Source organism: Streptomyces sp. NPDC048191, assembly GCF_040652655.1.
Classification (GTDB): Bacteria; Actinomycetota; Actinomycetes; order Streptomycetales; family Streptomycetaceae; genus Streptomyces.
Genome location: NZ_JBEZMO010000031.1, coordinates 1 through 54,715, shown reverse-complemented (window position 1 = coordinate 54,715; position 54,715 = coordinate 1). Strand labels below are relative to the sequence as shown.

61 protein-coding genes (1 of these 61 cut by a window edge) are annotated in these 54,715 nt (G+C 71.5%); 26 read left to right on the top strand and 35 right to left on the bottom strand.

All coding sequences use genetic code 11. The annotated features are described in order from the left end of the window. Both AB0D93_RS34070 and AB0D93_RS34065 read right to left on the bottom strand, forming a co-directional pair. Positions 1-278: the 5' portion of an MFS transporter gene (locus AB0D93_RS34070; RefSeq protein ID WP_362128020.1), read on the bottom strand. It extends 1,153 nt beyond the left edge of the window; 278 of the gene's 1,431 nt are visible here — the first part of the coding sequence; it begins with the start codon at positions 276-278; its stop codon lies beyond the left edge, outside the window. A gap of 63 nt (positions 279-341) precedes the next feature. After that, on the bottom strand, positions 342-1,529 hold the full coding sequence (locus tag AB0D93_RS34065) for a beta-ketoacyl synthase N-terminal-like domain-containing protein (RefSeq protein ID WP_362128017.1): 1,188 nt from the start codon (positions 1,527-1,529) through the stop codon (positions 342-344). 163 nt (positions 1,530-1,692) lie between these two features. On the opposite strand from AB0D93_RS34065, the gene AB0D93_RS34060 reads away from it, so the two are divergent. The 5 genes from AB0D93_RS34060 to AB0D93_RS34040 all read left to right on the top strand — a co-directional run bounded on the left by AB0D93_RS34060 (position 1,693) and on the right by AB0D93_RS34040 (position 7,150). Then, entirely contained in the window at positions 1,693-3,441 is a 1,749-nt protein-coding gene (locus AB0D93_RS34060) for an MFS transporter (RefSeq protein ID WP_362128014.1), read from the top strand. A 109-nt stretch (positions 3,442-3,550) separates the two neighbouring features. Beyond that, complete coding sequence (locus AB0D93_RS34055) at positions 3,551-4,204, top strand: class I SAM-dependent methyltransferase (protein WP_362128011.1); 654 nt, start codon at positions 3,551-3,553, stop codon at positions 4,202-4,204. 22 nt (positions 4,205-4,226) lie between these two features. Then, complete coding sequence (locus AB0D93_RS34050) at positions 4,227-5,162, top strand: N-acetylmuramoyl-L-alanine amidase (protein ID WP_362128008.1); 936 nt, start codon at positions 4,227-4,229, stop codon at positions 5,160-5,162. Between the two features lie 116 nt (positions 5,163-5,278). Then, the gene (locus tag AB0D93_RS34045; RefSeq protein ID WP_362128005.1) at positions 5,279-6,034 is read left to right on the top strand and encodes a hypothetical protein; all 756 of its coding nucleotides are present in this window, start codon (positions 5,279-5,281) and stop codon (positions 6,032-6,034) included. Between the two features lie 105 nt (positions 6,035-6,139). Next, the gene (locus tag AB0D93_RS34040; protein WP_362128002.1) at positions 6,140-7,150 is read left to right on the top strand and encodes an LLM class F420-dependent oxidoreductase; all 1,011 of its coding nucleotides are present in this window, start codon (positions 6,140-6,142) and stop codon (positions 7,148-7,150) included. On the opposite strand, the gene AB0D93_RS34035 is transcribed toward AB0D93_RS34040, so the two are convergent. Then, entirely contained in the window at positions 7,147-7,722 is a 576-nt protein-coding gene (locus AB0D93_RS34035; protein WP_362127999.1) for a hypothetical protein, read from the bottom strand. The genes AB0D93_RS34040 and AB0D93_RS34035 overlap by 4 nt on opposite strands. Before the next feature lie 128 nt (positions 7,723-7,850). On the opposite strand from AB0D93_RS34035, the gene AB0D93_RS34030 reads away from it, so the two are divergent. Beyond that, on the top strand, positions 7,851-8,144 hold the full coding sequence (locus tag AB0D93_RS34030; RefSeq protein ID WP_362127996.1) for a hypothetical protein: 294 nt from the start codon (positions 7,851-7,853) through the stop codon (positions 8,142-8,144). Between the two features lie 44 nt (positions 8,145-8,188). On the opposite strand, the gene AB0D93_RS34025 is transcribed toward AB0D93_RS34030, so the two are convergent. The 3 genes from AB0D93_RS34025 to AB0D93_RS34015 are packed head-to-tail and all read right to left on the bottom strand — an operon-like array spanning position 8,189 to position 11,438. Further along, a complete protein-coding gene (locus AB0D93_RS34025; RefSeq protein ID WP_362127993.1) occupies positions 8,189-9,259 on the bottom strand; it encodes a prenyltransferase in 1,071 nt (356 codons plus the stop codon). Beyond that, positions 9,256-10,002: a class I SAM-dependent methyltransferase gene (locus AB0D93_RS34020; protein ID WP_362127990.1), complete on the bottom strand. Its 747-nt coding sequence runs from the start codon at positions 10,000-10,002 to the stop codon at positions 9,256-9,258. Before AB0D93_RS34020 ends, AB0D93_RS34025 begins: the two co-directional genes overlap by 4 nt. Then, positions 9,996-11,438 carry a glycosyltransferase family 4 protein gene (locus AB0D93_RS34015; RefSeq protein WP_362127987.1) on the bottom strand — a complete coding sequence of 481 codons (1,443 nt, stop codon included), beginning with the start codon at positions 11,436-11,438 and terminating at the stop codon, positions 9,996-9,998. Before AB0D93_RS34015 ends, AB0D93_RS34020 begins: the two co-directional genes overlap by 7 nt. A gap of 220 nt (positions 11,439-11,658) precedes the next feature. Between AB0D93_RS34015 and AB0D93_RS34010 the strand changes: the two genes are divergently transcribed. After that, complete coding sequence (locus tag AB0D93_RS34010; RefSeq protein ID WP_362127984.1) at positions 11,659-12,291, top strand: TetR family transcriptional regulator; 633 nt, start codon at positions 11,659-11,661, stop codon at positions 12,289-12,291. Between the two features lie 28 nt (positions 12,292-12,319). On the opposite strand, the gene AB0D93_RS34005 is transcribed toward AB0D93_RS34010, so the two are convergent. The 16 genes from AB0D93_RS34005 to AB0D93_RS33930 form a co-directional block, all read right to left on the bottom strand. Beyond that, positions 12,320-12,535, bottom strand: coding sequence for a hypothetical protein (locus AB0D93_RS34005; protein WP_362127981.1), 216 nt, complete (start codon positions 12,533-12,535; stop codon positions 12,320-12,322). A 2-nt stretch (positions 12,536-12,537) separates the two neighbouring features. Further along, positions 12,538-12,771: a ferredoxin gene (locus AB0D93_RS34000; RefSeq protein ID WP_362127978.1), complete on the bottom strand. Its 234-nt coding sequence runs from the start codon at positions 12,769-12,771 to the stop codon at positions 12,538-12,540. A 3-nt stretch (positions 12,772-12,774) separates the two neighbouring features. Further along, positions 12,775-14,226 (bottom strand): aldehyde dehydrogenase, encoded by a 1,452-nt coding sequence (locus AB0D93_RS33995; protein ID WP_362127975.1) that lies wholly within the window; start codon positions 14,224-14,226, stop codon positions 12,775-12,777. 148 nt (positions 14,227-14,374) lie between these two features. Next, positions 14,375-15,622, bottom strand: coding sequence for a site-specific integrase (locus AB0D93_RS33990; protein WP_362127972.1), 1,248 nt, complete (start codon positions 15,620-15,622; stop codon positions 14,375-14,377). Next, entirely contained in the window at positions 15,622-15,819 is a 198-nt protein-coding gene (locus AB0D93_RS33985) for a helix-turn-helix domain-containing protein (protein ID WP_362127969.1), read from the bottom strand. Before AB0D93_RS33985 ends, AB0D93_RS33990 begins: the two co-directional genes overlap by 1 nt. Beyond that, on the bottom strand, positions 15,816-17,192 hold the full coding sequence (gene repSA / locus AB0D93_RS33980) for a replication initiator protein RepSA (RefSeq protein ID WP_362127966.1): 1,377 nt from the start codon (positions 17,190-17,192) through the stop codon (positions 15,816-15,818). The genes AB0D93_RS33985 and repSA overlap by 4 nt, the downstream gene beginning before the upstream one ends. Further along, entirely contained in the window at positions 17,185-17,370 is a 186-nt protein-coding gene (locus AB0D93_RS33975) for a hypothetical protein (RefSeq protein WP_362127963.1), read from the bottom strand. Before AB0D93_RS33975 ends, repSA begins: the two co-directional genes overlap by 8 nt. Before the next feature lie 90 nt (positions 17,371-17,460). Further along, positions 17,461-17,769 carry a SpdD-like protein gene (locus AB0D93_RS33970; protein ID WP_362127960.1) on the bottom strand — a complete coding sequence of 103 codons (309 nt, stop codon included), beginning with the start codon at positions 17,767-17,769 and terminating at the stop codon, positions 17,461-17,463. A 23-nt stretch (positions 17,770-17,792) separates the two neighbouring features. After that, on the bottom strand, positions 17,793-17,948 hold the full coding sequence (locus tag AB0D93_RS33965; protein ID WP_208899965.1) for a hypothetical protein: 156 nt from the start codon (positions 17,946-17,948) through the stop codon (positions 17,793-17,795). 12 nt (positions 17,949-17,960) lie between these two features. Further along, the gene (locus AB0D93_RS33960) at positions 17,961-18,152 is read right to left on the bottom strand and encodes a mobile element transfer protein (RefSeq protein ID WP_362127956.1); all 192 of its coding nucleotides are present in this window, start codon (positions 18,150-18,152) and stop codon (positions 17,961-17,963) included. 1 nt (position 18,153) lies between these two features. Beyond that, positions 18,154-18,348, bottom strand: coding sequence for a hypothetical protein (locus AB0D93_RS33955; protein WP_362127953.1), 195 nt, complete (start codon positions 18,346-18,348; stop codon positions 18,154-18,156). 22 nt (positions 18,349-18,370) lie between these two features. Next, on the bottom strand, positions 18,371-19,042 hold the full coding sequence (locus AB0D93_RS33950) for a DUF2637 domain-containing protein (protein WP_362127950.1): 672 nt from the start codon (positions 19,040-19,042) through the stop codon (positions 18,371-18,373). Positions 19,043-19,044: 2 nt separating this feature from the next. Further along, positions 19,045-19,251 carry a hypothetical protein gene (locus tag AB0D93_RS33945; protein ID WP_362128115.1) on the bottom strand — a complete coding sequence of 69 codons (207 nt, stop codon included), beginning with the start codon at positions 19,249-19,251 and terminating at the stop codon, positions 19,045-19,047. A gap of 81 nt (positions 19,252-19,332) precedes the next feature. Next, positions 19,333-20,688, bottom strand: coding sequence for an FtsK/SpoIIIE domain-containing protein (locus AB0D93_RS33940; protein ID WP_362127948.1), 1,356 nt, complete (start codon positions 20,686-20,688; stop codon positions 19,333-19,335). A gap of 2 nt (positions 20,689-20,690) precedes the next feature. After that, positions 20,691-21,047 carry a hypothetical protein gene (locus tag AB0D93_RS33935; RefSeq protein ID WP_208899961.1) on the bottom strand — a complete coding sequence of 119 codons (357 nt, stop codon included), beginning with the start codon at positions 21,045-21,047 and terminating at the stop codon, positions 20,691-20,693. A gap of 139 nt (positions 21,048-21,186) precedes the next feature. Next, positions 21,187-21,966, bottom strand: coding sequence for a GntR family transcriptional regulator (locus tag AB0D93_RS33930; RefSeq protein ID WP_362127944.1), 780 nt, complete (start codon positions 21,964-21,966; stop codon positions 21,187-21,189). An 18-nt stretch (positions 21,967-21,984) separates the two neighbouring features. Between AB0D93_RS33930 and AB0D93_RS33925 the strand changes: the two genes are divergently transcribed. Continuing rightward, positions 21,985-22,452, top strand: coding sequence for an NUDIX domain-containing protein (locus AB0D93_RS33925; protein ID WP_362035735.1), 468 nt, complete (start codon positions 21,985-21,987; stop codon positions 22,450-22,452). Positions 22,453-22,795: 343 nt separating this feature from the next. On the opposite strand, the gene AB0D93_RS33920 is transcribed toward AB0D93_RS33925, so the two are convergent. Continuing rightward, positions 22,796-24,244 carry a hypothetical protein gene (locus tag AB0D93_RS33920; protein WP_362127940.1) on the bottom strand — a complete coding sequence of 483 codons (1,449 nt, stop codon included), beginning with the start codon at positions 24,242-24,244 and terminating at the stop codon, positions 22,796-22,798. 287 nt (positions 24,245-24,531) lie between these two features. On the opposite strand from AB0D93_RS33920, the gene AB0D93_RS33915 reads away from it, so the two are divergent. Further along, a complete protein-coding gene (locus AB0D93_RS33915; RefSeq protein ID WP_362127937.1) occupies positions 24,532-24,870 on the top strand; it encodes a hypothetical protein in 339 nt (112 codons plus the stop codon). Positions 24,871-25,090: 220 nt separating this feature from the next. After that, complete coding sequence (locus tag AB0D93_RS33910; RefSeq protein ID WP_362127934.1) at positions 25,091-26,119, top strand: MBL fold metallo-hydrolase; 1,029 nt, start codon at positions 25,091-25,093, stop codon at positions 26,117-26,119. A 139-nt stretch (positions 26,120-26,258) separates the two neighbouring features. Here AB0D93_RS33910 and AB0D93_RS33905 read toward each other — a convergent pair whose 3' ends face one another. Then, positions 26,259-26,843: a helix-turn-helix transcriptional regulator gene (locus AB0D93_RS33905; protein ID WP_362127931.1), complete on the bottom strand. Its 585-nt coding sequence runs from the start codon at positions 26,841-26,843 to the stop codon at positions 26,259-26,261. A 253-nt stretch (positions 26,844-27,096) separates the two neighbouring features. Here AB0D93_RS33905 and AB0D93_RS33900 point away from each other — a divergent pair, with 253 nt between their 5' ends. The 8 genes from AB0D93_RS33900 to AB0D93_RS33865 all read left to right on the top strand — a co-directional run bounded on the left by AB0D93_RS33900 (position 27,097) and on the right by AB0D93_RS33865 (position 35,364). Next, complete coding sequence (locus AB0D93_RS33900) at positions 27,097-27,945, top strand: hypothetical protein (protein WP_362127927.1); 849 nt, start codon at positions 27,097-27,099, stop codon at positions 27,943-27,945. Between the two features lie 375 nt (positions 27,946-28,320). Further along, complete coding sequence (locus AB0D93_RS33895; protein WP_362127924.1) at positions 28,321-29,544, top strand: prenyltransferase/squalene oxidase repeat-containing protein; 1,224 nt, start codon at positions 28,321-28,323, stop codon at positions 29,542-29,544. Continuing rightward, positions 29,541-30,188 (top strand): SCO2322 family protein, encoded by a 648-nt coding sequence (locus AB0D93_RS33890; RefSeq protein ID WP_362127921.1) that lies wholly within the window; start codon positions 29,541-29,543, stop codon positions 30,186-30,188. Before AB0D93_RS33895 ends, AB0D93_RS33890 begins: the two co-directional genes overlap by 4 nt. Next, positions 30,175-31,290: a CbiQ family ECF transporter T component gene (locus tag AB0D93_RS33885; RefSeq protein ID WP_362127918.1), complete on the top strand. Its 1,116-nt coding sequence runs from the start codon at positions 30,175-30,177 to the stop codon at positions 31,288-31,290. Before AB0D93_RS33890 ends, AB0D93_RS33885 begins: the two co-directional genes overlap by 14 nt. Further along, positions 31,287-32,996 (top strand): ATP-binding cassette domain-containing protein, encoded by a 1,710-nt coding sequence (locus tag AB0D93_RS33880; protein ID WP_362127915.1) that lies wholly within the window; start codon positions 31,287-31,289, stop codon positions 32,994-32,996. The genes AB0D93_RS33885 and AB0D93_RS33880 overlap by 4 nt, the downstream gene beginning before the upstream one ends. Continuing rightward, positions 32,993-33,817 (top strand): ECF transporter S component, encoded by an 825-nt coding sequence (locus tag AB0D93_RS33875; RefSeq protein ID WP_362127912.1) that lies wholly within the window; start codon positions 32,993-32,995, stop codon positions 33,815-33,817. The genes AB0D93_RS33880 and AB0D93_RS33875 overlap by 4 nt, the downstream gene beginning before the upstream one ends. A 334-nt stretch (positions 33,818-34,151) precedes the next feature. Beyond that, positions 34,152-34,565, top strand: coding sequence for a transglycosylase SLT domain-containing protein (locus AB0D93_RS33870; protein WP_362127909.1), 414 nt, complete (start codon positions 34,152-34,154; stop codon positions 34,563-34,565). A gap of 100 nt (positions 34,566-34,665) precedes the next feature. Further along, complete coding sequence (locus tag AB0D93_RS33865; protein WP_362127906.1) at positions 34,666-35,364, top strand: YoaK family protein; 699 nt, start codon at positions 34,666-34,668, stop codon at positions 35,362-35,364. Positions 35,365-35,444: 80 nt separating this feature from the next. Here AB0D93_RS33865 and AB0D93_RS33860 read toward each other — a convergent pair whose 3' ends face one another. Continuing rightward, the gene (locus AB0D93_RS33860) at positions 35,445-36,680 is read right to left on the bottom strand and encodes a cytochrome P450 (protein ID WP_362127904.1); all 1,236 of its coding nucleotides are present in this window, start codon (positions 36,678-36,680) and stop codon (positions 35,445-35,447) included. Positions 36,681-36,916: 236 nt separating this feature from the next. Between AB0D93_RS33860 and AB0D93_RS33855 the strand changes: the two genes are divergently transcribed. Beyond that, complete coding sequence (locus AB0D93_RS33855) at positions 36,917-38,086, top strand: steroid 3-ketoacyl-CoA thiolase (protein WP_362127900.1); 1,170 nt, start codon at positions 36,917-36,919, stop codon at positions 38,084-38,086. Here the strand turns inward: AB0D93_RS33855 and AB0D93_RS33850 are convergent. Further along, a complete protein-coding gene (locus tag AB0D93_RS33850; RefSeq protein WP_362127896.1) occupies positions 38,070-38,327 on the bottom strand; it encodes a DUF397 domain-containing protein in 258 nt (85 codons plus the stop codon). The two genes, AB0D93_RS33855 and AB0D93_RS33850, sit on opposite strands and share 17 nt — an antisense overlap. After that, positions 38,308-39,138, bottom strand: coding sequence for a helix-turn-helix transcriptional regulator (locus AB0D93_RS33845; protein WP_362127893.1), 831 nt, complete (start codon positions 39,136-39,138; stop codon positions 38,308-38,310). Before AB0D93_RS33845 ends, AB0D93_RS33850 begins: the two co-directional genes overlap by 20 nt. A gap of 108 nt (positions 39,139-39,246) precedes the next feature. On the opposite strand from AB0D93_RS33845, the gene AB0D93_RS33840 reads away from it, so the two are divergent. Further along, a complete protein-coding gene (locus tag AB0D93_RS33840; RefSeq protein ID WP_362128112.1) occupies positions 39,247-39,669 on the top strand; it encodes an ATP-binding protein in 423 nt (140 codons plus the stop codon). A gap of 219 nt (positions 39,670-39,888) precedes the next feature. Here AB0D93_RS33840 and AB0D93_RS33835 read toward each other — a convergent pair whose 3' ends face one another. Next, a complete protein-coding gene (locus AB0D93_RS33835; RefSeq protein ID WP_362127889.1) occupies positions 39,889-41,928 on the bottom strand; it encodes a bifunctional glycosyltransferase 87/phosphatase PAP2 family protein in 2,040 nt (679 codons plus the stop codon). A 392-nt stretch (positions 41,929-42,320) separates the two neighbouring features. Between AB0D93_RS33835 and proP the strand changes: the two genes are divergently transcribed. Beyond that, complete coding sequence (gene proP / locus AB0D93_RS33830; RefSeq protein WP_362127886.1) at positions 42,321-43,694, top strand: glycine betaine/L-proline transporter ProP; 1,374 nt, start codon at positions 42,321-42,323, stop codon at positions 43,692-43,694. Between the two features lie 234 nt (positions 43,695-43,928). After that, on the top strand, positions 43,929-44,600 hold the full coding sequence (locus AB0D93_RS33825) for an O-methyltransferase (RefSeq protein WP_362127883.1): 672 nt from the start codon (positions 43,929-43,931) through the stop codon (positions 44,598-44,600). Positions 44,601-44,628: 28 nt separating this feature from the next. On the opposite strand, the gene AB0D93_RS33820 is transcribed toward AB0D93_RS33825, so the two are convergent. After that, the gene (locus tag AB0D93_RS33820; protein ID WP_362127880.1) at positions 44,629-45,021 is read right to left on the bottom strand and encodes a hypothetical protein; all 393 of its coding nucleotides are present in this window, start codon (positions 45,019-45,021) and stop codon (positions 44,629-44,631) included. A 108-nt stretch (positions 45,022-45,129) separates the two neighbouring features. On the opposite strand from AB0D93_RS33820, the gene AB0D93_RS33815 reads away from it, so the two are divergent. Beyond that, entirely contained in the window at positions 45,130-45,555 is a 426-nt protein-coding gene (locus tag AB0D93_RS33815) for a DUF1992 domain-containing protein (RefSeq protein ID WP_362127877.1), read from the top strand. Here the strand turns inward: AB0D93_RS33815 and AB0D93_RS33810 are convergent. After that, positions 45,544-46,332: a hypothetical protein gene (locus AB0D93_RS33810; protein ID WP_362127874.1), complete on the bottom strand. Its 789-nt coding sequence runs from the start codon at positions 46,330-46,332 to the stop codon at positions 45,544-45,546. The genes AB0D93_RS33815 and AB0D93_RS33810 overlap by 12 nt on opposite strands. 5 nt (positions 46,333-46,337) lie before the next feature. Then, positions 46,338-46,946 carry a hypothetical protein gene (locus AB0D93_RS33805; RefSeq protein ID WP_362127871.1) on the bottom strand — a complete coding sequence of 203 codons (609 nt, stop codon included), beginning with the start codon at positions 46,944-46,946 and terminating at the stop codon, positions 46,338-46,340. Positions 46,947-47,061: 115 nt separating this feature from the next. Here AB0D93_RS33805 and AB0D93_RS33800 point away from each other — a divergent pair, with 115 nt between their 5' ends. Next, positions 47,062-47,559 (top strand): GNAT family N-acetyltransferase, encoded by a 498-nt coding sequence (locus AB0D93_RS33800; RefSeq protein ID WP_362127868.1) that lies wholly within the window; start codon positions 47,062-47,064, stop codon positions 47,557-47,559. On the opposite strand, the gene AB0D93_RS33795 is transcribed toward AB0D93_RS33800, so the two are convergent. Beyond that, on the bottom strand, positions 47,552-49,591 hold the full coding sequence (locus AB0D93_RS33795; protein WP_362127865.1) for an MFS transporter: 2,040 nt from the start codon (positions 49,589-49,591) through the stop codon (positions 47,552-47,554). The genes AB0D93_RS33800 and AB0D93_RS33795 overlap by 8 nt on opposite strands. A 141-nt stretch (positions 49,592-49,732) precedes the next feature. Here AB0D93_RS33795 and AB0D93_RS33790 point away from each other — a divergent pair, with 141 nt between their 5' ends. After that, positions 49,733-50,662: a peptidoglycan-binding domain-containing protein gene (locus AB0D93_RS33790; RefSeq protein ID WP_362127862.1), complete on the top strand. Its 930-nt coding sequence runs from the start codon at positions 49,733-49,735 to the stop codon at positions 50,660-50,662. A gap of 238 nt (positions 50,663-50,900) precedes the next feature. Here the strand turns inward: AB0D93_RS33790 and AB0D93_RS33785 are convergent, their stop codons facing one another. Together AB0D93_RS33785 and AB0D93_RS33780 are read right to left on the bottom strand one after the other, a co-directional pair. Next, on the bottom strand, positions 50,901-51,569 hold the full coding sequence (locus tag AB0D93_RS33785) for an HAD family hydrolase (protein ID WP_362127859.1): 669 nt from the start codon (positions 51,567-51,569) through the stop codon (positions 50,901-50,903). Between the two features lie 194 nt (positions 51,570-51,763). Next, positions 51,764-52,345 (bottom strand): TMEM165/GDT1 family protein, encoded by a 582-nt coding sequence (locus AB0D93_RS33780; protein WP_362127856.1) that lies wholly within the window; start codon positions 52,343-52,345, stop codon positions 51,764-51,766. A gap of 397 nt (positions 52,346-52,742) precedes the next feature. On the opposite strand from AB0D93_RS33780, the gene AB0D93_RS33775 reads away from it, so the two are divergent. Next, on the top strand, positions 52,743-53,387 hold the full coding sequence (locus tag AB0D93_RS33775; RefSeq protein ID WP_362127853.1) for an HNH endonuclease family protein: 645 nt from the start codon (positions 52,743-52,745) through the stop codon (positions 53,385-53,387). A gap of 419 nt (positions 53,388-53,806) precedes the next feature. Here the strand turns inward: AB0D93_RS33775 and AB0D93_RS33770 are convergent, their stop codons facing one another. Continuing rightward, complete coding sequence (locus AB0D93_RS33770; RefSeq protein WP_362127850.1) at positions 53,807-54,421, bottom strand: VTT domain-containing protein; 615 nt, start codon at positions 54,419-54,421, stop codon at positions 53,807-53,809. Between the last annotated feature and the right edge of the window lie 294 nt (positions 54,422-54,715).

The following is a 54,715-nucleotide window of genomic DNA, read 5'->3' as shown; positions in this document are numbered from 1 at the left end:
AGGAACATCCGCTTGCGCCCGTACAGGTCGCCGGCCCGGCCGCCGAGCAGCATGAACCCGGCGAAGGCGATGGCGTAGGCGTTCACCACCCACTGCAGGCCGGACGGGGTCAGGCCGAGGCCGGTCCGCATGGACGGCAGGGCGACGTTCACCACCGACACGTCGAGGACGACCAGGAACTGCCCCGCGCAGGAGAGCGCCACCACCAGCCAGGTGGGCGCGGCTTTCGGCCGGGATATGAGAGGGGTGGTGTCGGCGGCTTCGAGCATGGGTGTCATGCTCTCAACCCGGCTACGGTCCTTGCATCAGCATTTCGGACCACCGGGCGTGGGGCGCGGGGCCTACGTCCGGCGCAGCAGCGTCACCACCGCCGCCCCACCCAGCCCGATGTTGTGCGCGAGCCCCACCCGCGCGCCGGGCACCTGCCGTTCTCCCGCCGCGCCGCGCAGCTGCCACACCAGCTCGGCCGTCTGGGCCAGACCGGTCGCGCCCAGCGGGTGCCCCTTGGAGATCAGCCCGCCGGACGGGTTGACCACCCACCGGCCGCCGTACGTGGTCGCGCCGGACTCGACGAGCTTCCCGGACTCCCCGGGCGCGCACATGCCGAGCGCCTCGTACGTCAGCAGTTCGTTGACCGAGAAGCAGTCGTGCAGCTCGACGACGTCCACGTCCTCGATGCCGAGCCCGGAGCGCTCGTAGGCCTGCCAGGCCGCCTCGCGGGACATGGGCTGCCCCACGACGTCGATGCAGGATCCGGACGCGAAGGACTCCTCGGTGTCCGTGGTCATGGCCTGTCCGGCGATCTCCACGAGGGGGGTGGACCCGTGCCGCGCGGCGAACCGTTCCGACACCACGACCACGGCCGCCGCGCCGTCCGAGGTGGGCGAGCACTGGAGCTTGGTCAGTGGCCGGTGGACGGGGCGGGAGGCGAGGACGCCGGCCACGTCGTACACGTCCCGGAACTGGGCGTAGGGGTTGTGCGCGGAGTGCCGGTGGTTCTTGGCGGCGACCGCGGCGAACTGGGCCTCGGTCGTGCCGTGGCGCTCCATGTGCTCGCGGGCCGCGTCGCCGAAGATCTGCGCGGTCGGCGGGGTCGGCTCGAAGCCGTGCCGGGCGGCCATGACGCCGTAGTGCCGGGCGACCGGGGACGTCGAGAAGTCCCCGCCGTCGGCGCCCCCGCCCAGCGCGCCCTTCCTCATCCTCTCGAAGCCCAGCGCGAGCACGCAGTCGGCGGCGCCGCCCTCGACGAGCTGCCGGGCCAGCATGAGCGCGGTCGAGCCGGTCGCGCAGTTGTTGTTGACGTTGTAGACGGGGACGCCGGTCAGGCCGAGTTCGTAGGCGGCGCGCTGGCCTGCGGTCGAGGGCTGGAAACAGTAGCCGACGAGAACCTGTTCCACGTCCGCGTAGGTGATTGCGGCGTCCGCCAGAGCCGCCTCGCCCGCCTCTCGCACCATGTCCCAGTACTGCCATGAACGGGTCTCGGGCTTCTCGAACCGCGTCATCCCGACCCCGGCGACATAGGCCTTCATGCCGCGCAGACTAGAACGCGTTCCATCAACTCACCAGCCCCTGACGGCAGATCAGAAACCCATGAGTCGGTCAAGGATTCATTAGAAGCCCGAAGCAACGGAATAGTTGCCTGTGCATACGAGGTTTACCTGGCACTTATCACTACGGGGAGGCCTCGACTCCATGACCCACACGACGACCGACCAGCCGGCCCGGAGGGCGGGCGGCGCCGTGGTTCCGGTGCTCGCCTTCGCCGGCATCGTGGTCGCGGTGATGCAGACCCTGCTCGTGCCGGTCATCAAGGACCTGCCGCAGCTGCTGGACACCGCGCCCTCCAACGCCACCTGGGTCCTCACCTCGACCCTCCTGTCCGGCGCCGTCGCCACCCCGATCATGGGCCGGCTCGGCGACCTCTACGGCAAGCGGCGGATGCTGGTCCTCAGCCTCGCCGTGATGGTGGTCGGCGCCCTGGTCAGCGCGCTCACCAGCCAGCTGCTCACCATGATCGTCGGCCGTACGCTGCAGGGCTTCGCCATGGGCGCGATCCCGCTCGGCATCGGCCTGATGCGCGACATGCTGCCGCGCGAGAAGCTCGGCTCCGCCATGGCCCTGATGAGCTCCTCGATCGGCGTCGGCGGCGGCCTCGCGCTGCCCGCCGCGGCCCTGGTCGCGCAGCACACGAACTGGCACGCCCTGTTCTACGGCGCCGCCGGCCTCGGCGCGCTCGCCATCGTCCTCACCCTCCTCGTCGTGCCCGAGTCGCCGATGCGGGCGGAGGGCTCCTTCGACGTGCTCGGCGCGCTCGGCCTGTCCACCGGCCTGGTCCTGCTCCTGCTGCCCATCACCAAGGGCAGCGACTGGGGCTGGTCCTCGGGCACGACGCTCGGTCTGTTCGCCGCGTCCGTCGTCGTCCTCCTCCTGTGGGGCCTGTTCGAGCTGCGCCACCGGGCGCCCCTGGTCGACCTGCGCACCACCGCGCGCCCGGCCGTCCTCTTCACCAACCTGGCGTCGATCATGGTCGGCGTCGCGTTCTACGTCGTCTCGCTCGTCCTGCCCCAGCTGCTGCAGCTGCCCAGGGCCACCGGCTACGGCCTCGGCCAGTCCATGGTCGTCGCGGGTCTGTGCGTGGCCCCGCTCGGCCTGACCATGATGTTCACCGCCCCCGTCTACGCCCGCCTGTCGGCCAAGTACGGCCCCAAGACCACCCTCATCATCGGTCTGCTGGTCATCGCGATCGGCTACGGCGGCGGCCTCGGCCTGATGGACGCGGCCTGGCAGACCATCGTCACCTCGGTGGTCCTCGGCGCCGGTATCGGCCTCGCCTACTCCTCCCTGCCCGCGCTGATCGTCGGCGCGGTCCCGGCCTCGGAGACCGGCGCGGCGAACGGGCTCAACACGCTGATGCGGTCCATCGGTACGTCGGTGTCCAGTGCCGTCATCGGAATGGTGCTGGCCAACACCGCGAACAACGTGGGCGGCATCGCGATCCCGACCATGCACGGCTTCCGGGTGTCCTTCCTGATCGCCACGGCCGCGGTCGCGGTGGGTCTGCTGCTCGCCCTGTTCCTGCCGAAGGCCGCCCGCCCGGACCGGCAGCAGCACACTCAGCTCCGCGCCAGCAGCGAGGAGGACGCCGTGCTGGAGCGCGCCGAGGAAGTCCTGCGGGGCTTCCGGGGACGGGTTCTGGGTGCCGACGGCGCCCCGGTCGCCCGGGCCAAGGTCACGCTGATCGACCGGCGGGGGCGGCAGGCCGGGGCGGCGGTCTCCGACGAGGACGGGAGCTATGCGCTCGCGGTGCCGGCGCAGGGGGCGTACGTGCTGGCCGCGAAGGCCTCCGGCCACGGGCCGCTCGCCTCTGCCGCCACGCACTCGGGCGAGGAGCGGGCTGTCGAGCTGGACCTCTCGCTGCCCGGGGAGACTGTGAGCGCCTAGCGGGCGGGGGGTACTGTCGACCGGCGGCGACAAGTCCGTCGTGGCCGGTCGCGCAGTCCCCCGCGCCCCTCGGGGCGCCTTCCCCGCCGTACGAGAGAGAGGCGCCCCCATGCCCGCCCCCTCCCCCAAGCCCGAGATCCTCGCCGCGTTCGAGGCGGCCAAGGGGTTCATGCCCGTGGACGAGGGACTGGCGTTGTACGCGGCCGCGGTGGAGGCCGGGCGGCTGGGGCTGCCGTTGCTGGAGGTCGGCACCTACTGCGGGCGCTCCACGATCCTGCTCGCCGACGCGGCCCGCGCGGCCGGGGTCACGGCGCTGACCGTCGACCACCACCGGGGCAGCGAGGAGCAGCAGCCCGGGTGGGACTACCACGACCCGGAGACGGTCGACCCCGAGGTCGGGCTGATGGACACCCTGCCGATCTTCCGCCGCACCCTGTTCAGGGCGGGCCTCGAGGACCACGTCGTCGCCCTTGTCGGCCGTTCTCCGCAGGTCGCGGCCGTGTGGGGCGCCCCGCTCGGCTTCGTCTTCGTCGACGGCGGCCACACCGACGAACACGCGGGCGCCGACTACGAGGGCTGGGCCCCCCATCTGGCCGAAGGCGGACTGCTCGTCATCCACGACGTCTTCCCGGACCCCGAGGACGAGTTCACCGGGCAGGCTCCGTACCGCGTCTACCTGCGGGCTCTGGAGTCCGGGGCCTTCACCGAGCTCTCGGTGACCGGCTCCCTGCGTGTCCTGCGGCGAACGGGAGCGGGGATCTGAGGTCCCGGTTAGAGTCGCAGACGTGTCGTACGTAGGTCCCGAGTTCGAACCCCCGCAGCAGCGTCGGCCCCGGCGCGGCCCGCTGACCGTGGCGCTCGCCGCGCTGGTGCCCGGTGCGCTGCTCGGCTGGGTGGTGTACGAGGCTGCGGGCGGCAGTGCCGCGGACGGATCCGGCCGCGGCACCTCCGCCGCACCCACGTCCGTGTCGTCCCCCGCGTCACCCCGCTCCGCCTCCCCGACCGACGACGCCAAGGCGTCTGCGGGGGCGCCCGCGTCCGGTTCGCTGAAGGGGAAGGTCGTCGTCATCGACCCCGGGCACAACCCGGGCAACTTCCGGCACACGGCCGAGATCAACCGCCAGGTGGACATCGGCACCAACCGCAAGGAGTGCGACACCACCGGGACGTCCACCAACGCCGGTTACACCGAGGCCCGGTTCACCCTCGACGTCGCCCACCGCCTGCGCGCGCTGCTGGAGAAGCAGGGCGCCACCGTCAGGATGACCCGTGACGGCGACGGCCCGGCCTGGGGTCCGTGCGTGGACCAGCGGGCCCGGATCGGCAACGCCGCGCACGCCGACGCCGCGATCTCCATCCACGCCGACGGCGCCGCGCAGGGCGACCGCGGCTTCCACGTCATCCTTCCCGGTTCCGTGCACGCGGGTGCCGCCGACACCCGCCCGATCGTCGGCCCGTCCCGCGACCTCGGTACGCGCATCGCCGGCACGTTCCTGCGCGCCACCGGTGAGCCGCCGTCCAACTACCTGGGCCACGGCACCGGTCTCGTCACGCGCACGGACCTGGGCGGTCTCAATCTGTCAACGGTTCCCAAGGTGTTCATCGAGTGCGGCAACATGCGCGATAGCAAGGACGCGGCACTGCTGACCAGCGGAGCCTGGCGGCAGCGGGCCGCGCAAGGGATCTCTGAGGGAATCGTGAGTTTCCTGCGCACTTCGTGACCGGCGGGCGGAACCGGCCGGACAGCCGGATCTTGCGGACGGTAGTGTCTACCGACGACGAGACGACCTACGAAGGACCTGAAGTGAATATCCGCTCCCTCACTAGAGGCGATGGCGTGGTGATCGGAGCAGCGGTGGTGCTGTTCATCGCGTCGTTCCTCACCTTCCAGAGCTACTCCGCGTTCGGCTCCTCGGCCAGCCGGAACGCGTGGGACGACCTGGGCATGGGCCTGGGTATCTACATGGGCGCGGTCATCGGTGCCGTCCTCATCGTCGTCAACCGCTGTCTGCCGCAGCCCCGCAAGGTGCTCGGGCTGGACCTCGGACAGGTCGGCACCGCGTTCCCGGTACTGGCGGCCTGGACGCTGCTGTGGTCGCTGATCGACCTGCCCGACGGCGTGGACGCCGGCGCGGGTCTCGTCCTGGGCCTCATCGCCGCTCTCGTCATCGCGGGCGGCGCCATCGCCACCCCCCTCGTGCCGGCTCTCCAGGCCGCCCTGGTCCCGGCCCCCAAGCCGGCCGCCCCGCAGCCCTACGGCGCCCAGCCGCCCGGTGGTTACGGTTACCCGGGCGCCCAGCCGCAGCAGCCCTACGGTGCGCAGCCGCAGCCGGGCCAGCCGTTCGGGCAGCAGCCGCCCGGCGCTCCGGCGCCACAGCCGGCGGCGGCTCCGGCGGACTTCTCGCCGTTCTGGTTCGCCGTGCCGGTGACCCGTCCGCTGTTCGGGGAGGACGGCTCGCCCACCCCGATCGCCGAACTGGCTCCGGGCACCTGGTACTTGGCCGTCGAGCAGCGCGGTGCCGCGCTCGTCGCGCAGACCCAGGACGGCCGCCGGGGCGTCCTCCAGGACACCTCGGGCATCCAGCGCGGCTGAGCCCCGCCACGCATCGCACACGGCCCCTCGCCCTTCCGGGCGCGGGGCCGTTGTCGTACAGTCGCCTCCCGGCGGTGAACTGACGGAACGTCAGGAGGCAGGCGGATGCGGCTCGGTCTCGCACTCGGTTACTGGGGACGCGGCCCGGACGCCGGTCATGTGCCGCTCGCCCAGGAGGCGGAGCGGCTCGGCTACCACTCGGTGTGGACGGCGGAGTCCTGGGGCTCGGACGCCTTCACCCCGCTGACCTGGATCGCCGCACACACCTCAAGGATCCGGCTGGGTACGGCCGTTGTCCAGATGGCCGCCCGCTCACCGACCACCACCGCGATGCACGCGCTCACCCTGGACCACCTCTCCGGCGGGCGGATGATGCTCGGCCTCGGCCTGTCCGGGCCGCAGGTGGTGGAGGGCTGGTACGGCCGCCCGTTCCCGAGGTCGCCGCTGACCGCGACCCGGGAGTACGTGGACGCCGTACGGCAGGTGCTGCGGCGCGCGGCGCCGGTGGAGGTGGCCGGGCGGTTCCATCCCCTCCCCTACCGGGGGCCGGACGGCACGGGGCTCGGCAGGCCGCTGAAGCCGGTCACCCATCCCCTGCGGGCCGACCTGCCCGTCCTGCTCGGCGCCGAGGGCCCGAAGAACGTGGCCCAGACCGTCCGTGTCGCCGACGGCTGGCTGCCGCTGTACTGGGCACCGAGCCGGCCCGAGGTGTACGGGGACGCGGTGCGCGAGCTGCCGAAGGGGTTCCTGGTGGCTCCGATGGCCAGGGTGAAGGTGTGCGACGACGTGGCCGAGGGACTGCTGCCCGTCAAGGCCATGCTGGGCTTCTACATCGGCGGGATGGGCCACGCCTCCCGCAACTTCCACGCCGACCTCATGGCGCGCATGGGGTACGAGAAGGAGGCCCGGCGGATCCAGGAGCTGTTCCTGGCGGGGCGGCGGGAGGAGGCCGTGCTGGCCGTGCCGGACGCCTTCGCCGACGAGATCTCACTGGTCGGTCCGCGTGAACGCATCGCCGAGCGGCTTCAGTTGTGGCGTGCGGGCCCGGTGACGGACCTGCTGGCCCTGTCCCCGGACCCGCACACCCTCAGGGTGCTGGCGGAGCTGAACTCCTAGCCGCCCTTGGTGAGTTGCGACGCGGAGGGCACCTGTTCCTTCACCGGGGCGCCGGCGCTGGCGCCCGCGTCCTTCACCTTGCCGATGATCTCGTCGAAGGCACCGGCCGCGTCGCCGTCGCCGCTGCGCAGCCTGGACGGCAGGTTCTTCAGGGCGTCGATGCCGGCGCCGAGCGGTGCGAGCGCCTTGGAGAGCGTCGGGTCGCCCTCGGCGTTGCGCCTGGCCGCCTTGAGGCGGTTGTAGGTGAAGGCACCGGCCAGGCCGGCCTTCACCAGGGCGGTCCTGCGGCCGTGGGCGCCCTTCTTGAACTTGCCGGCCTTCCAGGGCTTCACGATCCACTGGTACGTCGCGCCCGCCGCGAGGCCCGCGTTCGCCACGAACCGGGTCTTGGCGAACTTCTGCCGTTCGGCGGACGTGGTCGGGTTGGGGGTGGCGGTGGGGACGGGCACGGCCTGCATCGCCGGAGTGTCCTTCGTACTGGCCTTCTCGCCGTTGCCGCAGGCGGTGGAGCCGGCCAACAGGGCGCAGCACAGGGTGAGCGCCACGCACAGACGCCGTATCGGTACGGCCACGGGGTCCTCCCGACGTGTCCTCCCCGAGCGGTTTGCTTCCTGTGGCAGCCTCACCCGAAGCGCCCGGCCGCGCCACTCGGGAGCGGCCGTTGGGGTTTCACCGGTTCCCGCCCGGCAATCCGGAAGGTATGTCCCCTCGATATCGCAACGGTACGAATCAGGCCGGGACGGTCATCGCGGTGGTCGCCGACATCATGGCGGTGATCCTCGGCCTGTGGATCCTGATGTACCTGCTGGACGCGAACCGGGCCAACAGCCTGGTCCAGTTCGTCCACGACGCCGCCGCCTGGCTGGCCGGCTGGTCCCACGACCTCTTCACGTTCGACGAGGCGTGGGCCCGTGTGGTCGCCGGCTACGGCCTGGCCGCCGTGGTCTACCTGTTCGTGGGCCACGCCATCGCCAACCGCATGCATCGGCACTGAACCCCGTGGACAGGGCCTAGGTGTGCTGTCCCGGGACAGCACACCTAGCCGCAGCAGTCGGGGTCCAGCCCGGCCGGCAGGTGTTCCCCGCCGAAGACCGCGCAGGTCGCCTCGTGGCCACCGAGTGCGGCGACGGCGAGGAGCAGGGACCCGGCCGTCCAGGTCGTCAGTTCCCGGGGCCAGACCGCGTCGTCCTCGAAGACGTAGCCCGTCCAGTACAGGCCGCTCTCCGGGTCGCGCAGGTGCTGGATGGACTGCAGGATCTCCAGGGCGCGGTCGGACTCCCCCACCGCCCACAGCGCCAGTGCGAGTTCGCTGGACTCGCCGCCGGTCACCCAGGGGTTGGGGACCACGCAGCGCACGCCGAGGTCCGGCACGACGAACCGGTCCCAGGACTCCGCGATGCGGGCCCTGGCCTCCTCGCCGGTGACCGCGCCGCCGAGGACCGGGTAGTACCAGTCCATCGAGTAGCGGTCCTTGTCGAGGAAGCGCTCCGGGTGCCGGCGGATCGCGTGCCGCAGCGCGCCGACCGCCAACTCCCAGTCGGGCTGCGGCTCTTCGCGCTGCTCGGCGATAGCGAGGGCGCAGCGCAGCGCGTGGTGGATCGAGGAGCTGCCGGTGAGCAGGGCGTCCTCGGTGGGCGTGCCGTCGTCCGCGCGCCGCCAGCCGATCTGGCCGCCGGGCTGCTGGAGGGCGAGCACCCACTCCACGGCCGCGTAGACGGCCGGCCACATGCGGTCCAGGAACGTGTCGTCCCCGGTGGACAGGTAGTGGTGCCACACGCCCACGGCTATGTAGGCGACGAAGTTCGACTCGCGGGCGCGGTCGGTGACGTCGTCGTGCGCGCCGTCGGCGTAGGCGGCGTACCAGGAGCCGTCCTCCTCCTGGTGCCGGGCCAGCCAGTCGTACGCCCGCTCGGCGGCCTCGTGCTCGCCGGCCGCGTCCAGGGCCATCGCCGCCTCGATGTGGTCCCACGGGTCCAGGTGGTGCCCGCGGAACCACGGGATCGCGCCGTCCTCCCGCTGTGCGGCGAGGATGCCGCGGACGGTCGCGGCCGCCTGCCCGGCGGTGAGGACCCCGGGCAGGACGAGGTGTTCTGTCCGGGGGGTGGTCACTCGGCGGCCGCCTCTTCGGCGAGGCGCGGCAGGTGCGGCTTGGTCGCGTAGACCACGAAGCTCTTGCCGATCAGCGGGTTCAGCGCCTGCTCGGCGACCCGGGTGGCCAGCGGCTTCTTCATGATGTCCCAGACCAGCAGCTTGTGGTACGCCCGCACCGGCAGCGCCTTGTCGTTGTCGACGCCGAACGCGCACTTCAGCCACCAGTACGGCGAGTGCAGCGCGTGGGCGTGATGGCTGCCGTACGGCTTCAGGCCCGCCTCGCGGACCTTCGCCACCAGTTCGTCGGCCTTGTAGATGCGGATGTGGCCGCCCTCGACCTCGTGGTAGGCGTCGGACAGCGCCCAGCAGACCTTCTCCGGTCCGTAGCGCGGCACGGTGATGGCGATACGGCCGCCCGGCCTGAGCACGCGGACCATCTCGGCGAGCACGCCCTTGTCGTCGGGGATGTGCTCCATCACCTCGGAGATGATGACGACGTCGAAGGACTCGTCGGGGAAGGGCAAGGCGAGCGCGTCGCCCTCCATGGCCGTGGCGGTGGCGCCCTCGGGCGCCTCCCCGGCCTCCTTCATCGCCGCGAACCACTTGGCGACCTCGCGGATCTCCTCGCCGTTCTGGTCCAGGGCCACGACCTGGGCGCCGCGCCGGTAGCACTCGAAGGCGTGCCGGCCCGCGCCGCAGCCGAGGTCCAGGACTCGGTCGCCCGGGGCGAGCGGGAACCGGGAGAAGTCGACGGTCAGCACGTGGCCCTGCTTTCGGGGTAGACGCCGTTGTCGCTCGCCGGGGTCGCGGAGACCACACTCGGCGAGGTCGCGGAAACAACACTCGGTACGGCCGCCGGGCGGCCGGATATCGGGGCCGGGGAGCGGCCGGCTCCCGCGGAGCGGGCGATGGCCTCCCGGTAGTGGGCCACGGTTCCTTCCGCGGCGCGGGCCCAGGTGAAGTGCCGTAGCACCCGCTCCCGGCCCGCGCGGCCGAGCCGCACCCGCAACTCCCGGTCCCCGAGCAGGCGGCCGAGCCCGGCGGCCAGTGCCCCCGCGTCCCCGGGCGGCACCGCGAGGCAGGTCTCGCCGTCGCGGCCGGCGACCTCGGGGATCGCCCCGCCGGTGGTGGCGACCAGCGGCGTGCCGGTGGCCATGGCCTCGGCGGCGGGCAGCGAGAAGCCCTCGTACAGCGAGGGCACACAGGCGACCTCGGCCGAGCGGATCAGGTCGACCAGTTCGGCGTCCGAGATGCCCTTGACGAAGTCGACGGCGCCTTCGAGGCCGTAGCGCTCGATCGCCGCCGCGACCGGCCCCTCCTCGGGGCGCTTGCCGACGACGACGAGATGGGCGGCCGGGTGCTCGGTGCGCACCTTGGCCAGGGCCTCCACCAGGAACACCAGCCCCTTGAGCGGCACATCGGCGCTGGAGGTGGTGACGATCCGGCCCAGCACCTCGGGCACGGCCGGATTCGGCGCGAACAGATCGGTGTCGGCGCCGATGTGGACGACGTGGACACGGTCGTCGCGGACGCCGAGGTGGTCCGCGATCTCCTGCCGGGAGGTGCCGGAGACGGTGAGCACCGAGGGCAGCCGGCGCGAGACGCGCTTCTGCATCCGGGTGAAGGCGTACCAGCGGCGCACGGACAGGCGGCGCTGCAGGCCCTCGGCCGCGTCCAGCTCCAGCTGCCGGTCGACGGTGATGGGGTGGTGGATGGTGGTGACGAGGGGCGCGCCCAGGTCTCCCAACAGGCCGTAGCCGAGGGTCTGGTTGTCGTGGACGACGTCGAACCGGCCACGGCGGGCCCGCAGATACCGGCGGGCGCGCAGGGAGAAGGTCAGCGGTTCGGGGAAGCCGCCGGTCCACATGGTGGCGACTTCCAGGGCGTCGATCCAGTCGCGGTACTCGTCCCGTCCCGGGGTGCGGAAGGGGTCGGGCTGGCGGTAGAGGTCGAGGCTGGGCAGCTCGGTCAGCGTGACGGAGGGGTACCCCTCGTCGAGGACCGGGTACGGCTGCGAGCCGATGACCTCGACGCGGTGCCCGAGCCGGGCCAGCTCACGGGAGAGATGCCGGACATAGACGCCCTGGCCGCCGCAGAACGGGTTCCCTTTATAGGTGAGGAGCGCGATGTCGAGCGGTCGCTCGCCGTCGGATGCGGGGTCCTCCTGGGCACCCGCTTCCCGGGCCTCAGCGGTCACTCCGTGCCCCCTTCTGCCTGCGCTGTCCCGCGAGACTACGTCGGGACGCTAATCTAGAACAAGTTTCAGACTTGATCGTTCAAGAGGCTCTGAATCTACCGGCAGGTAGGGGTGCTGTGAGCAGTGGATCAGGTGATTCGCGCCACGGCGCGTCGCCCTGCCATGCTGTCTGATCACGTGCCCCACAGACGCCTTCACCGACTGTCACGGAACGGGACCCATGCCTGCGGAATCCAAGGTGGAAGCCAGTACGGCCCGGCCCGCCTCGTCGCCGCTCACCGAGCGGCAGGAGGCCCGCCGCCGCCGGATCCTGCACGCGAGCGCCCAGCTGGCCAGCCGGGGCGGGTTCGACGCGGTGCAGATGCGCGAGGTCGCCGAGTCCTCCCAGGTCGCCCTCGGCACGCTGTACCGCTACTTCCCGTCCAAGGTCCACCTGCTTGTCGCCACCATGCAGGACCAGCTGGAGCACATGCACGGCACGCTGCGCAAGAAACCCCCCGCCGGGGACACCGCCGCCGAGCGGGTGGCGGAGACGCTGATGCGGGCCTTCCGCGCCCTGCAGCGCGAGCCGCACCTGGCCGACGCGATGGTCCGCGCCCTGACCTTCGCCGACCGCAGCGTCTCGCCCGAGGTCGACCAGGTCTCCCGCCAGACGACCCTGATCATCCTGGACGCGATGGGCCTGGAGAACCCCACCCCCGAGCAGCTCTCGGCGGTCCGGGTGATCGAGCACACCTGGCACTCGGCCCTGATCACCTGGCTGTCCGGGCGCGCCTCCATCGCCCAGGTGAAGATAGACATCGAGACGGTGTGCCGGCTGATCGACCTCACCGAGCCGGGGCCGCACGGGTGATCACGGCCCGGTCCCAGGCCCCGCCCCCTCAGCCGACGAGCGTCAGCCCGCTCCACGCGCGCCCCGCGGGCGCGGCGGCCACCCACTCCCGCAGCAACCGCCGGGCCTCCTCCTCGGGAGCCGCCAGGGACACCTGCTGGGCGCCCCCATGGGTCGTCCGCCGGTGTTCCAGCGTGCCCTCGCTGCAGCACGCGCACAGCAACTCGAAGCCGCTCGCCAGGAGCGTAACCCGGGCCGGTGACACGCCTACTCCTCCGGCGGGAACACCGCCTCCCCGGTCTCCAGCAGCGTGATCACGATCGCCTCCACCGGGCAGCTCTCGGCCGCCTCCAGGACGGGTTCGCCGGCGTCGGTGTCCGCCTGGACCGGATGGGACTGGCGGGCGGAGTCGAGGCGGAAGGCGTGCGGGGCGTGGTGGAGGCACTGGGCCGAGCCGATGCACACCGACCGGTCGACCTCGACGTGCCAGCGGTCACCCACGGCCTACGCCCCCGCCGGCAGGTGGATCATCTTGTGCTCGAGGTACTCGCCGAAGCCCTCCGGGCCGAACTCCCGCCCCAGGCCGGAGTTCTTGTAGCCGCCGAACGGGCCGAGCATGTCCAGGCTGAAGGTGTTGACCGAGTAGGTGCCGGTGCGGACCTGCCGGGCGATGTCGACGCCGTGCTCGACGTCCGCCGTCCACACGCTGCCGGACAGGCCGTAGTCGGAGTCGTTGGCGATCTTCACGGCCTCGGCCTCGTCGCCGTACGGGAGGAGGCAGATGACCGGACCGAAGATCTCCTCACGGGCGATCCGCATGCCGTTGTCGACGTCGCCGAAGAGGGTCGGTTCGACGTACCAGCCCTTCTCCAGCCCCGCCGGCCGGCCGCCGCCGGTGAGGATCTTGGCGCCCTCCTCCTGGCCGATCCGGATGTAGTCGAGGTTGCGCCGCTGCTGGCGCCGGGCGACCAGCGGGCCGACCTGGGTCGCCGGGTCCAGCGGGTCGCCGACCTTCAGCGCGCTCGCGGCCTGGACGAGGGCTTCGGCGAACTCGCCGTAGCGGGCGCGCGGGACGAGGATGCGGGTCTGGGCCACGCAGGCCTGCCCGTTGTTCATCCAGGCCGCCGGGACGATGCCCGCCACGGCCGCCGTGAGGTCCGCGTCCGGCAGCACGACCGCCGCCGACTTTCCGCCCAGCTCCAGCGTGACCCGGGTGAGATGGCGGGCGGCGACCTCCATCACGCGCTTGCCGGCCGCGACCGAGCCGGTGAAGGAGACCTTGTCGACGCCGGGATGACCGACGAGGTACTCGCTGACCTCACGGTCGGCGGGGAGGATGGAGAGCACCCCCTCGGGGAGACCGGCCTCCCGCGCGATCTCCCCCAGCAGATACGCGTCCAGCGGGGACTCCGGGGACGGCTTCAGTACGACCGTGCAGCCGGCCAGCAGCGCGGGCGCGAGCTTGGCGGCGGCGGCGAACTGCGGGACGTTCCACGGGACCACGGCCGCGACGACGCCGACCGGTTCACGCCGGACGAGGATCGGCCCGAGCACCCCGTCCCGCCGTTCCTCGTACGTGTGGTCCCGCGCCACCCTGATCGCCGCGTCCCACACCATCATCGCGCCGAGCGCCTGGGCGAGGACGCTCCAGGAGTACGGGGAGCCGTTCTGGGCGGAGATCACCCGCGCGATCTCCTCGTGCCGGGCGGCGATGCCGTCCTTGATCCGCGTGACGACCTCGATCCGCTCCGCCAGGGTGGCCCGCGGCCACGGCCCCTCGTCGAAGGCACGGCGCGCGACGGCCACGGCCCGGTCCACGTCCTGCCGAGAGGCGTGCGGCACGCGGCCGATGACCTCCTCGGTGTGCGGGGAGATCACCTCGATGACCTCCTGACCCAGGGGATCGGTCAACTCCCCGCCGATGAACAGCTGTCCGTGTTCCACGAGCTCGGCCATGACCGTCCGCCTCCCGCCGCACCGCATGTTTCTGACGCTGTTTCAGAACTGATATCAGTTCTAGTTAAAGTAGTCCACGGACAGGACGAGAATGCCCCTGACCAGCGGTTTCCCGATGATCAGGGGCGGGTGCAGAAGGTGTGGGCCGTCAGGGGGCCGTCGGGGCCTTGTGGGCCGTCCAGTACATCTCGTCGACGGCCTTCCGCGTACGCGTCTCGCTGCTCGGCATGAGGTGGGTGTAGGTGCGGAGCGTGAACCCGGCGTCGGCATGGCCGAGGTAGGCGCTCAGGGCCTTGATGCTCTCCCCGGAGTCGAGGAGCACTGAGGCGTAGAAGTGCCGTAGAGCGTGCATGCCGTCTTCGCGGGCTTCCTTGTACCGCTCCCCCGGGCCGGGCTTGGGGATCACTCCGGCCTCGGCGAGCGCAGGCTTCCAGGCGTGTGCATTGAAGGCGTTGCGCCAGACCGCCCCGCCCTCAGCACCAGTGAAGTACAGGAGCCTGGTCACCGGCTCTCCGTCGGGGTGCATCCAGGGCAGCGTGACTTCGGCCGGCGGGAAGGTCGTCATGTGCTCGGCGAGCGCGAAGGCGACCGAGTCGGGCAGCGGCACGTCACGGAGCTTGCCGTTCTTCGGCGGAGCGAAGACGAGCTTCCGTTCCACGACCTTGACCTGCTGGGTGACATGCAGCACCCCGGACAGCGGATCCACCTCGTCGACGACCAAACCGAAGATCTCTCCTTGTCGAAGTCCGCATCCGGCCCCGACGTCGACCATGGCCTGGAACCGGTCAGGCAGCCCCCGCCGCACGGAGAACACGCGCTCTGCGGACCACGGAGCAACACGACCAGGGGCGGGCTTCGGGCGCCGTACCGAGCGCACCCCACAGGGATTGCGTGCGAGGCGGCCGTCATCAACTGCGGCAGCGAGCACGGCCGACACGTTCCCGAAGATCACGCGACGGGATGATCCAGCGCTCCCTGTCTCCTCCAGCTTGCGTATCCAGACTCGGATGTCGGACGGCTGGAGCGAGGAGAGAGGACGGCTCCCGAGGTACGGGAAGGCATGAAGCCGAAGGCGGCGCTCTGTGTTCTCACGAGTCGTCGGGTCGGTTGTCTGCCCGCTCAGCCACTCGGTGGCGTACTGCTGAAAGGTGACCTTCCCGGCCTCAGGGTCGACGTACTGGCCACGCGACATGTCCGCCTCGATGCGCGCGAGCCACTGGTCAGCGAGCCGCTTCTTGCCATCCGGGAAGCTCTTGGACTTCTCGGTCCCGTCGGGGCCGACGTAGCGGGCGCGGTAACGCATGCCGGTGCCGTGGCGGTCTGTCTTGACCTTGCGGGTCTTTCCGTCCGAGGTGACCTCGGTCTTGTACCAGCGGTCTTGAATGTGCCCAGCCACTACGCCGCCCCTTCCATGAGGGAGCCGACCCAGGCGCGCACGTCGTTGGGGTCGTAGCGCAGATGCCGGCCGACTCGGAAGCCGCGGGGGCCGGTGCGCTTCCGACGCCACTGGTACACGGTCTCGACGGGCACACCGAGCAGCTCGGCGACGTCGGCCGGGGTCAGGTACCGCTCGGGAAGCGTGCGGACGGTCATGCGGCGGCTCCTTCCAGGGCCAGGTCTTGCAGGGCTTCGCGGGCGGTTTCTCGGTTGAGCTGGAGGTCGCGGGCGATGGTGGCGGCCAGGACGGATTCGCCGGGGGTGTGGCCGTGGCCCGCGTACTGCCAGTCGGCGAGGACCAGGACGGTGTCCGGCTCCTGGTCCTCGAGGCCGAGGACGGCGAGCTCCTGGGCGGCGCGGTAGTCGGCACGGGCCTGGCGGAGAGCGCCGAGGGTGGTGGAGTAGCGGCGGGACTTGGAGGAGAAGTGGCCGCGGAAGCCGAGCATGTGCGCCCAGGCCCACAAGCGCCGGTCCGGATACAGCGGGTCGAGGAGCTTGCAGGCTTCGATCAGGCGGCGGGTGTGGTCGGGCACGCCGTGGCGGTCGAGTTCGGCGAGTTCGCCGATGCGGCAGTCCAGGGTGCCGGTGTTCTCGGCGGCTTTGGTGGCGTACTTGGCGACGTAGGAGGCGACGGCCTGTTCGGTGATGTCGGAGCCGTCCCCGAAGGCCTTGACCGGCCGGACGTCGAGCTGTCGGCCCCAGCGGAAAGTCCGGGCGGGTTGGTCCGCGGCGGCCGGAACGGAGACCGAGGTGTAGGAGTGCACGGCAGCTGCACGGATGGCGTCGGTGAGCAGGTCGCAGGTGGCCCAGGCGGGCGGTGGGGTGTCGGGTCCTTCGGGGCCATCGAGGCGGATGACGGCGTGGAAGTGAAGGGCACCGCGCTTCTGGAACTCGGCGACCTTGCCGTAGGAAACGCGGAGGTGATCGGGGAGCTCCCGGCGGGCGAGGCCGGCGCGGGTGGCGATCTCGCGGCGCAGGCGGGTGGTGAAGCGCTGCCAGAGCTGGCCTGCGTGGTTGTTGAACAGCACCGCGCCCGCGTAGTCGTACGTTTCCGGGTCCAACGCTGTACCCAGGGAGGGGTCATCGGCCGAGTGACGGGTGCCGCAGCGGCAGACACCTCGGTCGGGGCGGTTGTGAACCGGGCCGAACGAGGGGGCGGTGAGGGTGGCGAAGACGCGTGGGTGGTCGCGGACGGTGGCAGGGATATCGCGGCGGTCGTCGCCCGCGAGGCCTGCGCGGATGAGGTGGTAGGTGTCGCCCGCGTAGGTCCAGGCGCAGGCGGGGCAGCGGGAGGCGCGACGGTTGCCGCAGGCGACGCGCAGGCGCCCGCCCGGCTCGTTCTCGGTCGAGTAGTGGTGCAGCACCTCACCAGTGGTCTTGTCCTTGTGGAGAACCCAACCCCGTAGGTGGATCGGGTCGGCGCAGCCGCCAGTACGGCGGATCTGGTCCTCCCAGCGGTCGTAGTCGGAGGCCGAAGCCACCCTCAGCAGGTCGCCGAGGGTGGTCGGGTCCAGCAGCGTGTCAGGCACGGGCACCCTCCCGGACGCGGCTGGCGCGGACGAGGCCGGTGCCGTCGCAGGCGGCGCAGCGCGCGGTGATGGTGTGCAGGTGGCCGCGGCCATCTCGGCCGCCGAGGGTGACGGCCACAGAGGCGAAGCCATCGCAGTCGGGACAGATGCGGGGCGGGGGCGTGGTGCGGTGAGTCATGCTGGGGATTCCTTCCGGTTCTGTGGATCGGAGAGGGGCGCGGTGCCCGGGCGGCGGATGCTTGGCGGTGTCAGGCCGCCCGGGGGCCGGTCAGCGTCGCTTCGCCTCGGAGGCGAGCAGGGAGCGCAGGACGACGGCGACCACGGCGACCGAGACGCCCGTGATGGCGACGGCCAGGAGCATGGAGACCAGGACGGCGCCGACGACCAGGACCACGGCCGTGCCGCCGCCGACGAGGGCGAGTGCGGTGCCGGGGGTGAGCTGGATGGTCGGCCGGGACGGTGCCGGGATGGGCGGCGGGGTCTGGGCAGCCGGGGTGACCGTGGTCGGCTGGATGACGGCGGGCGGAGTGACATGGCCGGTCGGAGTCGGCATGGTGGGGATCTTGGGGCGGAGCATGGCTTTCTCCCTTCTCAACTGGGCTACTTGACAAGGCTGTTGATTGCGGGGGCGAGGACGCTGTCGGCAAGGAGGAATCCGCCGAGCAGGAGGACGGCGATGAGCCAGGCGGGCGGGCGGATGAGTTTGACGCCGAGGTAGCCGACGACGAGCAGGGCGAACCAGAGAGGGACCTGCATGACGGTGGACTCCTAGCGGACGCGGCAGCGGTGGGTGCGAGCGGCGAGCTGGGCGGCGGACTGGCTGGAGTAGTCGGCGGACCAGCCGCAGTCGTCGGCGGTGCACACGGCGGCGTGCTTTGTCTGGCCGTGGCGGTCGCGGTGGGTGCCGATCTGCACCGGGCCGATGCTCATCACGGAGTGGAAGTGGTCGCGGGCAGGCATGTCAGTCGGTCTCCTCTCGGGTCGTGATCGGGGCGGGGAAGCTGGCGCGGATGCCGGCGGCGGTGGCCGGGTCGGTGGTGCGGCGGGCCGCTTCCTCGGCGAGCAGGTGGGCGAGGTAGGGCCGGTTGGCGGTGGCCATCTCGCGGGCGGCGTCGAGGTAGTCGGCGGTGGTCAGGTCGGCCGGGTCACGAGTCATGGCAGCGGTGCCCCCTCCGGATTCAGGCGAGTTGGGCGGCGATCGCCTCGGCGAGCTGGGGCGGGACGCCGAGGCGGGCCCGCAGGGTGTCGGTGTCGATCCGGGCACCCGTGCGGGCTTGGTGGTCGGCGGCGACCTTGCGGGCGTGGTCGATCAGCGCGGCCGGGACCGGCACCGCCGGAGCAGGTGCCGGGGTCGGGTCGACGGCGGGCACAGCCGGGGTCACATCAGCAGCCGGTACGGCCTCGGGCTCCGCCTCGGTGGCGGGCGCTTGCTCGGGTGCGGATGCCGGGGCTTCGGGTGCCAGCGGGACTGGCACCGGGTCCCCGGCCGGAGTCGGCGAGTGCGCGAGGAGGGTGCCACCGAGGAAGGCCAGCGCGGGCCATCCGGCGACGAGGATGCACAGCCAGGCCGGGATGTGGTCCAGGTCGAGGAGTCCGGCGGTGGCGATGTTGGCGCCGAGCGAGGCCACCAGGGCGACCAGGAACCAGCACCAGGCCAGCCGGGACGGCCCATCGGAGCGGAGCCGCCGCCACACGGCGACCAGCAGCAGGTCGACACTGACCGGGTAGGCCCATGCCTTCCAGCCGGACTGCCCGGCAGCGGCCGCCAGGTCGTGCAGGTGGGCGAAGGACAGCGCACCAGCGATGACGGCCTGTACGAGGACGGCGTCCAGGCGGATCGACCGGGCCACGCTCACCACTCCTCGCCGGGGTACTCGGGGCCGTCGTCGGGGTCGTAGCCGGGCGGGAATGTGCCGGGCGGCGGCTCGGGCAGCGAGACGGCCAGCGACGGGCTGACGGCGTCCACGAAGTCGAGGTCAGCGCCACTCATGTCGGCGTAGAGGGCGAGTTGGCCCAGCAGGAGCACAGTGCGGGCGAAGTCCTCGCAGTCGGGGCACATGGCGGGCTCTCCCTTCATCAGGCATGGCTTGGGTAGGGACCTGGCGCGAAGGCGGTCACGCCGACCGGATAGCGGGGAAGATCAGGCCGCAGCCGGGGCTGTCTTGGACAGCGGCACCGGGGTGGCAGGGGTGCCGGGCAGGGCGGGCCGGAACGGTGCGAGTTCAGGCAGGTCCGGGGTGCGGTCGGCGTGCCGGTTGCAGATGTTGACTGCCTGGCGCAGCGAGGTGTGCGGAGCACGGATGCGGTGCCAACCGCCGGTCGAATCACCGGCGATGGCCACGCCGCGCATGTCGGCGGGGATCTGGATTGCGGCTAGGACGGCGTCCGGAGAGATGTCGCCGAAGGCCATGTTCGCCGAGGTTTCGTCGTTGACGCGGTGGGCGGTCCGGCCGGTGAGCTGGGCGCGGAGCATCGTGATGCCCTTGCCGAGTTCGGAGCCGAAGCGCTGTCCGCAGATTTCGAGATAGATGCCGGCGGCGCGGCCGAGCTGGGCGAGACGGACCAGTGCGGTGATGACCCGGTCCCGCCGTTTCTCCTCCTCCTTGGTGGCGAACAGGGCGAGTTCAGCGACCTCGTCGACCAGGACCACGATGGGAGTCGGGCGGATCGCGTCGGGCAGGTCCCAGATGTCGGCAGCGATCTCGGCGTCCGGGATGTCGGCGGTGATCCGCTGTTCGGCTCGGATGAGCTGATAGACGCCCTCCATGCGGGTCACGAGTGCGTCGAGGAGGTCGGTGGCGGTGTCGGGGTTGGCGGCGAGTGCGGAGAACCGGCGGGCCAGCGGGAACAGCTCGATGCCTTGCTTGCAGTCGATGCCGACCAGGGCGACATCCAGTGGAGCGAGCCCGGCGACGAGGTTGCGTTGGTAGACGGACTTGCCGGACTCGGTGGCGCCGAGGGTGAGTGCGTGGGGTATCGCACGGTAGTCGCGGTAGTGGACGGAGCCGTCTTCACGCAGGGCGACCGGGACCCGCATCGGTCGGATGTCGGTCTTGGCGGGCATCTGCACCCGCTTGAGCACGTCGTAGCCGGTCATCCGCACCTCGACCACACCCGAGCGCAGCTCACGCGAGGTCACGCCGTACATGGAGAACGAGTGCCGCAGCCGGTCCGAGGCGGCGGCCACGTCGAAGGCGTCCTGACCGGGTCGCAGCTTGAGGCGCAGGACCAGGCCGGTCCGGGTGGGCCGGAGGCGGAGGATGCACGGGGGACGGGATTCCGGCATGGGCCGGTTGGTGGCCCGAGCTAAGGCCAGGCGCCAGCGCGACGGCGGGACAGTCAGGCCGCAGGCGTCCATCACGGAGGCGTAGCGGACCAAGACCCGCAGCGCGGCAAGGGCGACGCCGAAGGTCATCCAGTACCAGGCGGGGCGCCGCCACCGCAGGAGACCCGCAGCGGCGACGACCAGCACCAGGGCGACCGTGAAGCCGGTCATGATCAGGCCGCCTTCGTCTTCGCAGCGGTGTCCACCAGCGAGGTGACGGCGACCGCGCGGAAGGCGATGCCGTGCCGCTTCTGGCCGTTGAACTCGTTCTCCCACGGCCGCGCGATCAGGCCGGTCAGAGCGACCGGGGTACCCATGGCCAGCTCACCGGAGATGCCCGGCTCGGGGACGGTGATGGTCAGGATCTCCACCTCATCGTTCGCCGCGAACATCACGTCCACGGTCATCAGCTTCGCGCCGGTGTCGGCGTCGGTGGCGATCTCGCCGGTCCGACGGTCACGGACCTTGGGCTGCGGGGTCTTGGCGACCATCACGGTCGCGGCGGAGGTGTCGACGGGGATCTGACGCACAGCGGATCACTCCTCTATAGAGGCTGGACTCCGTCACTCATGTATATGAGTGACATGAAGAAGAGTGCCTGACTCCTATACATGAGTCAACCCGCCGCGAAGAAGAACTCGCGACGGGCCGAGGAGAGTTGAGCGGTCGTCAGTCCGCCGCAGGGATCCGGTACTCGAAAACGAACTGGTCAGCGGCCATGAGCGTGTCGCAGACCTCGACCACCCGACCCTCCGTCGTACGAGCTTCCCGGACCAGATGAACCACCGGAGCACCCGCGCTCAGCGCCAGCTCGGAGGCTTCCGCCTTGGAGGCAGGGCGCGCTTGCAGCGTCTCAACGAACTCGGCGAACTCATGTCCGTGGTCTTCGAGTCGGGCATAGATGCCACCACCGCCAGGGTTCTCGGCGAACAGCTCGGGGATGTCCTTCACGACGTCCCACGGGAGGTACGACGTAGCCGTCTCGACCGGGGTGCCGTTGCGGAAGTAGAGGCGACGCCGGGCAAGCACCTGAGTGCCGGCGGAAACGCCCAGCCGCCGGGCCGCATCCTCTGGGGCCTCCATCGGGCCGATGTAGAGGACACTCACCTTGGCTGAGGCGCCGGACTGTGCGGACTCGGCGAGGTACGCGGCCTTGCCGCCCTGGCGAAGCGAGCGCCGGAAGCGGTCGGAGGACCGATGCCGTACCGGCGGGCGGTCCTTCACGATCGAGCCCTTGCCGTGCCTGGTCTCCACGAGCCCACTCGCGCGCACCTCGACCATGGCCTTGCGGATCGTGCCGCCCGACACGCCGTAGCGGTCGACCAGCTCTGACTCACTCGGCACCATTTCACCGGGCTTGAGGACACCCGCCCGGATCTGCTGGACAATCTCCTCGGCGATCTGCACGTACCGAGGTACGGACCTCTCACCTCCTACTGCGGTTCCCATAGTCCTTCTCTTCCTCCTATGCTCCTGTACATGAGTAACAGTGCCCAGGAAGGCCAGTCAACGCCACTGCACTCCGTGTCCGTGGCCGGGGTAGTGGTGCGCGAGGACGGCCGACTGCTGGCGATCCGCCGCGCCGACAACGGCACTTGGGAACTCCCCGGCGGTGTACTGGAACTCAACGAGACGCCAGAGGCAGGCGTCGCCCGCGAGGTCTTGGAGGAGACCGGCATCCACGTCGAGGTGGACGAACTCACCGGGGTCTACAAGAACACGACCCGAGGCATCGTCGCCTTGGTCTTCCGATGCAAGCCTTCAGGCGGGACCGAGCGCACGTCGAGTGAGTCAACGGCCGTCGACTGGCTCACGCCCGACGAGGTTGCAGAGCGCATGTCGGAGGTCTTCGCGATCCGGCTCTTGGATGCTTTGGACGGCAACGGCCCCCACGTGAGGAGCCACGACGGGCGACGGCTCATCCCAGCGGGATAAGACTTTCCCTACTTCATCAAGACCCGCGCACGGCGCGGGCACGCGCCGCCTCTGCGGCGCGGCCTGCCTCCTGTCTCCGCCCCGGCTGGCCGCGCCCGGCGGCGCGCTGCGTGCATGCGGGCGGAGGTAGGAAAAACCCTCTGCGGCTGAGGCCGGTCGGCTCCACGGCTTTAGGCAGCCAATTTGGCGCGAGCCTCGAAGATCATGGCCCAAGATCGGGCACTAACGGGCAGGCTCACAAACCTGCCCGATCCGCTGGCTAGCGTAATGGGCCATGATCACTCGCACCAAATCAGCTCCAGCCCAAAGCCGTTCCGCCGACCTCTTCTGCCACGCCTCGGAATCACTTCTTGGAGGTGAAGTAATCACTTACCTTAGACGCGTTTCCAAGAGGTTCGACGATTGTCGGATCTATCGTGACACCCAAAATCGCAGCAATCAGTAGAAGGAATGAACTCACGGCAGGACTGGGCGACTTAGAGAACCAGGAAAATGGGTCTATTAAAACAGTGCAAGCCGCTCCCAGCATGACGAAGAGAGCCGAGACGCGCCGCAAACCCTTAAGCAACCTTCGGCGCAAAAGCTCTGTCCCTGAGACCTCTACCGCAAGCCGCCCCCAATTCCCTCGCGATGCTTCAATGAGCGCCGAAGCAAACGCTTGATCCATTTCCGCCAATCGCTCACCTCCAGTTGCTGCAACCGCCTTCCACTTGCGAGCGGAAGCTGCTATACCATCTCCAACCTCAATAACCGCACTGTCCGCAACACGGTCTCCAACTCGCAGGCTTCTCTTCCATCGCCCTTCCGCCAGTCGCGCCAGCCGATCGAGATGATGCAGGATGTTCCGCCGTTCGGAGCTTGCCAGGTAGGGCCGGAATCCTTCCTCGGCCGTGTCGTCTTCGGGGTCCTCCACCACGGCCTGTGACAGCTTCGCTAAAGACAGCAGTTCAAGCACCATGCGAGAGGTAATAACGGCACCTTGGGGTTCTTTCGGTCCCGCTCTATGCACGGCTGCCGCGAAGGCAGAACCAATGAGTCCAAGCGATACTAGAACAGCGAAGGCCTTCATTGAATAGATGAGGCTGACATCGGAATGACTCACTGCCGGATTAAAATCCCTGGGTATTTGATCCTCCCATTCTGGAAATGATGAATGGAAGTCGACCCGCCAATCCTGCCAAGCAACCAAGTAGGCAACAATAGCAACTGCTGCCACCCGCCAGGGAGCACAGAGCTTTGGGCTGATCAACGACAACACAGCCAGGATTCTTCCATGAACCACAAGGAGCAGAGCGAAGAGGGATCCCATTATGAAGAAGCCGCCCGCAGGGAAACCGTGAAAATCCGTCGAATTGAAGAGCCAACCCCAACTTGCCCATACAGGGACTACGAAAAGTAGGAAAGCGAACGGCATGAAGAAGACAGGGTGATCCTCCACAAAGTCATCTAACGCCATGGACCAGCTGGACCGCGAATTTTCTGACCAGTAGGCAGCGCGTACCGCCTTCTCTACCGCTGGGAGATCATCCGGAGCTATAGAGTTCAACTCTCGCACCTGGGCGGCATGAACGAGCGCCTCCCCCTGCAGGCGTGAGATTCTCCTCTCCGGCAATTCACCAACAGCGGTTATCTGCTCTTTTACCCACAGAGCAAGCACCTGACGCGTCGTTTCTGGCACCGGATCATCCGGGTGGCTTGATATCCACGAGTCAATTGCATCGCGCCTAATTTCTTCTCGAAGTGAAAGTTCCGCGCGATTTGAGCCGTTTGAAGACCGATTGCCCTCAGCCACACCGCTCCCCCTGCCGACGTCAAACTCCGAGATGATAACGCAATGTGTCTCACCAAAACGGAGAGTTGCCGAACAGCTCACGCCAGCCTGGGCAGGTGTTACGCCCCAATGCAAGAGCGCCCTCCCGGGCCGTCCTTGGGCCGTGGAAGGGCACTCAACGATGACCAACGTCGACAACCGCCGACAGCTCGGCAGCAGGTCAGGACGTTGATCGAGAAGACGGCCGCAGGTCACAGCCGTCGGTGATCAGTTGTGGCTGTGCAGGGGCACAACGCGCATCATGGAGCATGGGAATCGATCTGGAGCTGCACTCATCACGGCCGGCGCGGAACTGGCGCAAGTCCCGCGCAACCCTCCTGCGGAGCTCCTGCGGGCACGGCGACGCACTGGCCGATGCACTCGGCTCGCTCCAACTGCTCGGAGTGCCCGGACGGCTCACTGCCGTCGATCTCTACGGGGACACGTTGATGAACGAGCAGGAGTCTGCGGCCGCCCTGCCAGAGATCCACGACCTGAAGCAGAGATGCGGTGATGACCGTCAGCTCGCCGCGTTGGACGACCTCGCAACGATGCTGAAACTGTGCGCGGCCACCCCGGGCAGCTACTTGTGGTTCGCGGGCGACTGAAGACCTGCCACCGAAGCCTCTGCCGTCCGCCAGCCGACCAGGCGACGCTCAACGCTGGGCCGTCTCTGGGCCGTCCGGCAGTGACCAACGTCGACAGGCGACGACAGATAGCGCGCGCGTCGGCGCAGGTCAGGCCAACGCCCCACAGAATCGGTCGACTTGAGCACCCATTGGAACCAGTTCTAGTTATAGTGAGCAACAGCCGTGGGACGGAGGACAGATGGTGACGACGTTCGAGCACGGCGGAGGCGTGCGCTCCGTGGCGGTGCCCATCCCGGACAACCCCCTCGGCCACACGCTGGTGTACGTGGTCGGCACCGACCGGGGCCCCGTGCTGGTCGACACCGGGTGGGACGACCCCGCGTCCTGGGACACCCTCGTGGCGGGGCTGGCCGCGTGCGGTACGGCGGTCACCGAGGTGTACGGCGTCGTCATCACCCATCACCACCCGGACCACCACGGCCTGTCGGCGAAGGTGCGCGAGGCCTCCGGCGCCTGGGTGGCGATGCACGCCGCCGACGCCGCCGTCGTACGGCGCACCCGGGAGGCCCGTCCGGAGCGCTGGTTCGGCTACATGTGCGCCAAGCTCGCGGCGGCCGGCGCCCCGGAGGAGCACCTGGCGCCGCTCCGTGCCCCGCGCACCCCCCGCACCCCGTCCGGCTTCTCCCCCGCCCTCCCGGACCGGGAGATCGTCCCCGGTGAGCTCCTCGACCTGCCCGGACGCCGGCTGCGGGCCATCTGGACCCCGGGCCACACCCCGGGCCACGTCTGCCTGCACCTGGAGGAGGAGCACCCGGCCCAACTGCCCGGCCACGGCCGTCTGTTCAGCGGTGACCACCTCCTGCCGCGGATCACCCCGCACATCGGCCTGTACGAGGACCCCGACGACGCGACCGTGACAGACCCCCTCGGCGACTACCTCGACTCCCTGGAGCGGGTCGGCCGCCTCGCCCCCGCCGAGGTCCTCCCCGCCCACCAGTACGCCTTCACCGACGCGTCCGGCCGGGTGCGGGAGTTGCTCCGCCACCACGAGGAGCGGCTCGCCGGACTGCTCGCCCTGCTGGCCGAGCCGCTCACCCCCTGGCAGCTCGCCGAGCGCATGGAGTGGAACCGCCCCTGGCCCGACATCCCCTACGGCTCCCGCAACATCGCCGTCTCGGAAGCCGAGTCCCACGTGCGCCGCCTGGTGAAGCAGGGCCGGGCGGAAGCGGTGCCGGGGAGCGAGCCGGTGGCGTACGTGGCGGTGTGACCGGCTCGCTTCGCGTTCTTCCTCGGTCGCCGAATTCTTCACCGAGGACGGCGTCCGGGAGTGGCCGCCGCCGGGGGACGGGCGCCGCGTCGAGGCCGGAAGGCCCTGCACCTCGCCTTCGGCGTGGACACCCCGAAGGTCAGCTCAGGCCGGTTCGTTCGGTGGAGATGATCATCTCGGCGAGGTCGGCGAGGGTGGCGAGCTGGCGGGCGTTCATCTGCGGGGCGCGGGCGGCCAGCCGGACCAGCCCGCTCTCGCGCAGCCGCACCAGCGGGTCCGCCTCGGCCTCCAGACCCTGGAGCACCGGCCGCAGGGCCTCGTGCAGCGCCTCCGGTTCGTCGGCGGTGAAGAAGCCGGCCGGCAGCCCGAAGAAGCGGCGCAGCCGGTCGGTGTGCTCCAGGCTCGGCATCCCGCTCTTGCGCCACTCGCTCAGCCACTGCCTGCTGGTTCCGGCGATCCGCGCCAGCTCGTCCAGCGAGTACCGCTTGCCGTCGGGTCTGCGCCGCGTCTCGCGGATGAAGTCCAGTCGCTGGCGCACCCGTTGGGGCAGACAGGTCTCGGGTGCCCGCCCGCCGAGGAGCAGGTCGACGACGATGCCGACGGGGATGCCGGTGCGATGGGACAGGTCGGCCACGTCGAGGGCTTCCGGCAGTCGGCCGGGCCTGCCGGTCAACTCGCCCAGCTGGGCCAGGACATGGGCCAGCGAGGCGTAGGCGTCACTCACCGAGGTCCCCCCTGGGCAGTGTCGTCCGTTCGGTGATCGGGCTGACGGCGAGGCTACCCGGTCACTCGTTCGCCGACCAGATGTGACAAGGCTCCCTGCCCAAGGAGGCAGCAATCGTTGACAGTTGAGGGCGCGGTGGGTGAGGATCACGGCACGGAGAGCAAGCTTTCGACCCGCCTCGGGTGCCGTCGATGGGGGAGCGGCATCCGGGGTGATTCTCTGTCCCGCCCTCTCCCGCGAAGGTGATGCGCCGATGCCGCAGCCCGTCCTTCTGCTCGGGTCCGGCCGGGCCGCGCACGGCGGGTTCCCGCTGGCGCGGATCGCCGCCGTACGCCCGGTGGTACTGGTCGACGCCTCGGCGCCGGGCTGGGCGCGGCCCTTCCTGTCCGGCCACCTCACGGCCGACCCGGCGCGGGAGGCGGAGACGGCCGAGACCGTGGCGCGGTACGCGGCGCGGCATCCGGTCGCCGGCGTGCTGACCTGGAGCAGGGGGCACCTGACCGCCGCCGCGCGGATCGCCGCCCGGCTCGGTCTGCCCGGCCTGTCCTACGAGACGGCGGCGGCCTGCGCGGACCCGGCGGCGTCACGGGCACTGCTGGCCCGGCACCGGGTGGTGGCGGCGGAGCCGGGCGACGCGGAGGGGCCGCTGGTGTCCGCCGAGACCGTCGTCCTGGACGACGAGGTCCGCATCGCCGCGCTCACCCGTACGACTCCGCTGCGGCACTCCGTCCACGCCCATGACGGGCTGCTGCACAACCGGTTCCTGCGGCAGACCGTGGAAAGGGCGGTACGGGCGCTCGGTCTGACCCACACCGTCGCGCACGTGGGCCTCCGGCTGACCGAGCGCGGGCCGAGGATCACCGGGGTCGCGCCGCATCTGCCGGGCGACCTGATCCCGTGGCTGGTGGAACGGGCGACGGGGGTGGACCTGGTGGCGGCGGCGCTGGCGCTCGCGTGCGGGGCGGCGGTGGAGGTGACGCCCACGCGGCAGCGGGCCGCGGCGATTCGCTTCGCGGACTCGGCGGGGGTCGGGCGACGGGGGTACTGGGTGGTCGAGGGTGACGACGCGTCGGCGTGTGAGCGGGCGCTGGACGTGGCGTAGCGGGTGCGCCGTGGGCCGGCCGCGCCGGCCGCGTTCCGGCAGTGACCCCGGTCACCGGGAGCATGTGCGCACAGCCACCCCTCGGACCGATCCGGGCTGCCGGTAAAGTGGCGGCGTCGTCATCACACCCGTACGGGGGAAAGCCGGTGCGAATCCGGCGCTGACCCTCCCCCAACTCCCGGCTCCCCTCGAGCCGGGGGGACCTCCATCCGTGAACCGCTCCGGCGGTGAGCCGGACCGCCCCGGGCGGGACGTTGACCGGCTCGCGTGCGTCGGCGGTCCGTCGCGCACGACACCGTCGAGTTCTACGGAGCCGAGCCGCCCGGGTGTCCCCCGTGCGCTGCCGGTTCCCCGCAGGAGAGGCAGTCGCCGACCATGAACGTCCGCCGCAGTGCCGCGGCTCTCGCCGCCGTTGGCGTGCTGGCCGCCGCCGCGCCCGCCACGGCCGCCGGCCAGTCCCCGTCGCCCTCTGCGAAGGTCGCGGTCCCGGCCGGGCTGTACGGCAAGTCCGACCCGACGTACGACGGCGTGTGGCGGCAGTCGCTGACCCTGACGGCCCAGCGCACCCTCGGCTACCGGCCCGCCACCAAGGCCGTCGACTGGCTGGCCGGGCAGCAGTGCGCCAACGGCGCGTTCGCCGCGTTCCGCGCCACCCCGGCCAAGGCGTGCGACGGCAAGGTCATGGTGGACACCAACAGCACGGCCGCCGCCGTCCAGGCCCTGCACGCGGTCGGCGGGCACGACGCGGAGGTCCGCAAGGCCCTGGTCTGGCTGACGACCGTACAGAACAAGGACGGCGGCTGGGGGTACGCGCCGGGCGGCGCGAGCGACACCAACTCCACCAGTGTCGTCGTCGGCGCGTTCGCCGCGGTCGGCCAGGACCCGGCGAAGGTGCACACCGGGAGCAGGACCCCCTACGACCTGCTGGCCGCCCTGTCCGTCCCCTGCGGCCAGGACGGCGGTGGCGCCCTCGCGTACCAGCCGGACAAGAAGGGCAAGTTGGCCGCCAACGCGGACGCGACGGCGGCCGGGGTGCTCGGCGCGCTCGGCAAGGGCTTCGTGGCCGGGCCCGGCAAGGCCCCCGCGAAGGACGGCTGCGCCGGGGCCGGGCACCTGTCCCCGGCACAGGTGGCGGACAACGCCGGCGCGTATCTCGCGGCGGCCGTCGCGAAGACCGGCCACCTCCGGTCCACCCTGCCCGGCGCCAAGGACCAGCCGGACTTCGGCAACACGGCGGACACGGTCGTCGCGCTCGCCGCCGACGGCCGGAGCGAGCAGGCGAAGAAGACGTACGACTGGCTGGAGAAGAACGCCGGTCCCTGGGCGGTGCAGAGCGGTCCTGCGGCGTACGCGCAGCTGATCCTCGCCGCGCACGCGGTCGGCGCGCAGCCGGGTGACTTCGGCGGCACCAGCCTGGTCCGGTCCCTCAACGAGCTGGGCCCGGCCCCGCGCATGGACTCCGCCGCGCACGGGACCGGGAAGTCCGAGAAGTCGGACAGCGGCTCGAACCTGGGCGTGTGGTGGTTCGTCGGTGTCTGCCTCGTCGCGGGCATCGGTGTCGGCTTCCTGCTCAGCGGCCGGAAGAAGCGACAGCCGTGACCGCGGTCCGCCGTGCCGCGAGCCTGCTGCTGGCCTCGCTCACCCTCCTGGCCGGGGCCGGCCCGGCGCACGCCACCGGCTACCGCTACTGGTCCTTCTGGGAGCGCACGGACGGGCACTGGACGTACGCCACGCAGGGCCCGTCGACCGCCCGTCCCGACGACGGCGCCGTGGAGGGCTTCCGCTTCGCGGTGAGCGAGGACTCCGCGGACGCGAGCAGGCCGCGCGGTGCGGCGGACTTCCGCACGGTCTGTGCGGGCACGCCCGCGAAACCCGGTACGAAGCGGGTGGCCCTCGTCCTCGACTTCGGCACCCCGGCGGACGCGCCGTCCGGGGAGACCCCGCCGGCCGGCCGTACGGCCTGTGCGAGGGTCACGGCCGACGCGACGAGTGCCGACGCCCTCGCGGCCGTCGCCCCGCCCCTGCGCTACGACACCAACGCCCTGCTGTGCGCGATCGCCGGGTACCCGAAGAAGGGGTGCGGGGAGCAGGTGTCGACGTCCACGGGTGGGAAGTCGCCGGAGAAGAGCGGCAACCCGGACAGTGGGCCTTCGCTGGGTCTGCCGGTCGGCGCGGGCGTCGTGGCCCTCCTGGCAGGCGCGGCGGTGTGGCGGTCCCGACGGCGACGCGATGACTCCGGCTGACCGTGGGCCGGTGGGAGAGCCCCGCGCCACTGCGGGGCGCTCCCGCACCACTGTTCACCCCGGTGCCTGGTGGCTCTGGGCGCTCTCGCTCGGCACGGCCGCCACCCGGACCAGCAACCCCCTCCTCCTCGCCCTCCTCATATCCGCGTCCGCGTACGTCGTGGCGACGCACCGCGCCGACACCCCCACCGCCCGCGCCTACCCGGCCTTCGCCAAGCTCGCCCTGGCCGTCCTCCTGGTCCGGCTGTTCTTCGCGGTGGCGCTCGGCTCGCCCGTCCCCGGCACCCACACCCTGCTCACCCTCCCCGAAGTCCCCCTCCCGCACTGGGCGCAGGGCATCCGCCTGGGCGGAAGGGTCACGGCCGAGGCGCTCGTGTTCGCCGTCTACGACGGCCTGAGGCTCGCCACGCTACTGATCTGCGTCGGCGCGGCCAACGCGCTCGCCGGTCCCAGCCGGCTCCTCAAGTCCCTGCCCGGCGCCCTGTACGAGACCGGCGTCGCCGTGGTCGTGGCCCTGACCTTCGCGCCGCATCTCATCGCCGACGTCCAGCGCCTGCGGGCCGCCCGCCGGCTGCGCGGCCGCCCGGACCGGGGCCTGCCCGGCCTGCTCCAGGTCGGGCTGCCGGTGCTGGAGGGCGCGTTGGAGCGTTCGGTCGCGCTCGCCGCCGCGATGGAGGCGCGCGGCTACGGCCGGAGCGCCGTCGTGCCCGCCCGGGTCCGCCGTACGACGGCCGCGCTCACCCTCGGCGGCCTGCTGGGTGTCTGCGCCGGCACCTACGGGCTGCTCACGGCGGAGGGCGGCAGCTACGGCGTCCCGCTCCTCCTCGCCGGGGTCGCCGCCGCGCTCGCGGGCCTGAGACTGGGCGGCCGGCGCTCCCTGCGCACCCGGTACCGCCCGGACCCGTGGGACGTGCGGGCCTGGCTGGTGACGGGCTCCGGCGCCGCGGTCGCCGCACTGCTCAGCCTGGCCTCCGCCCGCGACCCGGAGGCGCTGCACCCGGGTGTCGTGCCCCTCGTCACCCCCGCCCTCCCGCTGTGGCCCGCCGCGGCGGTCCTCCTCGCCCTCGTGCCCGCCTTCGCCGTCCCCAAGGAGCCGTCGTGATCCGCTTCGAGGATGTCAGCGTGACGTACGACGGTGCGGCCCGGCCCACCGTCCGGGGCGTCGACTTCGAGGTGCCGGAGGGTGAACTCGTGCTGCTCGTCGGCCCGTCCGGGGTCGGCAAGTCGACCGTGCTCGGCGCGGTGAGCGGGCTGGTGCCGCACTTCACCGGCGGCACCCTGAGCGGCCGGGTCACGGTGGCGGGCCGGGACACCCGTACCCACAAGCCGCGCGAACTGGCGGACGTGGTCGGCACGGTGGGCCAGGACCCGTCGGCCCACTTCGTCACGGACACGGTGGAGGACGAACTCGCCTACGGCATGGAGTCGTTGGGCCTCGCCCCGGAGGTCATGCGGCGCCGGGTCGAGGAGACCCTGGATGTGCTGGGCCTCGCCGCCCTGCGCGACCGCCCCGTCGCCACGCTGTCCGGCGGCCAGCGGCAGCGGGTCGCGATCGGCTCGGTCCTCACCCCGCACCCACAGGTGCTGATCCTGGACGAGCCGACCTCGGCGCTGGACCCGGCCGCGGCGGAGGAGGTCCTGGCGGTGCTCCAGCGTCTGGTGCACGACCTCGGCACGACGATCCTGATGGCCGAGCACCGCCTGGAACGCGTGATCCACTACGCCGACCGCGTCGTCCTGCTCCCGGCCTCCGGCGCGCCCCCGGTCGTCGGCACCCCGTCGGAGGTGATGACGGTCTCCCCCGTGTTCCCACCGGTGGTGGACCTGGGACGGCTGGCGGGCTGGTCGCCGCTTCCCCTGACGGTGCGGGACGCCCGCCGTCGCGCCGGTGACCTGAAGGACCGCCTGGCCGCCTCGGCGGCGGGAACCTCCGGTACGACGGCGGCCGCGGGCACGCCGGGGCCACTCGAGCGGTCCCCCGCGCCCGAGGCGGGTACCCGGCGCCGCTTCCCCTTCCGGCGCCGCAGCTCCCCCGTCGTCCCGCGACCGCACCCGCACATCGCCGAGGTGTCCGCCCTCGGCGTCCGCCGTGACCGCGTCACCGCCCTGCGCGGCGTCCACCTGACCCTGGCCCCCGGCGAAACCGTCGCCCTCATGGGCCGCAACGGCGCCGGGAAGTCCACCCTGCTCGGCTCCCTCGTCGGACTGGTGCCCCCCACCTCCGGAACCGTCACCGTCGGCGGAGTCACCCCCCACCGCACCACTCCCGGCGACCTCGTCCGCCGTGTCGGACTGGTCCCGCAGGAACCGCGGGACCTGCTCTACGCCGACACGGTCGCCGACGAGTGCGCGGCGGCCGACCGGGACGCCGGCGCCGAGCCGGGTACCTGCCGCGCGCTGGTGTCGGAGCTGTTGCCGGGGATCACCGACGACACCCATCCGCGCGATCTGTCGGAGGGGCAGTGCCTGGCGCTGGCCCTGGCCGTCGTGCTGACCGCCCGTCCGCCCCTGCTCCTGCTCGACGAGCCGACCCGCGGCCTGGACTACGCGGCCAAGGCCCGCCTGGTGACCGTGCTGCGCGGCCTCGCCGCCGAGGGGCACGCGATCGTGCTGGCCACGCACGACGTGGAGCTCGCGGCCGAGATCGCCCACCGGGTGGTGCTGCTCGCCGAGGGGGAGGTCATCGCCGACGGGCCCACGGCGCAGATCGTCGTCTCCTCGCCGTCCTTCGCCCCCCAGGTGACGAAGATCCTCGCCCCGCAGCCGTGGCTCACCGTCGCCGAAGTACGGGAGGCCCTGCGGACATGACCACGCCTGCACGTCTGCACGCCGTCCGCCTCGGCCCCCGCTCCCTCGCCGCGCTGGCACTCGTCAGCGCGGTCGGCGTGGTCGCCTTCGGCTGGCCCTTCCTCGCTCCGCCCACCTCCCGGCTGAGCGCCCACGCCCAGGACGCGCCCTGGCTCTTCGCCGGTCTGCTGGTACTGCTGGTCGCGGTCGTGGCGGCGACGATCTCCGAGTCGGACCTCGGGCCGAAGGCCGTGGCCATGCTGGGCGTGCTGGCCGCGACGGGGGCCGCGCTGCGGCCGATCGGCGCGGGCACGGCCGGGATCGAGCCGATGTTCTTCCTGATGGTGCTCAGCGGGCGGGTGCTGGGCCCCGGCTTCGGCTTCACGCTCGGCTCGGTGACGATGTTCGCGTCCGCGCTGCTCACGGGCGGGGTCGGGCCGTGGCTGCCGTTCCAGATGCTGTCGATGGGCTGGTTCACGATGGGCGCCGGGCTGCTGCCGGGCCCGGTCCGGCTGCGCGGCCGTGCCGAGCCGGTGCTCCTCGCGGCCTACGGCTTCCTCGCCTCCCTCGCCTACGGCACGGTCATGAACCTGGCCGGCTGGCCGTTCATGGGGGCCGCCGCCTCGAACATCTCCTTCGACGCGCATGCCTCCGTCCCCGCCAACCTGGCCCGTTTCACGGCCTACTGCCTGGCCACCTCGCTGGGCTGGGACCTGGGCCGGGCCCTGTGCACGGTGGTGCTGACCCTCGTTCTCGGCCCGGCCGTGCTGCGTGCCCTGCGCCGGGCCACGCGGAGGGCCGCTTTCGAGACCGCGGTCACATTCGACGAGCGCGGTCGGTGACGCGGTACATCCGGGGTGTGAGCAGGACGGTGAAGCACCCCACATGACGCACGTCACCTACGACCCGGGGCCGTACTACGGAATGTCCGATACGCCCCATTCGACACCCCTCCTGACCTGCGCTTTGCGAGCCACGTCACACAGGAGACGTTTCCCCTCCATCCGGCCACAACTAGTAAAAGGGGTCATTGCGGACGGCTTTCCGGGCTGCTTCTCTGGACGACGTCGCCAGGCGCCACCAGCCCGCACCGGGCCGAGGCGCCGACGCATGAGGCCACAGCGCGTGGCCCGTCCCATGCGGGCGGCTCCCTGTCCCCGACGCAAGAGGTACTCCGTGTCCGTCTCCTTCATCCGCCGCATCGCTTCCCCGAAGAAGGCCCTCACCGTCGCCGCCGTGGCCGCCGCCACCGCCGGTATGGCACTGTCCGCGGCGCCCGCCCAGGCCGCCCCGACCTCGGCCTCCTCCGCTCAGGCGATCGCGCACAAGATGATCCCGGACGCCGCGCAGTTCAACGCGTTCAACAAGATCGTCTCCCACGAGAGCGGTTGGAACCCGTCCGCCACCAACAGCTCCTCCGGCGCCTACGGCCTGGTCCAGGCGCTGCCGGGCTCCAAGATGTCCTCCGCCGGTTCCGACTGGAAGACCAACCCGGCCACCCAGATCAAGTGGGGCCTGGACTACATGAACTCGCGCTACGGCAGCCCCGCGAAGGCCTGGTCCTTCTGGCAGGCGAACGGCTGGTACTGAGCCGTCCGCAGCGCCCTCCGAAGCCGCTGAAGGCGGCGGCCCCCGATCCCCGGGCCGCCGCCTTCGGCGTTTTCACGTCCCGGCGTGGTCGACTGGGCCGGTGAGCGCGGCAGAAGAGGCATCGGCGGAGGAGCGGGACGACCCGGAGGCGCGCGGGCTGCGCCTGGTCGCCGTGCTCCTGCTCCTCACCGTGGTGAGCGGACTCATCGACGCGGTCAGCTATCTGGGGCTCGACCACGTCTTCACGGCCAACATGACCGGCAACGTGGTCGTCCTGGGCTTCGCCGCGGCCGGCGCGCCCGGCTTCTCCGTGCCGCACACGGCGACCTCGCTGGCGTGCTTCCTGCTGGGCGCGGTGACCGGCGGCCGGCTGGCGGCCCGCGTCGGCAAGGGGTCGCGCCGCACCTGGACCCGCCTCACCCTCGCCGCCGAAGCGGTCCTGGTGGCCCTGTCGGCGGCGGCCGCCTTCGTCTGGCCGCACGCCACCGGCACGGTCTACGCCCTGATCGCCCTCACGGGGTACGCGATGGGCCTGCGCAACGCGACCGTCCGCAAACTGGGCGTCGCCGACCTGACCACCACGGTCCTGACCATGACCCTGACCGGCCTGGCCTCCGAGTCCCGGCTCGGCGACGCCACCGGCCACCGCTCACCGCGCCGCACGGCCTCGGTGATCGCCATGTTCGCCGGTGCCTGCCTGGGCGCGTGGCTGGTCGTGCACCACGGCCTGGGCGTCCCCCTGTTGATCGCGGCGGCGGCGTCGAGCGTGCTGGCGGTGGTGGCGTCCGGCCGGGAGTGAGCCGGCCTCGGGGGAGGCAGGAACGGGGCGTCGGGGTAGGGGTGCTCCTGCCTCCCTCGGGGTGGGCCGACCCGCCCGGGTCAGCCTGTGGTGACCTGGAGTTCCTTGACGCCGTTGATCCACGCCGAGCGCAGCCGCCGGGGCTGGTCGGCCAGCCGCAGGCCGGGCATGGCGTCGGCGATGGCGTTGAAGATCAGGTCGATCTCCAGGACGGCCAGCGACTTGCCCAGGCAGAAGTGGGGGCCGCCACCACCGAAGCCGAGATGGGGGTTGGGGTCGCGGGTGATGTCGAAGGCGTCGGGGTCGGCGAAGACCTCGGGGTCGTGGTTGGCGGAGGCGTAGAACAGCCCGACCCGGTCGCCCTTCCTGATCTCGACCCCGCCCAGCTCGGTGTCCTGGGTGGCCGTCCGCTGGAAGGCGTTGACCGGGGTCGCCCAGCGCACGATCTCCTCGGCCGTCGTCCCCGGCCGCTCCCGCTTGAAGAGGTCCCACTGCCCGGGATGGGTCAGGAACGCGTGCATGCCGTGGGTGATGGCGTTGCGGGTGGTCTCGTTGCCGGCGACCGCCAGCATCAGCACGAAGAAGCCGAACTCGTCGGAGCTGAGGTTGCCCTCGTCCTCCGCCGCGACCAGCGTCGTCACGATGTCGTGCGCCGGGCACCGCTTGCGCTCCGCGGCCATGTTCATCGCGTAGGCGATGATCTCGGCGGCCGACTGGGCGCCGACCTCCTCGGTGATGGCGTACTCGGGGTCGTCGTAGGCGATCATCCGGTTGGACCAGTCGAAGATCTTGGACCGGTCCTCCTGGGGTACGCCGATCAGCTCGGCGATGGCCTGGAGCGGCAGTTCGCAGGCGACCTCGGTGACGAAGTCGAAGGGACCGGAGTGGGCGCGGGCACCCGCGACGATGCCCTGCGCACGCGCGCGCAGCCGTTCCTCCAGGGCGCGGATGGAACGTGGCGTGAAGCCCCGCTGCACGATCTGCCGCACCCGCGTATGTTCCGGAGGATCCATGTTGAGCAGGATCAGCCGCTGCGCGTCGATCGCGTCGCGCTCGATGTGCTCGTTGAAGCGGATGATCGCGGTGTTGACAGTGGAGGAGAAGAGTTCCGGGTGCGTGGAGACGTGCTTGACGTCCGCGTGCCGGGTCACGGCCCAGTAGCCGGAGTCGGCGAAGCCCGCCAGACCGTGCGGCTGCGCGATCCAGCGGACCGGCTCGGTGCGGCGCAGCTCGGCGAACTCGGGCAGGGGCACACGGTGGTGCAGCAGGTCGGGATCGGTGAGGTCGAACCCGTCGGGCAGCGCGGGGCAGTGCATCGGCGGCTCCCGTCGTTAAGTCCTGACGGCCCATCAGCGGGTGCCGTGAAGGTAGTAACGGGTTCTACAAGTAGCAAGAGGCACGGCGACTCCAATCCGTGCGGAATTCGTGCAGATCGAAACTCCGGCACCTGCAAGACACTTGCGGTGATGGACGTCACGTCAGCAGACTACTGGGCAGAACTAGAACGCGTACCAGTTCTGGAGGAGAGCCCTCTCGGAGAGGACCCGCACCCATGGCCGCCGAACCCGTGATCGTCGAAGCCGTACGCACCCCGATCGGCAAGCGCGGCGGCGCGCTCGCCAACCTGCACCCCGCCTATCTCCTGGGCGAGACCTACCGTGAACTCCTCGGCCGCACCGGCATCCCCGCCGACGCGGTCGAGCAGATCGTCGGCGGCACGGTCACCCACGCCGGCGAACAGTCCATGAACCCCGCGCGCACCGCCTGGCTGGCCATGGGTCTGCCCTACGAGACGGCCGCCACGACCGTCGACTGCCAGTGCGGCTCCTCCCAGCAGGCCTCGCACATGGTCGCCAACATGGTCGCCGGGGGCGTGATCGACGTCGGCATCAGCTGCGGTGTCGAGGCGATGTCCCGGGTCCCGCTGGGCTCCGGCTCCAAACACGGGCCCGGCAAACCGTTCCCCGACGAGTGGAACGTCGACCTGCCCAACCAGTTCGAGGCGGCCGAACGCATCGCCCGGCACCGGGGGCTGACGCGCGAGAACGTCGACGCGCTGGGCCTGCGGTCGCAGGAGCGGGCCGCCCTCGCCTGGGCGGAGGAACGTTTCAAGCGGGAGACGTTCGCCGTGCAGGTACCGACCACGGAGGAGGAGCAGTACGCCGGTCAGGGCATGTGGCGTCTGGTCGACAAGGACGAGGGGCTCAGGGACACGTCCCTGGAGGCGCTGGCCGGCCTGAAGCCGGTCATGCCGACGGCCGTCCACACGGCGGGCAACTCCTCGCAGATCTCGGACGGCGCGGCGGCGATCATGTGGGCCTCGAAGCGGATGGCCCGCGCCCTGAAGCTGAAGCCGAGGGCACGCATCGTCGCCCAGGCACTCGTCGGCGCCGACCCGCACTTCCACCTGGACGGCCCGATCGACGCGACCAGCGCGGTGCTGGGCAAGGCGGGCATGACCCTGAAGGACATCGACCTCGTCGAGATCAACGAGGCCTTCGCGTCAGTGGTGTTGAGCTGGGCCCAGGTCTTCGAACAGGACCTGGACAAGGTCAACGTCAACGGCGGTGCGATCGCCCTCGGTCACCCGGTCGGCGCGACGGGCGCCCGCCTGATCACCACCGCCCTGCACGAACTGGAGCGCACGGACAAGGAGTTCGCCCTCATCACCATGTGCGCGGGCGGCGGACTGGCCACCGGGACGATCATTCAGCGGCTGTAGCGGCCCAGTTCACGAACGTGGTGAACGTGGCGGGGCCGACCGTGAGGATCGGCCCCGCCGGGGCCTTGGAGTCGCGGAGGGCGACAGTGGCTTCCGCCAGTTCGGCGACCTCGACGCATTCGCCGCCCTGGTCCCCGCTGTACGACGATTTCCGCCAGGCAAGGCCGCCGAGGGGCGCGCACTCGACGCATTGGCCGCCCTGGTCCCCGCTGTAGCTGGACTTACGCCACTTGCTCCCCATAGCGGTCCTCCATCACCCGTCGGATCAGCCCCGCCGAGTCCTTGATCGAGAGCGCGGCGGCTCGTAGATGATCGTAACGGAGCGAGCAGTCCTTGACGGTGTCCGGATTGGCGGACGGATGCCCACTGCTGTAGCCCTCCGTATAGACAATGCTCGGGTCGTCGACGAATCGGAAGACGGTGAACGCGCCTTGCAGTCCCGGGTGCGCACCGATCGAGTAAGGCAGGATCTGCACGTTGACCCGGGGATCGTCGTCCTCGAAAGTCAGCAGGTGGGCCAGCTGCTCACGCATGACCTCATCGCCACCGATCTCCTGATGCAGCGCGGCCTCGCTGAGGACCATCCAGAAGACCGGCGACTCCTCCTTCTCGAAGATGCGCTGGCGAGCGAGCCGAACGGCCACGCGGTCCCCGAGTTTGTCCTGATCCAGCACTCCGAGCACCGCGCGTACATACGCCGGGGACTGAAGCAGACCGTGGATCACGTGGGTCTGGAACGTACAGATCTCCGTCGCCCGCACCTCCAGCTCAGCCACCTGCTGGAACCACGCCGGAAGTTGACTTCGCATCACCAGTGGATGGAGCCGCGTCAGTAACCCGCCCGTGCCCAGCGCCGCGTCCGTCCGCTGGCTGAAGTCCAGGGTCGGCAGCTTCCGCGCCGTCTCCACCTGGCCGACCATCGACCCCGTGTAGTTGATGACGTCCCCGAGCTGCCTCTGCGTGAGCCCGGCCGCCTCCCGGCACCGGCGCAGCTCGAAGCCGTAGTAGTCGAGCGGTGAGGCGCTCGGGTCGAGGGTGTTGATGTTCACCATGGCAAGTCCCCTCTCGGACCCGTTGTGTTCAACCCGTGGCCCACCGTAGTGACGCGAGGTCAGGCTCGTCCTGTGAACCTCGACATTCCCCACACCCCCCAGTACCGCATGAACCTCACCGTCGGCGAACACTCGGTCCGCCACATCCGCCGTGTCGTCCGCTCGCTGCTGCGCGAATGGCAGCTGGAGGAGCTGACGTTCGCCGTGGAGCTGGGCGTGAGCGAACTGGTCACCAACGTCGTACGGCATGTGCCGGACCGCCGCTGCACGATCCTGCTCGCGCGGCAGGCGGCGGGCGTACGAGCCGAGGTGACCGACGGCCACGCCCGTCTGCCGCTCCTGAAGGCCGACTTGGACCCGGACGCGGAAGGCGGACGCGGTCTCGCCCTGCTGGACGCCGTGGTCGACAAGTGGGGTGTGTCACCGAGCCCCGCCGGCGGCAAGACCGTCTGGTTCGAGTGTCACGACCTGCGGATCCAGACGACGATCCGCGCTCCCCGTACCGAGATCCGCTCCAGCACCCGGAAATAGGTGCGCAGCGTGTCCCGTTTGACCGCGGTGGCGACGACGGCCGGCAGGAGGACGGCGGGCCCCCGGCCGCCGTCCGGGGCCTTCGCCGGCGTCGTTGCGGAGTGCGGAGTGACGGTTGTCGAAGCGATGGTGTCCCCCTGGCGGATGTCTCACGCGAGCACTGCGCGATCGACTCCACCAGCGGAGACGTTGACGGCCGGCCCCCGAACGGAGCGCCTGTCAATGGGGGGCGTAGCTGCGGGCGTCCACACCCTCGGAGGCAGCGGAGGCGGCGCCGGAAGCAAAGGTGGCGCGCGGTCCCTGGAGCACGTACGACAGGCCGAAGCCCGCCGTCACCACCGCGGCGCCGCCGACGGCGTCGAGCACCCAGTGGTTGCCGGTGGCGATGATGGCCGAGACGGTGAAGAGGGGGTGCAGGAGGCCCAGGGCCTTCATCCACCACTTCGGGGCGATGACCGCGATGACCACTCCGCACCACAGGGCCCAGCCGAAGTGCAGTGACGGCATCGCCGCGTACTGGTTGGTGAGCGCGGTCAGGGTGCCGTAGTCCGGCTTGGAGAAGTCCTGGACGCCGTGGACGGTGTCGATCATGCCGAGGCCCGGCATCAGGCGTGGCGGGGCCAGCGGGAAGAGCCAGAAGCCGATCAGGGCGAGGAAGGTGGCGAAGCCGAGGGAGGCGCGGGCCCAGCGGTAGTCGACCGGGCGGCGCCAGTACAGGACGGCGAGGACCGTCAGCGGGACCACGAAGTGGAAGGACTCGTAGTAGAAGTCGAAGAAGTCCCGCAGCCAGCCGACCCCGGCGACGGCGTGGTTGGCCCAGTGCTCGATGTCGATGTGCAGGAACCGCTCGATGTCCAGCACGATGTGCCCGTGGTGCTCGGCCCGCGCCCGGCCGCCGGAGATGGTGCCGCCGGTCGCCGCGAGGCGGACCTGCTGGTAGGCGGCGTACACGACCCGGATCAGGAGCAGTTCCAGGAGGAGGTTCGGGCGGGTGAGGACGCGGCGCAGGACGGGCAGCAGCGGGACGCGCCGGAAGCGGGCCGGGACCGGCGGCGCGTACTGCGCGGGGGTCGGCCGCTGGTAGTAGGGGGAGGTCCGGGACAGGAAGGGGACGGCCGTGGCGGCGGCCAGCGCCGCGAGCAGGACGAGGTTGTCGCGCAGCGGGTACATCACCGCCATGTTCGGCAGCATCATCTTCGCCGGCAGGGTCGTGACCAGGATCATCGCGACCGGCCAGACGTACCGGTCGGAGGCCCGCCTGCCGACCCGGCCGACCAGCGCGAGCAGCACCCACAGCAGCTGGTACTGCCAGGCGGTGGGAGAGACGGCCACGACGGCACAGCCCGTGACGGCGACGGCGAGCAGCAGCTGGCCGTCGTGGGCGTAGTGGACGGCGCGGCGCAGGGCGAGGGCGGCGACGGCGGCGCTCAGCACCAGGAAGACCGCGATCTCCAGCGGGCCGGTCAGGCCCAGGCGGAGCAGGGCGCCGTGCAGGGACTGGTTGCCGAGGGCGTCGGCCTTGCCGCCGAGGCCCACCCCGGCCATGTGGTGCACCCAGTACGTGTACGAGTCGTGCGGCAGCGCCGCCCAGGCGAGCGCGGTGCAGGCCGCGAAGGTGCCGGCCGTGGTGGCGACGGCCCGGCGGCGGCCCGTGAACCACAGCAGCGGGGCGAACAGCAGCATGGTCGGCTGCAGAGCGGCGGCCAGGCCTATGCACAGGCCGCTCTCCCGCTCGCTGCGTACGGTGAAACAGCCGAGCAGGACGAACAGCACCGGGATGATGCTGGTCTGGCCCAGCCACAGGGCGTTGCGGACCGGCAGCGACAGCATGAGCAGGCTGATCGCGACCGGGGCCGCCAGCAGGGAGGTGCGGCGGCCGATCGGCTGGGGCAGGGCGCGGGCGACCACGAGACCGAGGACGACGACGAGCAGCAGCGTGCCGAAGGTCCAGCCCCAGCCGAGGGCGGCCTGCGCGGAGCGGGTGAGGGGCTTGAGGACCAGACCGCCGAAGGGGGTGCCGGTGAACCGGGTCGAGTCGTAGAGCGAACCCTTCACGTGCAGGACGCCGTGGGGGCCGACCCAGGTCTCCAGGTCGGTCAGCCGCTCGCCGCTCGGCGTGGTGAGGACGACGGTCAGCTGCCGTACGGCGAGGATCGCGGCCACCGCCCACAGGGCGAGCCGGGCGGCGAGCAGCCGTGCTTCCGGTGGTGCGCTGCCGAAGGTGTCCGCCGGTCGCCCGCTGTGTTCCACGTTCGCCACGCCTCGTCGGCCTCCCGCCCCGTTCGGTTCCGACGCCGGGCACGCCGGAATTGTGCTGAGAACCCTATGGGGCTCCCAGCCCCCCGGAGAAGGACGCGGGCAACCCCCGCTTCACCTGACGTCCTTCCTCCTTTTGTCCGGATGACGATAGTCGGCGGCGTATTCGGTTCCGGCCCCGGGGCGCGAGAAGGATCACAGCGGGCGCGTGGCACGGAGCGTCGCAGGTGGGCAGACGTGCCTGCATACGCGCCCTTTAGCTGCACACTGCAGCTAAGTGGATGCGTGCCGTAAGGGGCCGAAGTCCACCTATGGTCGATTTTCGGCCCGTTTCCCGGCAGCGCCGCCGCACGGACCGCGCCCCTGTCCCCGTCGAAAGGTAGGCGAGCCCCGTTTTGGCGACCGCCACAGCCCTCTCCCCGTCCCCGAAGACCCGGCGAGCCACCAAGGCCCGCGACGTCACCGTCACCGACCCCGCGCTCGTCAGGCGTGCCGTGAAGGCGGCCGCGCTCGGCAACGCGATGGAGTGGTTCGACTTCGGCGTCTACAGCTACATCGCGGTCACCCTGGGCAAGGTCTTCTTCCCCTCGGGCAACCCGACCGCGCAGCTGCTGTCGACCTTCGGCGCCTTCGCAGCGGCCTTCCTGGTCCGGCCGCTCGGTGGCATGGTCTTCGGCCCGCTGGGCGACCGGGTGGGCCGCCAGAAGGTCCTCGCCGTCACGATGATCATGATGGCGGCGGGCACCTTCGCGATCGGGCTGATCCCGTCGTACACGTCGATCGGCGTGGGCGCACCGCTGCTCCTGCTCGCCGCCCGGCTGGTGCAGGGCTTCTCCACCGGTGGCGAGTACGCGGGCGCGTCGACCTTCATCGCCGAGTACGCCCCCGACAAGAAGCGCGGCTTCTTCGGCAGCTGGCTGGAGTTCGGCACGCTGGCCGGATACATCGGCGGCGCCGGTCTGGTCACCCTGATGACCGCGCTGCTGTCCTCGCACGACCTGGTGTCGTGGGGCTGGCGCGTCCCGTTCCTGATCGCGGGCCCGATGGGCGTCATCGGCCTCTACCTGCGGATGCGCCTGGAGGAGACCCCGGCCTTCGCGGCCGAGGTGGAGAAGGCGGAGGCGGCCCGCCCGAAGGTGCCGCTGCGCGAGATGGTCGCGGGCCAGTGGAAGGCCCTGCTGCTGTGCATGGGCCTGGTGCTGGTCTTCAACGTCACCGACTACATGCTGCTGTCGTACATGCCGAGCTACCTCACGAGTGAGCTGAAGTACGACGAGACGCACGGGCTGCTGGTGGTGCTCGGCGTGATGGTCCTGATGATGATCGTCCAGCCGTTCGCCGGCGCGCTGACCGACCGGGTCGGACGGCGTCCGGTGATCGCGGCGGGCTGCGCGGGCTTCCTGTTCCTCTCGGTTCCCGCCCTGCTCCTGATCCGCCAGGGCAGCCTGCTCGCCGTCGCGCTGGGCATGGGCGCGCTGGGTCTGCTCCTGGTCTGCTTCACGGCGGCCATGCCGGCCGCGCTGCCCGCCCTGTTCCCGACGCGGGTGCGCTACGGGTCCCTGTCCATCGGGTTCAACGTGTCGGTGTCCCTGTTCGGCGGGACGACTCCGCTGGTCGTGACCGCGCTGATCGGGGCGACGGGGAACATGATGATGCCCGCGTACTACATGATGGCCGCGGCCGTCGTGGGCGGGTTCGCCGTGTGGCGGATGTCGGAGTCGGCCGGGCGGCCGCTGCCTGGTTCCGCCCCGGCGGTGGAGCAGCGGTAGGCGCCGCAGGGGTCGCTGTCGTGTCCCGGGCGCGGGTGCGCTGCGGCTGATCGCGCGGTTCCCCGCGCCCCCGGCAAGATGCGGTCGCCGCACGCCTGGAACGCGCCGCCGTCGCCCTGATCGCCGTACGCCGGTCCCGGCGGCCGGTGAATCCGTCGATGATCACGCCGTCGGCGCCCGTCGGCTGAGACGATGTCGGCGGGAAGGGCAGACACTCGGGAAAGGCAGCAGGACATGCGCGACTCCCAGCTCTGGGACGACGTCGACGACTACTTCACCAGCCGGCTCGCCACCGACGACGAGGTGCTGCGGGCGGCCCTGCGCGAGAACGACGCCGCCGGGCTGCCGCACATCGCCGTCACGGCGGCACAGGGCAAGTTCCTCCAGCTGCTCGCCCAGGTGCAGGGCGCCCGGCACATCCTGGAGATCGGCACGCTCGGCGGCTACAGCACGATCTGGCTGGCCCGGGCCCTGCCCGAGGACGGCAGACTCGTGTCGCTGGAGTACAACGCCAAGCACGCCGAGGTGGCCACCCGGAACCTCGCCCGGGCCGGCCTGGACCGGATCGCGGAGGTGCGGGTGGGCCCGGCCCTGGAGTCGCTGCCCAAGCTCGCCGACGAGAACCCGGCCCCGTTCGACCTGGTGTTCATCGACGCCGACAAGGCCAACAACGCGCACTACGTGGAGTGGGCGCTGCGGCTCACCCGCACCGGCAGCCTGATCGTCGTCGACAACGTGGTGCGCGGAGGCCGGGTCGTCGACGCGAGCAGCACCGAGCCCGACGTCGTGGGCACCCGCGCCGCGATCGAGCTGATCGCCACCCACCCCAGGCTGAGCGGTACGGCGATCCAGACGGTCGGCAGCAAGGGCTACGACGGTTTCGCGCTGGCCCGCGTGCTCGCCTGAGCCGCCGGGCCCCGGTGCTCCCGGGTGCTCAAACCTCGTGGTAGAAGCCGACGTTGACGCTGCGCGGTGCGGTGCGGTCCTGGACGACGATCTCACCGGACCCGCCGTGCGGCAGCCGTACCGTCGCGCCGTAGCCGAGGGGCTGTGCGTACTCCCCGACCACCAGCCGGACTTCGGACGACGGCTCGGTCTGTGAACCGCGCAGCCAGGACAACTGCCAGCCGCCGTCCGGGCCGCACAGGAACTCCAGGTGCACACGGGAGACGAACAGCCAGTCCTCCGGGGTGACCAGCCGGCACAGGGAGGCGTCCCGGCCGACCCGGAGCACGGCACCCGGCTCGCTCGGCGCGTCGGCCATCGTCATGCCGGCCGTGGCACCCGCGTCGGCCCCGGAGACGGTGGCCATGGTGAGTTCGAGCACGAGCGTTTCCCCCTCGACGTCCGTGACGTCCTTGTACGGCGGCCGGATTGGTGTACCGCCGCCGCATGATAAAACGCCCGGCCGGGCCGCGTCCGGCACAATGGGTTCATGACCGAGCGAAAGCCACCGGGTGTGCCGTTCGAGAGCTGGGTCGACAAGCAGATCCGCGACGCGCAGGGGCGCGGTGAGTTCGAGCGGCTGCCGGGGACGGGTGAGCCGCTGCCCACCGAGGTCGAGTCCACCTACGACGAACTGTGGTGGATCAAGCGGAAGATGGCGCGCGAGGGCCTGTCCGTGCTGCCTCCCGCCCTCGCCCTGCGCAAGGAGGCCGAGGACGCGCTCGTGGCGGCGTACGCGGCGCCGTCGGAGCGGATCGCGCGGAAGATCATCGAGGACGTCAACGTCAAGATCAAGGACATGATGTTCAAACCGCCGCCCGGGCCTCCGCTGGGCAGGAAGCCGTACGACGTCGAGGAGGTCGTGCGCGAGTGGCGGCAGCGCCGGGCTGCCGCCAAGGGCGGGTCAGAGGTGTAGCAGCCTCCCGGCCAGCTCCCGGTAGTCGCGCAGGGCCAGCCTGAGCTGCTCGGTGTCGGTCTCCGAGCCCGGGCCACGGTCCTCGGAGGCCTCCCAGGACCGACGCAGGGTACGCCGCCGCCGCTCCACGGCCTCCTCGAAGCGCCCCGCGATCTCCTCCAGCACGTGGTCGGCCCGCTCGACCGTCTCCCGGGGCTCGTCCACGAACCCGGCGGTCAGCTGCCGTATCCGCTGCTCCCAGAGATCCGTCTCGTCGTGCGCCAGCAGCGGCGCCCCGGCGGATGCGCCCTGCGTACGCCCTCCCGTGGTCGGCCAGGCATCCGACGCCGCCGACTCGGTCGTACGCGCCTCCCGCCCGCTCAGCTCGCCCGAGGACGGCACCCCCAGCCCGTCCTCCGGCATGTCCCCGCCCCGAGTCCGCGCCATCCCACTCCGCCCGGCCGTCTCACCGGACACCCGGCCCCCGCCCGTCATGCCCCTCTCGCCGGGCATCCGGCCCTCACCCGGCACGGCTCCCTCGCCGGGCATCCGGTCCTCGCCCGGGAGTCCGGTCCCGGTCGGTGTGCGGTCCGGGGGTGTCCGGGTCTCGTCCGGGCCACGGTCGTCGGCGGTCAGGCCCTCCCGTCCGGGGCCGGTCGAGCCGGGGAGGCGGGTGGGCGGTGGTGCGGGTTCGCCGGGGAGGTGTTCCTCCGGCAGGGGGGCGCGGCCCGGTGCCGCATCCTCCGGGGCCCGGTCCGCGTCCGGTGGGCGGCTGGTGCGGCGCTCACTGTCCGACATGATGGTCAACTCCCTTTGAACGCGGAGGCCGCCCGGTGGCGGCCCGGCTGCCCGGCGGCGTGGGCCAGGTCGTCGAAGAGGGCGCGCGCGCCGATCAGCGCCGCGCGCATCTCCTCGGTCCCGGAGCCGGTCTCGGTCAGCGCGTCGCCCGCCCCCACGCGGGCCACCCGGTGCACCTGCCGGTAGCCGTCGACGTGGTCGGCGTGGTGCACCGACAGCGCGGACAGCTGGTCCTCGTAGTGCCCGCCGTCCGGGTAGCCACGCGCGACGGCGAGCTCCGCGAGCAGCCGGTCGGCCTCGGCCACCGCCTGCCGCGGCGAGTCGACGAAGTGTTCCTGCACGGCCGTCCAACGGGCCTCGTACTGTTCCCGCCCCGCCGCGTCCAGTGGCCGCTCCCGCAGCTCACCGTGGCGTTCCACGCGCTCGGCCAGCTCCCGTTCGGCGGCCTTGGTGTCCCCGTCGTGCAGGGCCACGGCCCGCTCGTACTCGGGCCCGAAGCGCCGCTTCAGCCCGGGTCCGCCGCGCCGTCCGCGGCCGCGCAGGATCAGGGCGGTGGCCGCGCAGACGACCACGACCGCCACCACCACGATCAACACGATCATGCCTGTGGACATGGTTGCCTTCCGGTTGCCTTCCGGTCGGGCCGGCCCCACTGGCCGGCTTTCCTACCGGGTGACCCGGAAGGAAGGCCGCAAACGGTGGCCGGACGCCTCCTGAACAATGGCCGGCATGACATGGACGATCGCCCCGGAACCGTACGACTCCCCGGTCGCCGCCGCGCTGTGGCGGGCGTACTACATGGAGGTCAGCGACCGCTGGTACCTGCTGCACGAGGGCCGCCGTACCGAGCCCGACGAGCTGGAGCGGGAGATCGCCGCCGTGAGCGGGGCCGAACTCGCGCCTCCGGGCGGGCAACTGCTCGTCGGGCGCTACGCGGGCGATCCGGCCGGATGCGCGGGGGTACGGCTGCTGGAGCCGGACACGGCGGAACTGACCCGGGTGTTCGTGCACGAGCGTGTTCGCGGCACGGGCGGCGCCCCCTTGCTGGTGGCCGCCGCCGAGGACGCCGCCCGCGCCCTCGGCGCGCGCCGGCTGGTCCTGGACACCCGCAGCGACCTGGTCGAGGCCCGCGCCCTGTACGCCCGCCTCGGCTACACGGAGACCGCCCCGCACAACGACTTGGTCTACGCCGAGCACTGGTTCCGCAAGGACCTGACCCTCAACTGACCTCGGCCTCGGCCGCGTTGTGCGGCCGCTCGGCGTCGGTTCCGCACAGCTCGCCCGTGAGGTCGCGGACGAGCTGGGTCAGGTCGGTGGAGCGGCCGGGCCCCCACCAGTCGCCGAGGAGTTCGGCGAGGGATTCCTCCCGGGCCTTGGCGAGGTGCTCGGCGACCGCGCGGCCGGCCTCGGTCAGGTACAGGTCCAGGCCCCGGCGTTCGGCGAGGTGCCGTTCCTCGACCTGACGGGCGGCGGCGAGGACGACGTCGAGCGGGACGGGGCTGCGCTCGGCGAGCCGGCCCGGCTCGACCGAACCGTACTTGCGGATGCGCAGCAGCACCCAGCTGGCGGCGGGCAGCAGGTCGTACCCGGCCCGTTCGGTGATCTTCTGGTAGACCGCGCGGCGGCCCTCACGGGTGCCGAGCAGGGACAGGGCCCGGCACACCTCCTCGTACGAGGACCGCTCGACCGGGTTGGGCGGGATGGTCTCGGAGGCGTCCGGCGCGGTCACCGAGCCGCGCAGCCGGTCCTCCTTCAGGAACCAGGCCAGCAGGAAGCCGAGGAGCGCGACGGGGGCGGCGTAGAGGAAGACGTCGGTGATGGCGGAGGCGTACGCGTGCAGGGCCGCCGGGCGCAGGGCGGGCGGCAGCGCGGCGATGCCGCGCGGGTCGGACTTGAGCGCGTCGGCGTTGACGCCGGGTGGCAGATGGGCGCCCCGGAAGGCGGCGGCGAGCTTGTCGCCGAGGCGGCTCGCGAAGACCGTGCCGAAGATCGCCACGCCGAAGGAGGCGCCGATGGAGCGGAAGAAGGTCACACCGGACGTGGCGACGCCCAGGTCCTCGTACGACACCGCGTTCTGCACGATGAGGATGAGCACCTGCATGACCAGGCCCAGTCCGAGGCCGAACACGAAGAAGTAGGCGCTCATCTCGGCGGTCGGGCTGTGCTCGTCGAGCTGGTGCAGCAGAAGCAGGCCGATCGCGGTGACGGCGGTGCCGGTGACCGGGAAGACCTTCCAGCGGCCGGTGCGGCTGACGATCTGCCCGGAGATCGTGGACGACAGCAGCAGGCCGACGACCATGGGCAGCATGTGCACGCCGGACAGGGTGGGCGAGATGCCGTGCACGACCTGCAGGAAGGTCGGCAGGTAGGTCATCGCGCCGAACATGGCGAAGCCGACGATGAAGCTGATCACGGCGGCGAGGGTGAAGGTGCGGATGGTGAACAGCTTCAGCGGCAGCACCGGTTCGGCGGCCCGGCGCTCGACGGCCACGAACGCCACGGCCAGCAGGACGCCCAGCACGGCCAGCCCGATGATCTGCGCCGAGCCCCAGGCCCAGGTGGTCCCGCCGAGGGAGGCGACGAGCACCAGGCAGGTGGCGACGGCCGCGATCAGGACCGTACCCAGGTAGTCGATGACGTGGTGGGCGGTGTGGCGCGGGATGCGCAGGGCGGTGGCGATCACGGCGAGCGCGACGACGCCGACGGGCAGATTGACGTAGAACACCCAGCGCCAGCTCAGTTGCTCGGTGAACACCCCGCCGAGCAGCGGCCCGAGCACACTGGTCGCCCCGAAGACGGCCCCGAACAACCCCTGGTAGCGCCCGCGTTCGCGCGGCGGCACGATGTCTCCGACGATGGCCATGGACAGCACCATCAGCCCGCCGCCGCCCAGGCCCTGCAGCGCGCGGAACGCGATCAGCTGGGGCATGTTCTGCGCCATGCCGCACAGGGCCGAGCCGACGAGGAAGATGACGATGGCGGCCTGGAACAGCCGCTTCCGTCCGTACTGGTCACCGAGTTTGCCCCACAGCGGGGTCGCGGCGGTCGAGGCGAGCAGATAGGCCGTGACCACCCAGGACAGGTGCTCCAGACCGCCGAGGTCGCTCACGATCGTCGGCAGCGCGGTCGACACGATCGTCTGGTCGAGCGCGGCGAGCAGCAGGCCCAGGAGCAGGGCGCCGATCGAGACGAAGACGTTGCCGGTGACGTGCTCGGCGGCCTGGGCCCCCTTCTCCGTGCCGTGTGTGTCCAGGGCCATGGAGACCTCCTGGGGCTCGGGTGCACCTCTTCCATCGTGGTCGGTGTCACCGTTTATGGCCTGTTGAGTCCCGCGTTTCCGACGACGGATGCGGAGAAGTTGCGCATAGGCTCTGGAGTTCGTGAGGGGAGGGGCGAACACATGACTGATTCCGAGGGCCACGCCTGCCCGGAGTGCGGCGCACCGAGGGGTCCGGACCGCAGCCCGTCCTGCGACTGCACGGAACGCACCGCCGAGGCCCTGCGCGAGACCCGCTCGGCCGAGGCGGCAGCGGCGGAGGACTTCGATCCGCTGCGCATACGTCCGTACGTGCACGTCGACACCGCTCGCTCCGTCCCCTCGGCAGGCTTACCGTCCGGCACGGACACACCCCCGCCGCCGCCCGCACCCGCGGCGCCGGCCGACGCGGAGACGCGACCCCTGCCCGCCGTGCGGTCGGCGGCGGGGGCGAGCGCGGTGGAGTCCGTGGACGGGGACCGTCGGCGGTCACGTCGTACCGTCCTGCTGTCGGTCGCCGGCGCCGGCGTGGCCGTCGTGGCGGTCGCCGGGTTCGCGAGCGGGCTGTTCTCGTACCAGACGCCGTCCCGGGACGGGGCCGCCGCCCAGGAGGTCAGGGAGAGCGTCCCGGACGTGACCGCACCCGGCTCGACGTCACCGGTGACGGCCTCCGCGTCCACCACGGCCCGCCCACCCGTGCCGTCGCCCTCCGCGCCGGTGAACCACCCGAGCCCGTCGGCCACACCGTCCACGTCGCCGACGCCGAGCACGTCCGCCGAAACGTCCCGCCCGGCCTCCCCCACCCCCTCCGCGACGACGTCCGCGACCGCGCGGACCACGCCCGCCGTCGCCCCGGTGCTGCGACGCGGCGACCAGGGCCCGGAGGTGACCGAACTCCAGCAGCGGCTGCGGCAGTTGAACCTCTACGGCGACCGCGTCGACGGCGTCTTCACCGGCCCGGTGGAGGACGCCGTGCGCAACTACCAGCTGGCCCGCGGCATCCTGGGCGACACCCTCGGGGTCTACGGCCCGGCGACGCGGAAGAGCCTGGAGTCGGAGACGCGGGAGCCGTGACGGCAAGCCGGAGTCCCAGCGAAGCCCTCCGGCGGGGTCGAAGGGACGGAGCCCCTGGGGGACGGGGAGGGCAGGGGAGGCCAGGGGCGGCAGGGTCGAACCACCCACGGCAGCGCCACGCCCCGGTAACCGGCCCGGACCACCACGTCAGCCCGGGGCTGGGAGCCGAGGCGGTGCCGGCTTGAGGTCCGGGAGCCGAGGCCGTGCCGGGCCGATGCCTCGAAAAGCCGACGTCACGTCAGCCGATGTGCAGCCGAATCGTCCCGTCACCCGCCGCCTCGACCCGCACCCGCGTGAGGTCGGGCACGGTCACGTCGGGCGCGTGCGCACCGGCCCGCGGCCCGACGCCCACCACGGTCATCCCCGCGGAGCGCCCCGCCGCGATCCCGGCCCCGGAGTCCTCGAAGACCACGCAGTCGGCCGGTTCCACACCCAGCTCGGCGGCACCCTTCAGAAAGCCCTCGGGGTCGGGCTTGCTCGCGCCGACCGACTCGGCGGTGACGCGGACCGCGGGCAGCGGCAGCCCGGCGGCGTTCATGCGCGCGGTGGACAGCGGCACGTCGGCGGAGGTCACCAGCGCGTGCGGCAGCCCACGCAGGGAGGCGAGGAAGGCGCTCGCGCCGGGGATCTCGACCACGCCGTCGGTGTCGGCGGTCTCCTCGGCGAGCATCCGGGCGTTGTCGGCGAGGTTCTGCTCCACGGGCCGGCCGGGCAGCAGTACGGCCATGGAGGCGTGCCCCTGCCGGCCGTGGACGACCTTCATCACCTCGTCGCCGTCCAGCCCGTGCCGCCCTGCCCAGCGGCGCCAGATGCGCTCGACGACGGCGTCCGAGTTGACGAGGGTGCCGTCCATGTCGAGCAGAAGGGCGCGGGCGGTGAGGACGGTGGGCGTGACGGTGGCCGTCATCGGCAGCTCCAGGAACGGAAAGGCCCCGCCGGCAAGACCCTGGCGGGGAGGGACAAGCGGCCCCGCCCGCCGGTCAGGGAAAACGGGCGGGAGCCACTTTGTTCCTCCACGGTACAAAACCTGGCGCGGTCCCGCCACCGCCTCCCGAAAGGGTTCACCGACCGTTCAGCTCGGCCGGTCCCGGGGGCCACGGCTCAGCCCGCCACCGCCTCGTACAGGCTCCACGCCCCGAGGGCGAGCATCAGCAGCGCCGCGATCTGCGTGATCAGCCGCAGCGGCACCCGCGCCATCAGGGCCTTTCCGCCCACGATGCCGAGTCCGGCGACGGCCCACAGGCCGAGCACCGCACCGAGGCCGACGGAGATCGGGTCGTTGTAGCGGGCGGCGAGGTTGGCGGTCATGATCTGGGTGAGATCGCCGAACTCGGCGACGAGGATCAGCGTGAAGCCCGTACCGGCGACCTTCCAGAAGGACTGGTCCGCGGGCTTCCTGATCTCCTCCTCGTCCTCGCCCTTGTGCAGCAGCAGCATCGCGGCACCGCCGAGGAAGAGGACACCCGTGACGGCGTGCACGATCCGCTGGGGCGCCAGGGTCAGCACGCTCCCGGCCGCGACGGCCAGCACGACGTGCAGCAGGAAGGCGGCGGCGACGCCCGCGAAGACGTAACTCGCGCGATAGCGGGTGCCGAGGACGAGGCCGGCGAGTGCGGTCTTGTCCGGCAGTTCGGCGAGGAAGATGACGCCGAAGACGAGCGCCGTCACGGTGATGCTGATCAAGGTCCCTCAATCGGTCGGGGCTGCCCCACCGAGAGTGCGGTACATCACGCGATGACACCTCGGCATGGCAGCACACTCGGCGCCCGCGTCGTGGGACACGGGCGTGCACTGCTTGCCGAAGGTCTCGCTGGCGGTCTCCGGGATGACTCGAAGGTCCGCCTCCGGGCGCCGGCTCAGGCTGGCTGAGCAGTATGTCGACGGTCCGGCGAAGAGCTACTCCCCTTCTGCGCTCCCCATCGTAAGGGATGTGAAGGTTCGGCCGTGAACCCGTCGCACACCTTGTCGTGACATGAACGCGTCACTATTTTCTTACCGAGCGCTCACCCTACGGCAACACGGTCTCGCGAGCATTCCCTCGCCCGTGCCCAACACCCCCACCCCACAAGGGAGTTCACGCATGCCCAGGTTCTACGCGCGTCGACGGACGAGCATACTCGCCGCTCTCACCGGTCTCATGACTTCCGCCGCCCTGTTCAACTCCCCCAGCGCCTCGGCCGCCCTCCCCACGCCGGTCAGCGCCGCGACCGCCCGCAGTTACCTCTCCCAGCTGACCGTGGCCACCGAGAACCGCACCGGCTACCAGCGCTCCCTCTTCCCGACCTGGATCACGATCTCCGGCACCTGCAACACCCGGGAGTGGATCCTCAAGCGCGACGGTTCGAACGTCGTCACCGACTCCGCCTGCACGGCGACCAGCGGCAGCTGGTACTCCCCGTACGACGGCGCGACCTGGACCTCCCCGTCCGACGTCGACATCGACCACCTCGTCCCGCTGGCCGAGGCCTGGGACTCCGGCGCGAGCAAGTGGACCACCGCCCAGCGGCAGGCCTTCGCCAACGACGTCACACGGCCGCAGCTCCTCGCCGTGACCGACAACGTGAACCAGGCCAAGGGCGACCAGGACCCGGCGACCTGGGTCCCGTCCCGGTCCGCCTACGTCTGCACCTACGTCCGCGCCTGGGTGCAGGTGAAGTACTACTACGACCTCTCGGTCGACTCGGGCGAGAAGTCCGCCCTGACGAACTACCTCTCCAGCTGCTGACCGAGCCCACCGCCTCCCGGTCACGCCCCACCCGTGACCGGGGACGGGACCACTTCCGGGCCGACGGGTCCGAGCCGGACGGCCCGCTCCCCCGCGCACCGAGCGGGCCGATCCGGCGGGTGCCCCGCTCGTCGGCAGACCGAGCCGACCGTTTCGGTCGCGTCCCGGCCGGCCGAACCGACGGTGGGCTGCGTGCCGACCGAGCAGACCCCGGCCACTTCCCGGCCGGCCGGGCCCGTCCGGCGAGCCCCCAGCCGACCGAGCCGACGCAAGGGGCCGCACACCGCTGACCGGGCCCACCCGGTGAGCGCCTTCGGCCGGTCGAGCCGGGCTGGTGGGCCGTCGGGTTGTGGCCGGGTGGGCGCGGCGGGGCGCGCAGGGGGCGGAGCCCCTGGTGGGGTCGGTGCCCGGGCCGGGTCTCAGGATGCCGGGCGGCGGCGCACGAGGTACCCCGCTGCGGCGCCCGCGGCGAAGAGGGCCGCGAACGACACGGCCGTGGCGACCCAGGTCGCGCCGAGCCACTGGGCGCCGTAGTAGCCGAGGGCGACGCTGTACGCGGCCCAGGACAGGCCGGCCAGGGCGGACCAGGGGACGAAGTCGCGGGCGCGGCGGTGCGCGGCGCCCGCGCAGAAGGAGACGACCGAGCGGCCGGCGGGGGCGAAGCGGGCGAGCACGACCAGCGCGCCGCCACCCCGGGCCAGCGCATCGCCGAGACGTTCCTGCGCGGTGGTCAGCCGCCGGGAGCGCGCTATCGCCCGGTCCAGCCGCTCACCGCCCCGCCAGGCCAGGCGGTAGGCCACCAGATCGCCGAGCACCGACGCGGTGGCCGCGGAGAGGACCAGGGCCAGCAGGTCCGGCACGGCGTGTGCGACCCGGCCGGCCGCCGCGCCCGTCCCGGCCGCGGCCGCCGTACCCGCCGTGATCACGAGCACCCCGCTCGGCAGCACCGGTACGAACACGTCGAGCAGAACGGATACGACCACCGCGGCATAGATCCACGGCCCGGCGGCCAGTGACCCCACGCTCTCGAGCACGACGACTCCCCTTGTTCCCCCGTTGACAGACAGCCATACAGCGTACGCCGGGGGTGTGACAACAGGGTCGAGGGGGGCTTGAGAGGCCCATGCGCCCTCACGGGCCCCGGGGGCGCGTCTTCACCCGATCAGCCGCGTCCCGGCGGCACAGCCGTTCCCGGCCCCTTGGAATGAGAGGGGCCTGTCCACGGGATCAGGCAGACATCCGACGAGACGGCGCACGAGCGCAGAAAAAGGTGGACATCATGGTGGCAGCCGTATACGCGGGGGCCCTCGCCGCAGCCCTGTTGGCCA

Bases quoted from the DNA above. Each gene is read 5' to 3' on its own strand.
- AB0D93_RS34010 (WP_362127984.1), top strand. From the start codon at position 11,659: ATGCCTGCGGAATCCAAGGTGGAAGCCAGTACGGCCCGGCCCGCCTCG.
- AB0D93_RS33790 (WP_362127862.1), top strand. From the start codon at position 49,733: ATGACTGATTCCGAGGGCCACGCCTGCCCGGAGTGCGGCGCACCGAGG.
- AB0D93_RS34030 (WP_362127996.1), top strand. From the start codon at position 7,851: ATGTCCCCTCGATATCGCAACGGTACGAATCAGGCCGGGACGGTCATC.
- AB0D93_RS33810 (WP_362127874.1), bottom strand. From the start codon at position 46,332: ATGTCGGACAGTGAGCGCCGCACCAGCCGCCCACCGGACGCGGACCGG.
- AB0D93_RS33840 (WP_362128112.1), top strand. From the start codon at position 39,247: ATGAACCTCACCGTCGGCGAACACTCGGTCCGCCACATCCGCCGTGTC.
- AB0D93_RS33775 (WP_362127853.1), top strand. From the start codon at position 52,743: ATGCCCAGGTTCTACGCGCGTCGACGGACGAGCATACTCGCCGCTCTC.
- AB0D93_RS33900 (WP_362127927.1), top strand. From the start codon at position 27,097: ATGCCGCAGCCCGTCCTTCTGCTCGGGTCCGGCCGGGCCGCGCACGGC.
- AB0D93_RS33915 (WP_362127937.1), top strand. From the start codon at position 24,532: ATGGGAATCGATCTGGAGCTGCACTCATCACGGCCGGCGCGGAACTGG.
- AB0D93_RS33785 (WP_362127859.1), bottom strand. From the start codon at position 51,569: ATGACGGCCACCGTCACGCCCACCGTCCTCACCGCCCGCGCCCTTCTG.
- AB0D93_RS33940 (WP_362127948.1), bottom strand. From the start codon at position 20,688: ATGACCGGCTTCACGGTCGCCCTGGTGCTGGTCGTCGCCGCTGCGGGT.
- AB0D93_RS33800 (WP_362127868.1), top strand. From the start codon at position 47,062: ATGACATGGACGATCGCCCCGGAACCGTACGACTCCCCGGTCGCCGCC.
- AB0D93_RS34055 (WP_362128011.1), top strand. From the start codon at position 3,551: ATGCCCGCCCCCTCCCCCAAGCCCGAGATCCTCGCCGCGTTCGAGGCG.
- AB0D93_RS33885 (WP_362127918.1), top strand. From the start codon at position 30,175: ATGACTCCGGCTGACCGTGGGCCGGTGGGAGAGCCCCGCGCCACTGCG.
- AB0D93_RS33815 (WP_362127877.1), top strand. From the start codon at position 45,130: ATGACCGAGCGAAAGCCACCGGGTGTGCCGTTCGAGAGCTGGGTCGAC.
- AB0D93_RS33855 (WP_362127900.1), top strand. From the start codon at position 36,917: ATGGCCGCCGAACCCGTGATCGTCGAAGCCGTACGCACCCCGATCGGC.
- AB0D93_RS33930 (WP_362127944.1), bottom strand. From the start codon at position 21,966: ATGGGAACCGCAGTAGGAGGTGAGAGGTCCGTACCTCGGTACGTGCAG.
- AB0D93_RS33895 (WP_362127924.1), top strand. From the start codon at position 28,321: ATGAACGTCCGCCGCAGTGCCGCGGCTCTCGCCGCCGTTGGCGTGCTG.
- AB0D93_RS33995 (WP_362127975.1), bottom strand. From the start codon at position 14,226: ATGGCCGAGCTCGTGGAACACGGACAGCTGTTCATCGGCGGGGAGTTG.
- AB0D93_RS34040 (WP_362128002.1), top strand. From the start codon at position 6,140: ATGCGGCTCGGTCTCGCACTCGGTTACTGGGGACGCGGCCCGGACGCC.
- AB0D93_RS33850 (WP_362127896.1), bottom strand. From the start codon at position 38,327: ATGGGGAGCAAGTGGCGTAAGTCCAGCTACAGCGGGGACCAGGGCGGC.
- AB0D93_RS33825 (WP_362127883.1), top strand. From the start codon at position 43,929: ATGCGCGACTCCCAGCTCTGGGACGACGTCGACGACTACTTCACCAGC.
- AB0D93_RS33955 (WP_362127953.1), bottom strand. From the start codon at position 18,348: ATGACTCGTGACCCGGCCGACCTGACCACCGCCGACTACCTCGACGCC.
- AB0D93_RS33925 (WP_362035735.1), top strand. From the start codon at position 21,985: ATGCTCCTGTACATGAGTAACAGTGCCCAGGAAGGCCAGTCAACGCCA.
- AB0D93_RS33970 (WP_362127960.1), bottom strand. From the start codon at position 17,769: ATGCTCCGCCCCAAGATCCCCACCATGCCGACTCCGACCGGCCATGTC.
- AB0D93_RS33945 (WP_362128115.1), bottom strand. From the start codon at position 19,251: ATGTGCCCCGACTGCGAGGACTTCGCCCGCACTGTGCTCCTGCTGGGC.
- AB0D93_RS34065 (WP_362128017.1), bottom strand. From the start codon at position 1,529: ATGAAGGCCTATGTCGCCGGGGTCGGGATGACGCGGTTCGAGAAGCCC.
- AB0D93_RS33975 (WP_362127963.1), bottom strand. From the start codon at position 17,370: ATGACTCACCGCACCACGCCCCCGCCCCGCATCTGTCCCGACTGCGAT.
- AB0D93_RS33860 (WP_362127904.1), bottom strand. From the start codon at position 36,680: ATGCACTGCCCCGCGCTGCCCGACGGGTTCGACCTCACCGATCCCGAC.
- AB0D93_RS33875 (WP_362127912.1), top strand. From the start codon at position 32,993: ATGACCACGCCTGCACGTCTGCACGCCGTCCGCCTCGGCCCCCGCTCC.
- AB0D93_RS33985 (WP_362127969.1), bottom strand. From the start codon at position 15,819: ATGACCGTCCGCACGCTTCCCGAGCGGTACCTGACCCCGGCCGACGTC.
- AB0D93_RS33845 (WP_362127893.1), bottom strand. From the start codon at position 39,138: ATGGTGAACATCAACACCCTCGACCCGAGCGCCTCACCGCTCGACTAC.
- AB0D93_RS34060 (WP_362128014.1), top strand. From the start codon at position 1,693: ATGACCCACACGACGACCGACCAGCCGGCCCGGAGGGCGGGCGGCGCC.
- AB0D93_RS33805 (WP_362127871.1), bottom strand. From the start codon at position 46,946: ATGTCCACAGGCATGATCGTGTTGATCGTGGTGGTGGCGGTCGTGGTC.
- AB0D93_RS33960 (WP_362127956.1), bottom strand. From the start codon at position 18,152: ATGCCTGCCCGCGACCACTTCCACTCCGTGATGAGCATCGGCCCGGTG.
- AB0D93_RS33795 (WP_362127865.1), bottom strand. From the start codon at position 49,591: ATGGCCCTGGACACACACGGCACGGAGAAGGGGGCCCAGGCCGCCGAG.
- AB0D93_RS33965 (WP_208899965.1), bottom strand. From the start codon at position 17,948: ATGCAGGTCCCTCTCTGGTTCGCCCTGCTCGTCGTCGGCTACCTCGGC.
- AB0D93_RS33910 (WP_362127934.1), top strand. From the start codon at position 25,091: ATGGTGACGACGTTCGAGCACGGCGGAGGCGTGCGCTCCGTGGCGGTG.